Here is a 53534-nt window from a genome sequence, read left to right on the forward strand (position 1 = left end):
GCCGTCCAGGCGCTGCTGGTGCCTGTGGTAGCGCAGCCGCGCCTCATCGGCTTGCGCCGGGCTCCAGGCGGCCCAGCCGGTGGCGTTGTCCAGTTCGATGCAATCGACCGGGCAGACCGGCAGGCACAGCTCGCAGCCGGTGCAGGCTTCGGTAATGACGGTGTGCATGCGCTTGTTCGCGCCCAGGATGGCATCGGTCGGGCAGGCCTTGATGCACAAGGTGCAGCCGATGCACCAGTTCTCATCGATACGGGCAACAACGCGCACGGCTTCGAGGCCGTTGTCCGGGTTCAGCGGCAGCGCTGGCTGGCCGGTGATGGCCGCCAGCCGTGCTACGCCTTCCTGGCCGCCGGGCGGGCATTGGTTGATCTGCGCCTCGCCCTGGGCAATGGCCTGGGCATAGTGGCGGCAGTCGGGGTAGCCGCAGCGCGTGCACTGGGTCTGCGGCAAGGCCGCATCAATGGCGCCAATGAAAACAGCCAGCGCTGAGGCTGGCTGGTCGCTGGTTTTGGGGGTATCGATCACACCGTGTGCAAAGTATTCTGCTTGGAAGTGGCCGATTTTACGCTGCCTGCAGGGCGGTCCTCGATGCGGTTGTTGGCGAGGATGAAATCCTTGAGCATCGGGTAGACCATGGTGCGCCAGCGCTTGCCGCTGAAGATGCCGTAGTGGCCCGCGCCCTTGACTTCGAAGTGCCGGGTGTCGACCGCCTTGAGGCCGGTGCACAGGTCATGCGCGGCCTGGGTCTGGCCCGAGCCCGAGATGTCATCGAGCTCGCCTTCGACCGTCAGCAGCGCGCTGTGGCGGATGTCCTGCGGCTTGACCAGCTCCAGGTTGCCTTCGGGCGAGCGCACCTCCCAGGTGCCCTTGACCAGTGCAAAGTCCTGGAACACGGTCTTGATGGTTTCCAGGTAGTAGGCGGCATCCATGTCGAGCACGGCGTTGTACTCGTCGTAGAACTTGCGGTGGTGCTCGGCGCTGTCTTCGTTGCCCTTGAGCAGGTCCTTGAAGTAGTCGTAGTGGCTCATCGCATGGCGGTCAGGGTTCATGCTGACAAAGCCCATGTGCTGCAAAAAGCCGGGGTAGACCAGGCGGCCGGCACCGGGGAAGTTGCCGGGCACCGAATGGATCACATTCGACTCGAACCACTGCAGATCGTGCGTGGTGGCCAGGTTGTTCACCGTGGTGGGTGACTTGCGCGCATCGATGGGGCCACCCATCATGGTCATCGACAGCGGGGTCTTCTCGCCGCGGCTGGCCATCAGCGAGACCGCCGCGAGCACCGGAACGGTGGGCTGGCAGACGCTCACCACATGGCAGTTGCCATAGATGCCCTGGATGTGGCGGATGAACTCCTGCACATAGTTGACGTAGTCATCGAGGTGGAACACACCTTCGGTCTGCGGCACCAGGCGCGCATTGGTCCAGTCGGTGATGTAGACCTTGTGGTCGGCCAGCATGGTGCGCACGGTCTCGCGCAGCAAGGTTGCGTAGTGGCCCGACAGCGGCGCCACCACCAGCACCACGGGCTGCTGCTTCATCGCCGCCAGGCTGGTCTGGTCGTCGGAGAAGCGCTTGAAGCGGCGCAGCTCGCAAAAGGGCTTGGTCAGCTCGACACGCTCGTGGATCGCGATCTCGTGGCCATTGGCCTCGATGGTGTTGATGCCAAAGGCGGGCTTTTCATAGTCCTTGCCCAGCCGGTAGAACAGGTCAAAGCCCGCCGAGGCGCGCTGGGCAGTGTTCGTCTGGCTGATCGGCCACAGCGGATTGCTCAGCATCTTCGAGGTGGCGTGGGCGTATTCTGCAAAGGGCTCCATCAGGGCCCGCTGGGTTTCATACAGTTGGTACAGCATCAAAACTCCGTGATTGTTGCAATGCAATATAGCAGCAGCGCGTGTCAGAAAGTGGGGCCAGGCGTGCTCGTAAACACGGGGAGGGGGCGTAACGCGAGGTTAGCGCGCCGCTCCGCGCTGTGCTACACCCGCCTGCAGCCCGCATGCCCGCTGCAATCGAGCCTGGCGGGCGGTGCGTGTTACAAGCATTGATTTTAACTAATGGTTGATAGACTTGCTCGAATATTTTGGGTTGGGGCTATCCCTTAGAACCTGTTCAAAGTCTCCTCGCGCCGCGACAGTGTCTTTGCGAGATGGGATGCGAGGCGCAACACCGCAGCAATAGCCCAGCTATTGCGAGGATTTGCAACGACGCAGACCGCTCGCAAAGCCACTGTCCCTACGGGTTGGAGTGAAATCGGGCGATTTCTGCGCGCTGGCCCTTGCTTGCACCCCGGTGCAAGCTACGTTCCATCCCTTCGAACTCATCCCGATTGCACTCCAACGCGGCTGCGTAGAGACTTTGAACAGGTTCTTAGTCTTCGCTGGTGCTGTTGGCCGGCTGGCGCTGCAGCCATTCCTCAAAGGCCTCGCGGGCCGAGTTGCGCAGCGTTTTGCGAAAACGCTGCTTGTCCTCCAGGTAGAGGCAGTGGCGCATCACCGTGAAGGGGTTGAAGCTGCTCGACGGGTAGCGGTGCTGGAAATCGGCCTTGTAGTGGCGCACGGTGGTGACATGCTTTTGCACCACGGCAAACAGCCAGCCTGCGTGGCGCACGGCAAAGTCGTGCAGCAGCTCGTCGAGGAAGAACTCGACCTTTTGCGGATCGAACTCATAGCCGGGAAAGTGCTTGTGGCCAAAGGCGACGAAGCTGAAGGCATCGAGCGGCTCGTTGCTGTCGCCCAGGCCATCGCCAAAGGGGCCGTCGATCTCGTCTTCGGCGCGCGAGAGCGCCAGCGCCTGGCTGGTCTCATTGCGGATCTGCAAGAACTCGCGGTCGGCCAATTCAAACAGCGCAGACAGGATGTTGATGCGGCGCTTAAGGTTGGTCGGGATGGATTTCTTGTACTTGATCTTGTGGTCCAGCTCGCTCCAGGAGTCCTGGATGATGGTGCGGATCTGCAGCTCGAAAGCCTGGTCGGCATAGGCCTGGTGCTCGGTCAGCTGCGCCTGCTGCTGGTTGAGCCGCAGGTCCATGTGAATGCCCTTGTAGCCGAACTCGGACTCCGAGTCCTCCATCGGCGAGGTCTTGTCGGTGATCTCGATCACATCGAAATACTCACGTACCCGAGACATGATGGCCGGTGGCTCGTCCTCATACAGACACACCACGCGCACGCCGATCAGGTCGGTGATGTAGTCCTGGATCGCATAGTCCTCGGACTGGTCCTCGACAAAGTTGCGGTACTTGCGCTTGAACTTGCGCACGCATTCGTCGGCAGTCTTCACCCGGCACTCGAACTTGGCGATGTTGACGCCCTCCAGGTTGCTCAGGATGGCGTGGATCAGCGCATTGAACGAGGCCGCTGCTGCCTTGAGGGTGGGCAACTGGGCGGCGTAGAAATCCAGGAACTCCTGTTTGCGGGATTCAAAATCGCGAGCGGGCATGGGGCAGGGCAGCAAAGAAGGGGCAGGCGCGGCGCGCCCGCCAAAAGAAGAGATTACTTGGCGCTATTGTCCACCTCAGCGGAGTCGCTGATGTGGGCCTGGGGCGCAAAAAGATCCCAGACCGCGATGAACAGCGCGGCAATCAGGGGCCCGATGACAAAGCCGGTAAGCCCGAACAGCGACAGCCCGCCCAGCGTGGAGATGAGGATCAGGTAGTCGGGCATCTTGGTGTCCTTGCCCACCAGGAGCGGGCGCAGCACGTTGTCGACCATGCCCATGATGCCGGCGCCATAGGCGGCCAACACCACGCCTTCAGTGGTGGAGCCGGTGGCAATGTAATAAATGGCAACTGGCGCCCAGACGATGGCCGCGCCCACGGCGGGCAGCAGCGACAAAAAGGCCATCACCACGCCCCACAGCAGCGAAGCCTCAATGCCCAGAATCCAGAAGATGATGCCGCCCAGCGCGCCCTGGGTTGCAGCCACGGCCAGGTTGCCCTTGACGGTGGCGCGCACCACGGTGATGAACTTGGCGCCGAGCTTTTTCTTGTGGGCATCGTCGAGCGGGGTGGCCGCCAGGATCTTGCGGATCAGGGTCTTGCCGTCGCGCAGGAAGAAGAACAGCAGGTAGAGCATGATGCAGAAGCTCACCAGAAAGCCCATGGTGTTCTGGCCAATGGCCAGCACCTTGGTGGCCACATACTGGCTGGCCTGCACCGAGATGCCGGAGATCTTCTCCTGGATCACCTTGGGGTCGTTGAGGTTGAAGCGGGTCAGCAGGTCCAGCACCCACTGGGGCATGGCGTTGTAGATCTGCTGGAAGTACTGGCCGAAATTCATCTCGCCCGAGTGCACGCTCTCATAGATGGTGGCCGCTTCCTTGGCCAGCGAGATCGACAGCAGGATCAGCGGCAGGATCACCAGCACCAGGCAGAGCACCAGCGTAATCAAGGCCGCAATAGTCGGGTATTTGGGGAGGCGGCCGAGGATTTTTTTGTGTAGAGGCGTAAACACAACAGCGAAGATGACGGCCCAAAAAACGGCGCCCTGAAAGGGAAAAAGCACGGCAAAAAAAGCAATGCTGACGCCTATTAGCAGCAAGATGAATGCTTTGTCGTGAAGAGAGTGGTTGTTGAACATCAAGCGCATCGGTGTGAATGGATAGCGCAAATGTATATGGTTCCAGCATCCACATGCGCTATTGAGGGCAGGCAGCGGCAGGCGCCAAGGCCATCGAAGGACAAGCCCGGGCGGAAGTGGCACAATACCGGTTGATCGGCCCTTCCCAGCCACAGTCGCATCCGCCAATCGGTTCAGCCGTGTCGCGGAAGGTTGTTTATATGCACCAGCTAATGCTTTCCAGAGGAAAGCGGAGGTCAGCGGAGAAAATGAGCGATACGAATTCTGTGTATCAAGCCTACCAAGGCAACACCTATCTCTTCGGCGGCAATGCCCCGTATGTCGAAGAGATGTATGAGAACTATCTCGATAACCCAGGCAGCGTACCAGACACCTGGCGCGCTTACTTTGATGCACTGCAAAACGTCCCCGCATTGGACGGCAGCAATGCCAAGGACGTCCCTCATCTCCCCGTCGTCAACGCCTTTGCTGAGCGCGCCAAACAAGGCGTGACCAAGGTCGTGGTCGCCTCCGGTGCTGATTCGGAGCTGGGCCGCAAGCGCACCGCCGTGCAGCAGCTGATTGCCGCGTACCGCAATGTGGGCGCACGCTGGGCTGATCTGGACCCCTTGAAGCGCCAAGAGCGCCCCGAAATTCCTGAGCTCGATCCAGCCTTCTACGGCTTTACCGACGCTGACCAGGAAACCGTGTTCAACATCAGCAACACGTTCTTCGGCAAGGAATCGATGACCCTGCGCGAGCTGCTCAATGCACTGCGCGAGACCTACTGCGGCACGCTGGGCGCGGAGTACATGTACACCGCCGAGCAGAACCAGAAGCGCTGGTGGCAGCAAAAGCTCGAGAGCATTCGCAGCAAGCCCGCCTTCAACGCCGACCAGAAAAAGCGCATTCTCGACCGCCTGACCGCAGCCGAAGGCCTGGAGCGTTTCCTGCACACCAAGTATGTGGGTCAAAAGCGCTTCTCGCTTGAAGGTGGCGAGTCCTTCATCGTGGCGATGGACCAGCTGATCAACGCCGCTGGCGTGACCGGCGTGCAGGAAATCGTGATCGGCATGGCCCACCGCGGCCGCCTGAACGTGCTGGTCAACACCCTGGGCAAGATGCCCAAGGACCTGTTTGCCGAGTTCGACCACACCGCCCCTGAAGAGTTGACTGCCGGTGACGTGAAGTACCACCAGGGCTTCAGCTCGGACGTGTCGACCATTGGCGGCCCAGTACACCTGTCGCTGGCCTTCAACCCCTCGCACCTGGAAATCGTCAACCCCGTGGTCGAAGGCTCGGTGCGCTCGCGCATGGACCGCCGCAACGACCCACAGGGCAAGCAAGTGCTGCCCGTGCTGGTGCACGGTGACGCGGCCTTTGCCGGCCAGGGCGTGAACCAGGAAACGCTGGCACTGTCCGAAACCCGTGGCTACACCACGGGCGGCACGGTGCACATCATCATCAACAACCAGATTGGTTTCACGACCTCCGATCCTCGCGATCTGCGCTCGACCACGTATTGCACGGACATCGTCAAGATGATCGACTCGCCCGTGCTGCACGTCAACGGCGACGATCCCGAAGCGGTGGCCCTGGCCATGCAGATGGCTTTGGACTTCCGCATGGAATTCTCCAAGGACATCGTGGTGGACATCATCTGCTACCGCAAGCTTGGTCACAACGAACAGGACACGCCTGCGCTGACCCAGCCGCTGATGTACAAGAAGATTGCCCAGCACCCCGGCACGCGCAAGCTCTACGCCGACAAGCTGGCCACGCAAGGCCTGGGCGAGACGCTGGGCGATGACATGGTCAAGGCCTACCGCGCTGCCATGGATGCGGGCAAGCACACGGTCGACCCGGTGCTGACCAACTTCAAGAGCCAGTACGCCGTGGACTGGAGCCCCTTCCTCAAGCAGAAGTGGACCGACAGCGCAGACACCGCCATTCCTGTGGCAGAGTGGAAGCGTCTGGCCGAGCGCGTCACGACCCTGCCTGAGTCGGTGAACCCGCACCAGCTGGTCAAGAAGGTCTATGACGACCGCGCAGCGATGGGCCGTGGCGACATCAACGTGGACTGGGGCATGGGTGAGACCATGGCCTACGCCTCGCTGGTGGCCTCGGGCTACCCGATCCGCCTGTCGGGCGAAGACAGCGGACGCGGCACCTTTACCCACCGCCACTCGGTCGTGCACGACCAGAAGCGTGAAAAGTGGGACGAGGGCACCTACATCCCTCTGCAGAACGTCGCTGACAACCAGGCTCCGTTCACCGTGATCGACTCCATCCTGTCCGAAGAGGCAGTGCTGGGCTTCGAATACGGCTACGCCTCCAACGATCCCAACACCCTGGTGATCTGGGAAGCGCAGTTCGGCGACTTCGCCAACGGTGCGCAAGTGGTGATCGACCAGTTCATCGCCTCCGGTGAAGTCAAGTGGGGCCGTATCAACGGTCTGACTCTGATGCTGCCGCACGGCTATGAAGGCCAGGGCCCTGAGCACAGCTCGGCACGCCTGGAGCGTTTCATGCAGCTGTCGGCTGACCAGAACATGCAAGTGACCCAGCCGACCACGGCTGCGCAGATCTTCCATTTGCTGCGTCGCCAGATGGTGCGTCCGCTGCGCAAGCCGCTGATCATCATGACGCCCAAGTCGCTACTGCGTAACAAGGATGCGACCTCGCCCGTGTCGGAATTCACCTCCGGTGGCTTCCAGACCGTGATCGGCGAGCGCGATGAGGCCATCGTTGCCAAGGCCGACAAGGTCAAGCGCGTGATCGCCTGCTCGGGCAAGGTCTACTACGACCTGGTCAAGAAGCGCACCGAAGAAGGCAGCACCGATGTGGCCATCATCCGTATCGAGCAGCTCTATCCGTTCCCGCACAAGGCCTTTGCCGCTGAACTGAAGAAGTACAGCGCCGCCAAGGAAGTGGTGTGGTGCCAGGACGAGCCGCAAAACCAGGGTGCATGGTTCTTCGTGCAGCACTACATCCACGAGAACATGCTCGACGGCCAAAAGCTGGGCTACTCCGGCCGCGCCGCTTCGGCATCGCCTGCCGTGGGCTATTCGCACCTGCACCAAGAGCAGCAAAAGGCGCTGGTTGAAGGCGCATTCGGCAAGCTCAAGGGCTTTGTGCTGACCAAGTAAGCACGACCTCAGCATTTAACGAATACAGAAAGAATTGTTATGGCAATCGTAGAAGTCAAAGTTCCCCAGCTGTCCGAGTCGGTCGCTGAAGCCACCATGCTCACCTGGAAGAAGAAGGCCGGTGAAGCTGTTGCTGTCGACGAAATCCTGATCGAGATCGAAACCGACAAGGTCGTGCTCGAAGTGCCAGCGCCTGCCGCTGGCGTGCTGACCGAGATCGTGCAAGGCGACGGCGCAACCGTCATCGCTGACCAGCTGATCGCCAAGATCGACACCGAAGCCGTGGCCGGCGCCGCTGCAGCCCCCGCTGCCGCAGCACCTGCACCCGCTGCTGCCGCTCCAGCCCCTGCTGCTGCGCCTGCAGCTGCTGGTGGCAACAAGGGCGACGTCGCCATGCCAGCTGCAGCCAAGCTGCTGGCGGACAACAACCTGTCGGTCGGCGCTGTCGCCGGCTCCGGCAAGGATGGCCGTGTCACCAAGGGTGATGTGCTGGCCGCCGTGGCCGGTGGCGTCAAGTCCACCGCTGCCGTGATCCCCACCGGTGCACCGACCAAGTCGCTGCCACAGGTGGCGTCGCCCGCCGCTGCCCAAGACCTGGGCGAGCGCCCAGAGCAGCGCGTGCCGATGAGCCGTCTGCGTGCCCGTATCGCCGAGCGCCTGCTGCAATCGCAGTCGACCAACGCGATCCTGACCACGTTCAACGAAGTGAACATGGCGCCCGTGATGGCCCTGCGCAAGAAGTTCCAGGACGATTTCACCAAGGAACACGGCGTCAAGCTCGGCTTCATGTCCTTCTTCGTGAAGGCCGCCGTGCATGCCTTGAAGAAGTACCCCGTGCTGAACGCGTCGGTCGATGGCACCGACATCATCTACCACGGTTACTTCGACATCGGTATCGCCGTGGGCTCGCCACGCGGTCTGGTGGTGCCCATCCTGCGCAATGCAGACCAGATGAGCTTCGCCGACATCGAAAAGAAGATCGCCGAATTCGGCAAAAAGGCTGCGGACGGCAAGCTGGGCATCGAAGACATGACCGGCGGCACGTTCTCCATCTCCAACGGTGGCACCTTCGGCTCGATGATGTCTACCCCCATCATCAACCCGCCACAATCGGCCATCCTGGGCGTGCACGCGACCAAGGACCGCGCTGTGGTCGAAAACGGCCAAGTGGTGGTGCGTCCGATGAACTACTTCGCGATGTCCTACGACCACCGCATCATCGACGGCCGCGAAGCCGTGCTGGGTCTGGTGGCAATGAAGGATGCGCTGGAAGATCCATCGCGTCTGCTGTTCGACCTGTAATCGGGTCGCCGGGCAGTGATGCTACGCGTTTTGGTGGCTGCAGCGTCCGCACTCGTGCTGGGCGCCTGTGGCACCTTGCCCCGCCCTGCAGCGCAGGATGTGGCCACGCAAAGCTGGAGCGGGGACTACCGCTTCCAGTGGGCAGCAGGCACGCAGGCTGCGCGCCGTGGTCTGCCAGCCCCATCACAGGTTCGCATCCGCCCGATCACATCCGCCAAGGATGTGCCCGGCGCGAAGGCGGACGGAAATGGCCCGCAATGGGCCATTTCGTTTGTCGGCGAGCCCGGCGCGCCGCTGCCGCTCATCCCCTTCAAGGCCCAGGGCTATGAAGAGATGGGCTGGGCGGTGATGCGCGCTGGCGGCAAGATTGCATGTCTGGAGTCCGGCTCCTTCATGTTCGTCTGCCGCACCCATCCCGGCACCACCTTGTCGTTTGGTCGTCAAAACGACGAACAACTGACCACCAAAACGGGCCTCTTCGGTGTGGCATTGCACCAGGGCAGTTTTGAACTAACACCATTGGATTAATCATGAGCAAGCAATTTGATGTCGTCGTGATCGGCGGCGGCCCCGGCGGCTACGTAGCGGCCATCCGTGCAGCCCAACTGGGCATGCAAGTGGCCTGTATCGACGAGTGGAAGAACGCGGCCGGCGGCCCAGCCCTGGGCGGCACCTGCACCAATGTGGGTTGCATTCCCTCGAAGGCCCTGCTGCAGTCGTCCGAGCACTTCGAGCACGCCAACCTGCACTTTGCCGACCACGGCATCTCGACTGGCAAGGTCACGATGGATGTGGCCAAGATGATTGCCCGCAAGGACACTGTCGTCAAGCAAAACAACGACGGCATCCAGTACCTGTTCAAGAAGAACAAGGTCACTTTCTTCCACGGCCGTGGCTCCTTCGTGAAGGCCGCTGATGGCGGTTACGAAATCAAGGTCGCGGGCAAGGAAGAAGAATCCATCACCGGCAAGCAGATCATTGTGGCCACCGGCTCCAATGCCCGCGCACTGCCCGGCGTGCCTTTCGACGAGGACAAGATTCTCTCCAACGACGGCGCACTGCGCCTGGGCGCCGTGCCCAAGAAGCTGGCGCTGATCGGCGCTGGCGTGATCGGCCTGGAAATGGGCTCGGTCTGGCGCCGTCTGGGCACCGAAGTGACCGTGCTCGAAGGCATGGACAAGTTCCTGCCCGCCGTGGACGAGCAAATCGCCAAGGAAGCCAAGAAGTCCTTCGACAAGCAAGGTCTGAAGATCGAGCTGGGCGTGAAGGTTGGCGACATCAAGGCCGACAAGAAGGGCGTGCAGATCAGCTACACCAATGCCAAGGGTGAAGCCCAGCAGCTGGATGTGGACCGCCTGATCGTGTCCATCGGCCGCGTGGCCAACACCATCGGCCTGAACCCCGAAGCCGTGGGCCTGGCCCTGGACGAGCGTGGTGCTATCGTCGTGGACGAGAACTGCAAGACCAACCTGCCTGGCGTCTGGGCCGTGGGCGATGTGGTGCGCGGCCCAATGCTGGCCCACAAGGCTGAGGAAGAGGGCGTTGCCGTGGCCGAGCGCATTGCCGGCCAACACGGCCATGTGAACTTCGCCACCCTGCCATCGGTGATCTACACCAGCCCTGAAGTGGCATGGGTGGGCCGCACCGAGCAGCAGCTCAAGGCCGATGGCGTGGCTTACAAGGCAGGCACCTTCCCGTTCCTGGCCAACGGCCGCGCACGTGCACTGGGTGACACCACCGGTATGGTCAAGTTCCTGGCGGACGCCACGACCGACGAAATCCTGGGCGTGCACATGGTCGGCCCGATGGTCTCGGAGCTGATCTCCGAAGCCGTGGTGGCGATGGAGTTCAAGGCATCGAGCGAAGACATCGCCCGTATCTGCCACGCCCACCCATCGCTGTCGGAATCGACCAAGGAAGCGGCACTGGCCGTGGACAAGCGCACCCTGAACTTCTGATCCTGAAGTTTTAGGCGAAAATGGCCTCTGGTGCAGATTGGTTCTGCGCCAGAGGCTATGTCATTTATAGCAACAAGAGATTGAGACACCCATGGGTACAGCGGTAAGAGATGCATACGAGGCCGAACTCAAGGCCAAGGGTTTTCAGAGTGATCCTGCACAGATGCGTGCGGTGGACGCCTTGCAGCGCTGTGCCGATGAGTGGGAGCAGTACAAGAACAAGCGCTCCAACCCGATCAAGAAGCTGATCAACCACCCCGACATCCCGCGCGGGGTGTACATGTATGGCGGGGTGGGGCGCGGCAAGAGCTTCATCATGGATTGCTTCTTCAACGCCGTGCCTCTGCGCCGCAAGGTGCGTTTGCATTTCCATGAGTTCATGCGCGAGGTGCAGCGCGAGCTGACCTTGCTCAAGGGCACGCAGGACCCGCTCGATGTGCTGGGCGCCAAGATCGCCAAGAAGTACAAGCTCATCTGCTTTGACGAGTTCCATGTGGCGGACATCACCGATGCGATGATCCTCTACCGCCTGCTGCTGGCGCTGTTCAACAACGGCGTGGGCTTTGTCACCACCTCCAACTTCACGCCCGATGGCCTCTACCCCGATGGCCTGCACCGCGACCGCATTCTGCCAGCCATCGACCTGCTCAACGCGCGCATGGATGTGATCAACGTCGACAACGGCACCGACTACCGCCGCCGCGCGCTGGAGCTGGCCCAGCTCTACCACTGCCCGCTGGGCCCGCAGGCCGATGCGGCGATGGAGCAGACCTTTGGCCAGTTGGCCGAGGTGCCCGATGAGAAGCCGGTCTTCAAGATCGAATCGCGCGAGCTCAAGCCGCGCCGCCGTGCGGGTGGCGTGATCTGGTTTGATTTCCATGAGCTCTGTGTCAACCCGCGCTCACAGAACGACTACCTGGAGCTGGCGACCCAGTTCCACACCGTGCTGCTGTCCAATGTGCCGCAGATGTTCGTCAACATGGCCTCGCCCGCCCGCCGCTTTACCTGGCTGGTCGATGTGCTCTATGACCGCCGGGTCAAGCTCATCATGTCGGCTGCGGTGCCGCCTGAGCAGCTCTACACCGAAGGGCCGCTGTCCCATGAGTTTCCGCGCACCGTCTCGCGCCTCAACGAGATGCAGTCGCAGGAGTATTTGTCGCTGGAGCGACGCGTGGTCGATACCGCGCTGACCTGAGAAGAGAGGGCCCTATGCCTCGTTTGAACACTGTCACCGTGCTGGTGCTGCTGGCTGTCACCGGCCTGGCCCATGCGGCCTCCGGCAAAACCTCGAATGCGCAGGAGCGCACGCAGGCGCGTGCCCAGATCACGCTGGAGCGCAAGGACAGCGAAGCGCGCCTGGCCAACAACGAAAAGATCTGCTACCAGCACTTTGCGGTGACCGACTGCCTGCAGAAGGTGCGCCGCCAGTACAACACCGAAGAGCGCGCGCTACGCCAGCGCGAGCTGGCCATCAATGCGCAGGAACGCGACGAGAAAACCGCGAACCAGCGCGATGCCCGCGCCAACAAGCAAAGCGATTTTGAGCGCAAGCACCCCACACTGGATGGAGGTGCCCTGAACCAGCCCGATCTGGAGCAGCGCCAGAAAGAGCACGACGAGCAGGCGGCCCAGCGCAGCAGCCATGCGCCCAAGCGCAATGCCCAGAGCATTGCCGAGCAGCAGCAGCGCCGCGAGCAGGATGCCGCCCGCCGCGCCACCAGCCAGGCCGGCAAGTTGGACAGCAAGCAGCGCACCCAGCAGCGCCACAACGAAGAGCGCCCCGACAACATCAGTGCCGCGCAAGAGGAATACGACGCCAAGCAGGAGGCCGCGCAGCGCAAGCTCGAAGCCCATGAAAAGCGCATGAAGGAGCTGGAAGGCAAGCGCAAGGCGGCGCCACTGCCCGTGCCCCAGTAAGGCCGCCAAACCGCGTATCCCGTCCCAGGCTGCTTGCCAGGCGCTGTAGTTCAGCCCAAACCCTATAATGGAAGATTCGCGCCCGCACCGCTTCAGGGGAAGCCGGACAGGCGCCACCACTGCATCACACCATGAGTACACCCACTTTTTCCGTCGCTGAGATCCGCAAGACCTTCTTGGACTTTTTCGCGTCCAAGGGGCACACCATTGTTCCGTCCAGCCCGCTGGTGCCGGGCAACGATCCGACGCTGATGTTCACCAACTCCGGCATGGTGCAGTTCAAGGATGTGTTCCTGGGCACCGACAAGCGCCCCTACACCCGGGCGACCAGCGTGCAGACCTGCCTGCGTGCGGGCGGCAAGCACAACGACCTGGAAAACGTGGGCTACACCGCGCGCCACCACACCTTTTTCGAAATGCTGGGCAACTGGTCCTTTGGCGACTACTTCAAGCGCGAATCGCTGAAATGGGCCTGGGAGCTGCTGACCGAGGTCTACAAGCTGCCGGCCGAGAAGCTGCTGGCCACCGTCTATGAAGAAGACGACGAGGCCTACGACATCTGGACCAAGGAGATCGGTCTGCCCCCAGAGCGCGTGATCCGCATCGGCGACAACAAGGGCGGCCGCTACAAGAGCGACAACTTCTGGATGATGGCCGACACCGGCCCTTGCGGCCCTTGCTCGGAGATCTTCTACGACCACGGCCCGCACATTGCCGGCGGCCCTCCAGGCTCGCCCGATGAAGACGGTGACCGTTTCATCGAAATCTGGAACAACGTGTTCATGCAGTTCGACATGGCCGAAGACGGCTCGGTCAAACCACTGCCAGCCCCTTGCGTTGATACCGGCATGGGCCTGGAGCGCCTGGCTGCCATCTTGCAGCATGTGCACAGCAACTACGAGATCGACCTGTTCCAGGCGCTGATCAAGGCCGCTGCACGCGAGACCCATATCGACGACCTGGAAACCCCATCGCTCAAGGTCATCGCCGACCACATCCGCGCGACCGCCTTCCTGGTGGCCGATGGCGTGATCCCGTCGAACGAAGGCCGGGGCTATGTGCAGCGCCGCATCATCCGCCGCGCCATCCGCCACGGCTACAAGCTGGGCCAGAAGACGCCGTTCTTCCACAAGCTGGTCAAGGACCTGGTCGCCGTGATGGGCGATGCCTACCCCAAGATCCGCGAGCAGGAGGCGCGCATCACCGAGGTGCTCAAGGTCGAGGAAGAGCGCTTCTTCGAGACCCTGGCCAACGGCATGGACATCCTGGACAGCGCACTGGCCGGTGGCGCCAAGGTGCTGCCCGGTGATGTGGCCTTCAAGCTGCACGACACCTATGGCTTCCCGCTGGACCTGTCCAACGACGTGGCGCGCGAACGCGGCCTGAGCGTGGACGAGGCGGGCTTTCATGCCGCTATGGAGCAGCAAAAGAGCCAGGCCCGTGCCGCAGGCAAGTTCAAGATGGACCGCGCACTGGAATACACCGGCGCGGCCAATGCCTTCACCGGCTACACGCAGCTGAGCGAAGCCGCCAAGGTCGTGGCGCTGTATGTCGATGGCAGCAGCGTCAACGCGATCAACGCCGGCCAGACCGCCGTGGTCGTGCTGGATACCACGCCGTTCTACGCCGAATCGGGTGGCCAGGTGGGCGACCAGGGCGTGATCTCGGCCGGTGCCAACCGCTTTGTCGTGGAAGACACCTTGAAGATCAAGGCCGATGTGTTCGGCCACCATGGCCAACTGGCTGCGGGCAGCCTCAAGGTGGGCGATGCGGTGCAAGCCGAGGTGGATACCGCCTTGCGCGCCGCCACCATGCGCAACCACTCGGTCACCCACATCATGCACAAGGCGCTGCGGGAAGTGCTGGGCGACCATGTGCAGCAAAAGGGCAGCCTGGTCAATGCGGAACGCACCCGTTTTGACTTTGCGCACAACAGCCCGGTGACCGACGCGCAAAAGCGCGAGATCGAAAAGCGCGTGAATGCCGAGATCCTGGCGAACACCGAAACCGGCGCGCGCGTGATGGACATCGAGAGCGCACAAAAGACCGGCGCAATGATGCTGTTTGGCGAAAAGTACGGCGAGACCGTGCGCGTGCTGGACATCGGCTCCAGTCGTGAACTCTGCGGCGGCACCCATGTGCAGCGCACCGGTGACATTGGCCTGTTCAAGGTCGTCGCCGAAGGCGGCGTGGCGGCGGGCGTGCGCCGTATCGAAGCGGTGACCGGCGAGAACGCGCTGGCTTATCTGCAGTCGCTCGAATCAACCGTGGACGAAGCCGCTTCGACCTTGAAGGCCCCGGTGGCCGAGCTGAACCACCGCATCGGTGGCGCGCTCGACCAGATCAAGGCGCTGGAGAAGGAACTGGCCCAGCTCAAGGGCAAGCTGGCGTCGAGCCAAGGCGACGAGCTGGCCGGCCAGGCGGTGGACGTCAAGGGCATCAAGGTGCTGGCGGCCACCCTGGATGGCGCCGATGCGAAAGCGCTGCGCGACACCATGGACAAGCTCAAGGACAAGCTGGGCACCGCTGCCATCGTGTTGGCGGCTGTAGACGGCGACAAGGTACAGCTGGCCGCAGGCGTGACCAAGGACAGCATTGGCAAGGTCAAGGCCGGTGAGTTGGTGAACTTTGTCGCCCAGCAAGTGGGCGGCAAGGGCGGCGGCAAGCCTGACATGGCGATGGCTGGCGGCACCAACCCAGCGGGCCTCGCGCAAGCGCTGGCGGGCGTTCAGGCCTGGGTGGCCGAGCGGGTCTGATAGCGGTTCAAGCGGTTTCGCAATCCCCAACGAGCCTCCTGCAATGCAGGGGGCTTTTTTGCGTCTGCACAGCCGCCAGCACTTCGCCACTCTGACCATTTCGCATGGCGGTACGTAGTCGCACTTAACGAAATTGACCTGCCCGCATGAGAAGATCGCCGCGCTTTGAAATTAACGCGAGACAGAAAGGTGACTATGTCGGTGCAATTGGAAGAGAGCCGCTCGGCGCGGTTTGCGATGCGGTGTGCGGCCTGGGCCGAGAAGTGGTTTCCCGATTCCTGGGTGTTTGCCGTGGTGGGAATTGCGATTGTGGTGGCAGCGGCGCTAGCCATTGGCGTGCCGGTGCAAGAGACCAGCAAGGCCTTTGGCAAGGGTTTTTGGAGCTTGATCCCGTTCACGATGCAGATGGCCTTTGTGGTGATTGGCGGCTATGTGGTGGCCAGCTCCAAGCCCGCATCGCGCCTGATTGAAGCGCTGGCCAAGGTGCCGGGAAATGGCCGCAGCGCGGTGGCCTGGGTGGCACTGATCTCGATGGTGGCCTCGCTGCTCAACTGGGGGCTGAGCCTGGTGTTTGGCGGCCTGCTGGTCAAGGCGCTGGCCCGCCGCACCGATCTGAAAATGGACTACCGCGCAGCCGGCGCTGCGGCCTACCTGGGCCTGGGCGCCGTCTGGGCGCTGGGCATTTCCTCGTCGGCTGCGCAACTGCAGGCCAACCCGGCCAGCCTGCCGCCGTCGATCCTGGCGATCACCGGTGTCATCCCGTTCACCGAGACGATTTTTCTGTGGCAATCGGGCGTGATGCTGCTGGCCCTGGTGCTGATCTCGCTGCTGATTGCCTATGTGACGGCGCCGGGCGCAGCCAACGCCAAGGATGCCGCCGCCTGCCAGGTGGACATCAGCGCCGAAGCGCAACCGGTGACCAAGCCCACGCGCCCCGGTGAATGGCTGGAGCACAGCCCGCTGCTGATCATTTTTCTGGTGCTGCTGGCAGTCGGCTGGATGGTCGAAGAGTTCTCCAGCAAGCCGGCGATCCAGGCGATCTCGGGCCTCAACACCTACAACCTGATTTTTCTGATGGTGGGGGCCTTGCTGCACTGGCGCCCGCGCAGCTTTCTGGATGCGGTGGCGCGCGCCGTGCCCACCACCACCGGTGTGCTGATCCAGTTTCCGCTCTACGGCTCGATCGCCGCGATCATGACCGAGGTCAAGGGCGTTGATGGCCACACGATTGCGCACTATATCTCGACCTTTTTCACCCAGATCGCCACGCATGACAGCTATGCGCTGCTGATGGGCGTGTACTCGGCCATCCTGGGCTTCTTCATCCCGTCGGGCGGCGGCAAGTGGATCATCGAGGCGCCGTATGTGATGCAGGTGGCCAACGACCTGCAGTACCACCTGGGCTGGGCCGTGCAGATCTACAACGCGGCCGAGGCACTGCCCAATCTGATCAACCCGTTCTACATGCTGCCGCTGTTGGGCGTGCTGGGTCTGAAGGCGCGCGACCTGATCGGCTTCACCTTTGTGCAGCTGCTGGTGCACATCCCGGTGGTGCTGTTCCTGCTGTGGTTCCTGGGCCAGACCCTGGCCTATATTCCGCCAGTGATGCCCTGAGCATCGTTGGGAGGCAACCCGCCATGACCCGGGCGAGCTACGGCTCGCCTTTTTTGCTGACTTTGCTTACAAAACCAGCGGCCATTTCGGGTTAACCTTGGCCCCCATCGAAGACCATAACGAGGAGAGAGCAATGGCGAAAACAACATGGAGCGGCGCTGCGCTGGGCGCACTGGCACTGGCTTTGGTGGCCATCGCCCCCACCGCGCAGGCCCAGTATGGGCGCGACGGCGAGGTGACCTGCGAGAGCCAGGATGGACGCACGCGTGAGTGCCGCACGCCGTTTCGTGACCCGGTCGTGAGCGAAACCTTGTCGAGCGCATCCTGCGTGGAAGGCCGCAGCTGGGGCCACCGCGGCGGCGGTGTGGTCTGGGTGACCGACGGTTGCCGGGCCCGCTTTGCCGATAGCCGTGGAGGCGGCGGTGGTTGGGGCGGTGGCGGCAGCAACCAGCTGGTGCGCTGCGAGAGCAATGATGGCCGCATGCGTGAATGCGCCATTCCGCGTGGTGCCCGGGTCGAGGTTGCCCGCCAGCTCTCCGACGCGCGTTGCGACGAGGGCCGCAGCTGGGGCCAAAGCGGTGATTCTGTCTGGGTCAGCCGGGGCTGCCGTGCCGATTTCGCCATCAGCAGCGGTTATGGTGGCGGCTACGGAGGCGGCCGGCCCAACCCTGGCTATGGCCAGAGCCGGGAGCTGACCTGCAGCAGCGACGACCGCCGCAACAACAGCTGCGACTGGAATGTGCGCTGGGGTACTCCCGTGCTGCTGGAGCAGCTGTCCAGTGACAATTGCCGAGAGGGCGAGACCTGGGGCTATGACGAGCGTGGCCGCCGCATCTGGGTGACACGCGGTTGCCGTGGCCGTTTTGGCAGCCGCTGAGCCAGGTCAACCACGACAAAGCGGTTAGCAAGCGGTCAGCATTAGCTGGCCGCTTTTTTCATGGGCGCATCCATCGGCTGCAGAATCAGCAGCGCCCGAAAATCATTCACATTGGTGTGGGTCGGGCCGGTCACCACCAGATCGCCCAGTGGGCCAAAAAAGCCATAGCTGTCATTGCGGTCCTGGTAGGCGGCGGGTTTGAGCTGCAGCGCGGCGGCCCGGGCCAGCGTGTCCGGTGTCACCACCGCGCCGGCATTGTCTTCCACCCCATCAATGCCATCGGTATCAGCGGCCAGCGCCCATACGCCGGGCACGGCCTGCAGTGCCTGGGCCAGGCCCAGGCAGAACTCGCCGGCGCGGCCGCCCCGGCCACGCGTGGCACCTTCGGCCGGTTGGCGCAGCGTCACCGTGGTCTCACCCCCTGACAGAATCACGCAGGGCCTGGCAAAGGGCTGGCCATGCAGCGCGACGGCACGGGCCAGGGCCGCATGCACCTTGGCCACTTCGCGGGATTCGCCCTCCATCTCGTCGCTGAGCACATGGCAGGCAATGCCCGCGTCACGCGCGGCAGCGGCCGCTGCCTGCAAGGACTGCTGCGGGGTGGCGATCAGCTGCACCTGGTGGCCGGCAAAGCGCGGGTCGCCGGGCTTGGGGGTTTCCAGCAAGCCGCTGTGCAGCGCCTCGCGCACGGGCTCGGGTACCGCAATCGCATAGCGCTCCAGGATCGCCAGCGCATCGGCGCAAGTGCTGGGGTCTGGCACCGTCGGGCCGCTGGCGATGATGGCCGGCGAATCACCAGGTACATCGCTGATCAGCAGGCTGACCACCCGCGCCGGATGGCAGGCCGCGCCCAGGCGCCCACCCTTGATGCGCGAGAGATGCTTGCGCACGCAGTTCATCTCGCCAATGTGGGCGCCGCTCTCGAGCAGCTCGCGGTTGATGCGCTGCTTGTCGGCCAGGGTCAGACCCTCGGCCGGCAGGGTCAGCAGCGCGGAGCCGCCGCCCGAGATCAGGCAAATCACCAGATCATCGGCGCTGAGCCCTTCGGTCAAGGCCAGCATGCGCTCGGCCGCTTGCAGCCCGGCAGCATCGGGCACCGGATGGGCCGCTTCCACCACCTCGATGCGCTGGGCCAGGCCCTGCGGGCGCGGCGGAATATGCCCATAGCGCGTAACGACCAGGCCCGACAGCGGCGCCTGCGCGGGCCAGAGCTGCTCGAGCGCCTGCGCCATGGCCGCGCTGGCCTTGCCCGCGCCAACCACCACGGTGCGGCCCTTGGGTATGGCTGGCAAATGCCTGCGCAGGCCTTCGAGCGGCAGTGCATTGCGTACGGCGACACGGTACAGGTGCTGTAAAAACTGCAAGGGCTGCAAATGGGGCTCGGGCACGGGCGGGGCAGCATCGCTGCCATGCACATCGATCAGGTGGGCCGCAAAGCCCTCGGAGGCGGTAAAGGTCATGGGGAGTGGAAACCTAGGGAAGCGTTTCAAGGTCGCTGCAAGCGTCGCAGATAAGGCCGGGTTTGCCAAGGCGCGGCGTGTCGCGCCTGCGGGGGATGGTCGCTGCGCCCCCTGGGGTATGGGCAAGCAGCGATAATGCTGCCCTATGTCATCCCCCAAAGTGTTGTTCGGCTTCCATGCCGTTGGTGTGCGCATGAAGACTGCGCCCAAATCGATCATCGAAGTCTATTTCGAGTCCACGCGCCGCGATGCGCGCATGCGCCAATTTCTGGAGCGCGCCAAAGAGGCGGGGGTGCGGCTGATCGAGGCAGATGCACCGCGCATCGCCAAGCTGGCCGGCTCGCACGGCCACCAGGGCGTGGCTGCCCGTGTTGAAGAGATCAAGGACACCCGCACCCTGGATGAGCTGCTCGACGACCTGGAAGAAGCCGGCGTCACCTCGCCACTGCTGCTGGTGCTCGACGGCGTGACCGATCCGCACAACCTGGGTGCCTGCCTGCGCGTGGCCGATGGTGCCGGCGCCCATGCGGTGATTGCGCCCAAGGACCATGCAGTCGGCATCAATGCCACCGTAGCCAAGGTGGCCAGTGGCGCTGCCGAGACGGTGCCATACTTCATGGTGACCAACCTGGCGCGTACCTTGAAAGAGCTCAAGGAGCGCAATGTCTGGATTATCGGCACCAGCGACGACGCCCCCAACACCTTGTACCAGGTGGACCTCAAGGGCCCCGTGGCCCTGGTGCTGGGCGCCGAAGGCGATGGCATGCGCCAGCTCACCCGCAAGACCTGCGATGAGCTGATCGGCATCCCGATGATGGGGGCCGTGTCCAGCCTCAATGTGTCGGTGGCCAGCGGCGTTTGCCTGTATGAGGCGCTGCGCCAGCGCACGCCTGCCAAGGCTGGTTAACAAACCCTTCCCACTGGCCAGCGTCCCAGGCGCTGCACCCAAAAAAAGGCTGAACCCCATCGGGCTCAGCCTTTTGCTTTTGGCCCAATCGACTTAGTCGTCCAGTTTCTCGCGCAGCACCGCACCGGTTTCGGGGTGGATCTTCAGATCGACGCGGAAACCCTGGGCATTGATCGCATCGGCTTCCCAGATACCGTCATCGAGCTCCAGGTCATGGATGTGGGTGTAGCCCGCCTGGGTCAGCAGCTGCTGGATTTGTGCGGAGCTCAAAATGGCGCTGCCCGCAACGGCGCCCGGGGTAGGGGCAGGCTGGCCGGGTTGGGACAGCACATCCAGGCTTACCGGGTGCAGCACCAGCTTTTGCTTAACGCCATTGGCGCCGCGCACCTTGGCTTCCCAGAAGCCGTCGTCAAACTCCACTTCCTTGATCTGGCCGTAACCCATGGCTTGCAGCTTGGCAGCAACCTGGCTGGCGCCGGGGTAGGTGGTGCCCAGCTCGGCCTTGCGAATGGCCAGCAGGCTGCCGTCGGCATCGCTCACCAGCACATAGGCGCGGCTGCCGTCTTGCTGGGTGGCCTTGGCGGTCCAGTAGCCGTATTGCTTTTCCAGGTCTTGCGGGGCGACCAGGCCGCTGGCGCTGATGCTGTTGAGCACTTCCTGGGCGTTGTAGGCCTGGGCAGCAAATGGCAGGCTGGCAGCGAGGCCGGCGGCACCCAGGATCCAGGCGATGGTGGTCTTCTTCATGGTTCAATCCCTTCAATGATGTGGCATGCAAACCAGCAGCTGGCTGATTCGTCATGGACTGAAGTATTGAAAACCTTGCCTAAACGCAGTGTGAAGTGTTCGTTCATGGTCTGTTTAGTCGCGCTTGTCATAATGCCTGCCATGGCGCAAATTCCCCCCCGCATTTCTCGCATCGCTGCCTGGTCACTGGCCGGCGGCGTGCTGCTGGGCGGCGCCAGCCAGGCGGCCGAGCATGACGCCGTGCGTGCGGCGGTGGCCACCGGCCAGTACAAGCCCTTGTCGGCCATCCTGAGCGACATTGCCGCCAGCCAGGCCGGCCGTGTGGTGGATGTCGAGACCAAGCGCGGCCCCAAGGGCGAGCTGCGCTACGAGATCAAGCTGGTGGACAACCAGGGCCTCAAGCAAGAGCTGCTGATCGACGCGGCCAGCGGCCAGACCGTGCAGCGCGTCGCCAAGGACCGCTCGCAGGCGCTGGGCATGCGGGAGCTGGCGCAGTACCTGGCCAAGCTGGCGCAGCAGCACGCGAGCCGCATCACCGATGTGGAGTTTGAGCGCGACAGCCAGGGCCGGGGCGTCTATGAAATCAAGCTCAGCGCGGACCAGCAGGGCTACCGCAAGCTGGTGATGGATGCGGCCACGGGTGCGGTGCTGCCAATGGCCCCGGCCAAGGCCCGCAACCCCGCGCCGCTCAAGCGCGTGGACGAGGTTCTGCAGGCACTGGCACCCCGGTTCTCGGGCCAGGTGCTGGAGGTGGAACTGGAGCACGACGAGAGCCAGACCTCTTATTACGAGATCGAGTTGCTGCAGAGCAATGGCAGCACCTTGGAGCTGAAGGTCGATGCGCGCAGCTTGCAGGTGATCCAACAAAAGCTGGAGGACTGAGCGCAGATGCGAATCCTGGTGGTGGAAGACGATGCCGAGCTGGCCGCGCAAATGGAGCAGGCGCTGGTGCGTGCCGGGTTTTCGGTCGATGTGGAAGCCGATGGCGATGCCGCATCGTTTGCGGGCAGCACCGAGCCCTACGACGCGGCCGTGCTGGACCTGGGTCTGCCCCAGCGCGACGGGCTGACGGTGTTGCGCGATTGGCGCGAGGCGGGTTGCCAGTGGCCGGTGCTGATCCTGACGGCGCGCAACCGTTGGAGCGACAAGGTGGCCGGCTTTGGCGCGGGGGCCGATGACTACCTGACCAAGCCCTTTATGCTCGACGAGGTGGTGCTGCGCCTGCGCGCCATGCTGCGCCGCAGCGCCGGCAGTGCGGCCACGGTGCTGCGCGCGGGCTGCCTGGAATACGACGTAACGGCCGGCCGCTTTTTGCAGGATGGCCAGGGTTTGCAGCTGACGGCGCAGGAGCACAAGATTCTGGCCTATTTAATGCACCACCCCAACCGCGTGCTCACACGCACCGAGATCAGCGAGCATGTCTATGCCCGCGATCTGGACCCGGACTCCAACACGCTTGATGTGCTGATCGGCCGCATACGGCGCAAGCTGCGCCAGTCCGATCTGCTGGTGACCGAGCGCGGCCAGGGTTTTCGGCTGAACGCGCCCAGCTAGCTGTTGCTGAAGCCCCGCCGCACCATGGCCTTGTCACCCAGTTCTGCCCACAAGCGCCCGCCCGCGCGGCGCTCACCCGCGCGGCGCTGGTCGCTGGCTGCGCGCATGGCCGCCTTGGTCATCGTGCCCAGTTTGCTGGTGATGGGGCTGGGCGGCTGGTGGCTGCGTTACGAGGTGCATGCCAGCTTGCTGGGCAGCATGTCGCGCAGCCTGGAGGAAAAATCCGAGCGCATCCACGCGCGCCTGGCGCTGCTGCCCGATGGCCGGGTGCAGGAGGCAGCCGGCGGCAGCGACGAGTTCAGCGCCATTTTCTCGGGCTGGTACTGGCAGCTGCAGGGCCAGGCGCCTGCGCAACTGCGCACGGCTGCTGCGCCGGTCGTGTTGGCGCGTTCGCGCTCGCTGTGGGACCAGCCCGACCTGGTGGTAAAGCGGGCAGGGCTGTGGGGCAGCGAGCGCTTGCAGCAGGCCCTGGGCCCGCAGCAGGAGCCGCTGTGGGTGCAGCATTTTTCGCTGCAGCTGGCGGCGGGTGCCGCGCCGATGCACCTGCAGGTCTTTGGCCCGGCTCAGCCGCTGATCGCCAGCCTGCGCCGCATTGACCAGATTCTCTGGATCACCGGCGCCATGCTGCTCTTGCTGATTGGCGCGCTGGTCTGGCTGCAGCTGCGCGTAGGCTTGGCGCCGCTCAAGCGCCTGGTCGATGTGATTGCCGGCCTGGGCAAGCCGCTGCCCGGCGCGGCACCCGCCACCGAGCAGATTGCCCAGCTGCCGCTGGGCGCTGACCTGCAGCCCTTGCAGCAGGAGCTGGCCGCCTTGCTGGCGCGCAATACCCAGGTGGTGGAACGCTCACGCTCGCACGCGGCCGACCTGAACCATGCGCTGAAAAAACCCTTGTCGCTGCTGATGGCCCATGCCGGCAGTGGTGCAGCCCTGCCGGCGGACCTGGTGCTGCAGCAGACCACGGCGATGGCGCGGCTGATTGACCGCTACCAGGCCCGCACCTTCAGCGATGCCACCTTGGTGCACGGCCCAAGCGCCGGCCTGCCTGTGGATGTGCTGGCCTGCGCGCGGCAGATGCTGGCGATGCTGCGCCAGCTGCACCAGGCGAGTGACCTGGACTGGCAGCTGGTGGAGGAGGCTAGGCCGCTGTGGTGGCGGGGCGAGCGCGCCGATCTGGAGGAGCTGCTGGGCAATCTGCTGGATAACGCGGGCAAATGGGCTGCCTCGCAGGTGCGGCTGACGGTGCAGCGCAATGTAACACAAGGCCTGGTGCTGCAGGTGGAAGACGACGGCCCGGGCATGACGGCCGCGCAAATGCAGGCAGCCGGCGCGCGGGGCCAGCGTTTTGATGAAACGGTGGCCGGCACGGGCCTGGGCCTGTCGATTGCCCAGCAGATCGTGCAAGGCTACGAAGGCCAGTTGCAATTGCGCAAGAGCGGGGCCCTGAAGGGGCTGCTGGTGCGCGCGGATATGGCCGGCGTAGTGGCCTAATGCGGCGCAGCGGCTCTAGGTGGCCCTAGGTGGTCCAGGTGGCCTTGTCAAGTCCCCAACTGCACGACCGGCGCGAATCCGCCAAAGATCATGCGCTTGGCATCAAACGGCATATTGGCCGGTTGCAGGTCCGCCAGGCGCGGGTCGGCCATCACTGCAGCATTGATACGGTCGCGCTCGGCGCGCGAGGTGTAGACGATCCAGGAAAAGCAGGCCACCTCATCGGACTGGAGCTTGACCGCCATCGGGAACGAGGTGACTTCGCCATCGGGCACATCGTCCCCTACGCACTCCCAGTACTGCAGCGCGCCGTGCTCCATCCAGACCTTGCCAGCGGCCTCGGCCATCGCGCGGTAGGCATCGAGATTGGCGCGTGGCACGGGCAGTACAAATCCATCGACATAGGGCATGGTGGTCTCCTGGGCGCTCAACGGCGCCGTTATGCGTGGGCGCTACATCGCAGCGATCGAGCCTTTGCTACAGCGTGGCGGCCAGGGCGACCAGCTGGTCGGTGGCCGTACCCCAACCGGTGTGGAAGCCCATGGCCTCGTGCTGCTTGCGGCTCTCTTCGCTCCAATGCCGCACGGTGGCGGTGTAGCGCGTCTGGCCGCCATCGGGCTCAAACTCGATGATGGCGGTCATAAAGGGTTTGGCGCTTGGCACCCAGCCAGCGGTATAGGCATCGGTAAACACCAGCCTGCGCTCGGGCACGACCTCCAGGTACACGCCGGCATTGGGGTATTCGTTGCCTTGCGGATCGCACATGACGATCTGGCTGCCGCCGCCCACGCGTACATCGATGTCGGCGCTGGCAATCGTCCAGGGTTTGGGCACAAACCATTGGGCCAGCAGTGCAGGCTCGGTCCAGCAGCGGTAGAGGGTGGCGGCGGGGGCGTTGATCAGGCGGCTGAGCACCAGATCATGGAGATGGGGCTGTACGGACATGGTGGCTGGCTTGGTGCGTTTTGCGGGTCTGGCAGTGGGATGGAAAGGGCCTCAGGCCGCGGGCTGCGTTTGGACATTCACCATCCAGGGCGTGCCAAAACGGTCGGTGACCATGCCAAAGCCGGGCGACCAGAAGGTGGCACAAAACGGCATCGCAACCTGGCCACCATCCGCCAGACCGTTGAAGATGCGCTCGCCATCGGCTGCGGAATCCACACCGATGGAGACCCACATGCCCTGGGGTTTGGCATAGCCGCCGCCGCAGGTCTCGGCGCTGGCGCCGGGCATCGCAGGCATGGTGTCCGAGGCCATGATCGCCTGGCTGCCCACTTGCAGGTGGGCGTGCATCAGGCGGGATTGCGCCTCGGGCGGGAGCTGCGGCATGCCTTCGCCAGGCGGCATGTCGCTAAAGCGCATCTGGTGCATGATCTGGCCGCCAAACAGCTGGGCGTAAAAGGCCATGGCTTCGGCGCAATCGCCATCAAAGTTCAGATAGGGGATGAATTGCATTCTTGTCTCCTCGTCGTGGGTCAGCCATTCTGGGCTCGGCCCGTCCATCGTGTCCATCTCCAAATCGTGATGACCGTTTCTGAATGTAAGCCGCTAGAGCTCGCCCTGCACGGCGATGCTGGACTGGAGCGGTGGAGCCCAAGCCTTGCCGTATGCTGGGCGCCTGTTCTTCACTGCCGCCTCTATGTCTTTTGATCCCTTGGATACCTCTGCAGCGCTGCCGCTTGCCGATACAGAAATTGCCAGGCTGCGACAGCGCTTGCACAATGCGCGGCATCTGCTGGTGCTGACGGGGGCAGGGGCCAGTGCGGAGTCCGGCGTGCCCACCTTCCGCGATGCGCAGACGGGCTACTGGGCGCAGTTCAGCCCCGAGGAGATGGCCAGCGAGGCGGGTTTTCTGGCCCATCCGCAGCGGGTCTGGGACTGGTACCAGTACCGCCGTGAGCTGGTCCGCCAAGTGATGCCCAATGCCGGCCATGTGGCGCTGGCCCAATGGCAGGCGCGCCACCCCGGCCGGATGACCCTGGTCACGCAGAACGTCGATGGCCTGCACCAACGTGCGGGCAGTGCGCCAGTGCTGTGCCTGCATGGCAATCTAATGGACAACCGCTGGCTGCTGCCGCCCAAGCCTTGTTGCGATGCCCGCTTTACCGAAGGCGATGCGCCGCCGCAATGCCCTGGCTGCGGCAACTACCTGCGCCCGGCGGTGGTCTGGTTTGGCGAGGCCTTGCCCCATGCCGAGCTGCAGCAGGCGCAAGATGCCGCCAAGGCCTGTGACCTGATGCTGGTGATTGGCACCTCCGGCCATGTCTACCCGGCGGCCGGACTGGCCCATATCGCCGCCCGGGGCGGCGCCCATGTGGTGGTCATCAACCCTGAGCCGACCGCGCTCGACAGCGTGGCCGACCGCTGCTGGCGCCTGCCTTCGGCACAGATTTTGCCGGCTCTGCTGGCCTAAGCTTGTCGCTTGCCTTCGCTCAAGCCTCGGCGCTGGCGGCGTTGAGTGTGGCCATCGCATCGGCATCGAGCTGCAACTGGCTGGCACGGATCAGCGACTGCAGCTGCTCGAGGTTGCTGGCGCTGGCAATCGGCGAGGCAATGGCCGGCTGGCGCATGACCCAGGCCACGGCCACCTCGCCCATCGGGGCGCCCGTGCGGCTGCTCACCTGTTCGAGCGCGGCCAGAATGCGCAAGCCCCGGTCGTTCAGATACAGCTGGGTGGTCTTGGCGCCGCGCGGGCTTTTGCTCGCGTCCTCGGCCTTGCGGTACTTACCGGTCAAAAAGCCGGCAGCCAGGCTGTAGAAATTGATGACGCCCACGCCCTGCGCAACGCACAGCGGCTGCAGCTCTTGCTCGAACACGGCACGGTCGTAGAGGTTGAAAAGCGGCTGCAGGCTCTCATAGCGCGCCAGGCCATGCTGCTCGCTGGTCTGCAGTGCCTGGGCCAAACGCGCTGCGCTGTAATTGCTGGCGCCCACGGCGCGCAGCTTGCCCTCGGCAATCAACTCGCCAAAGGTGCCCATCACATCGGCCAGCGGTACCTGCGCGTCGTCGTCATGCGATTGGTAGAGATCGATGTAATCGGTCTGCAGGCGCTGCAAGGAGGCATCGACCGCCTGGCGGATGTACTCCGGGCGCAGGCCGACCTTGCCATCGCCCATGTCCTTGCCGACCTTGGTGGCCAACACCACCTGCGCGCGCTTGCCCGAGCTGCGCAGCCATTTGCCGATCACGCGCTCCGATTCACCGCCGCTGTGGCCAGGCGCCCAGCGCGAGTACACGTCAGCGGTATCGACAAAGTTCATGCCGGCATCCAGCCAGGCATCGAGTAGGCGAAAGCTGGTGGCCTCGTCAGCCGTCCAGCCAAACACATTGCCGCCCAGGCACAGCGGCGAGACTTGCAGGGGGGATCGGCCAAGAGAACGCAGGGATGTTGTCATAGCGAATACGCGCGTCAGTGCCCAGCAGGGCGGAGCAAACATTATGCGGCGCGGGCTGGCGCAGTGCTATCGTTGATGCAGCGCAAACCGCTCGCAATTGCCGCATAGGTGGCAGTGCTGCTGGGCCTGCCAGGTTTGCCGGGCCCTGCGTTTTAGAGTAAGTTATGCATGCAACAACAAAAAGGAGTGACACTATGTTCAAACATATTCTGGTGCCGGTCGATGGGTCTGCCACCTCCATGCTCGCCGTCAACAAAGCCGCCGGTCTTGCCAAGGCCTTTGGCAGCCAGGTCACTGCGGTGTATGTGATCGATCCCTATCCCTTCACCGGCGTGGGCGCCGATTTTGCCTATGGCCAGGCGCAGTACCTGTCTGCCGCCACTGCCGATGCGCACACCGCGTTGGATGCCGTCAAAACTGCGATGGAGCAGGCGGGCATCCCCGTCGATACCGTCATGGGTGAGGGCCACTCCGTGCACGACGGCGTGATGGAAGCCGTCAAAACCACGGGGGCCGACCTGATCGTCATGGGGTCGCATGGCCGCAAGGGCCTGGAAAAGCTGGTGCTGGGCAGCGTGACCCAGCGCGTGCTGAGCGACAGCCTGATCCCTGTGTTGGTGGTGCGCCAGTAAGGTCTGCGGCGGCACCCGGCTTGCTGCCGTGTTCATTGAGGGGATGGCTACCGGGCAGCGCTGCGGCGCTGCCCAAAGTTGTGTAGCACGCAATGCTTTTGTGACCGCCGTAAGCTCGCCCGCTTGACGGAGTTTTACATGCAGTCCTTTCCTCCTCCTTATTGTGATGCCGACCAGGTGGACGGCACCTTGCGCGCCTATGGCTATGCGGTGCTCAGCCCCGCGGCCGTGGCGCAGTGGGCAGCCTGCCCGCCCGATGCGCTGGCGGCGCTCAGCAGCCACTGGGAGGCCATGCCCCACGATGCCTACCTGAAAGACGGCGGCCGCTACCGCAAGCGCCGCCATTCCTGCTATGTGGTGCAGCACGACCAGGTGCAGGCGGTGACGCACCGCGCCCACTGGCAGCCGGTGGAATACAACGCCTTGCATGGCGGCATGCAGCGCTGGTTTGAGCCCGTCGCAGCCAGCACCCAGGCGCTGCCCGCCTGGCGCCAGATCATGCGGGCGCTGGGGCATACCGCGCAGGCGCTGTTTCCCAGCACTGGGCAGGCACCCTGGTACACCGAGGCCCACCAGTTCCGCATCGACACCGCCGAAGGCATTGGCCGGCCCACCCCCGAAGGCGCGCACCGCGATGGCGTGGACCTGGTGGCGGTGTTTCTGGTCGCACGCGAAGGCATCAAGGGCGGGGAGACCCGGGTGTTTGATGCCCAGGGCCCGCAAGGCCTGCGCTTTACCTTGACCGAGCCCTGGTCGCTGATGCTGCTCGACGATGCCCGCATGATTCATGAGAGCACACCGATCCAACCAGTGGGTGAGGAACCGGGCCACCGCGATACGCTGGTGGTGACCCTGCGCCGCGAGGCTTTCCAGGGAGACGGCGCCTGAAGGCTGGCATCGCCATTAGCCATTCGGGCCTTTGGCCTGGCCACAAAAAAGGGCACCTGCGAGGTGCCCTTGTCGTATCCCAGCCCTGGGGCTTACTGGATGGTCGCGCCCGAGGCCTCAACAATGGCCTTGGCGTCCTGGAAGTCCTTGTGGAAGAACTTGTCAAAGTCCGATACGGACATGGCCTGGGGCTCGGCGCCTTGGGCCAGGATGGAATCCTGCACTTCCTTTTGGCCCAGCAGTTTGTTGACCTCGGTGTTGAGCTTGCTGACGATGGGCGCGGGCAGGTTCTTGGGGCCAAACAGGCCATACCAGGTGCTCACATCAAAGCCCTTCATGCCCAGTTCCGCAACGGTAGGCACATCGGGCAGCGAGCTGCTGCGCTTGGCCGAGGTAACAGCCAGTGGACGCAGCTTGCCGGCCTTGATCTGGCCAATGGCCGAGGGCACGGACGACACCAGCAGGTCGACGTTGCCGGACAGGGTGTCGAGCAGCGCGGGGTTGGAGCCCTTGTACGGCACGTGGGTCAGCTTGACACCGGCCGCCTTCTCAAACAGCACGCCAGCGATATGGATGCTGGTGCCATTGCCGGGCGAGCCATAGGTGATCTTGCCGGGATCGGCCTTGGCGGCGGCGATCACATCGTTCAAGGTCTTGAACTTGCTGTTTTCCGAGGTGGCAATGATGACCGGCGAGTAGGCCACATGGGCGATCGGGGTCAGGTCCTTGGCGGGGTTCCAGGGCAGGCCCTTGTACAGGTAGTAGCCCAGCACCACGTTGTCCTTCTGGCCCATGACGATGTCATAGCCCGTTGGCTGGGCCTTGGCCACTTCGCTGATACCGATGGTGCCACCCGCGCCGGCACGGTTGTCAGCGACCACCGTCCAGTGGTTTTGCTCGCTGAGCTTTTGTGCAATGATGCGCGAGATGATGTCGGTGCCGCCGCCTGGCGGGAAGGGCACGACCATGCGGACGGGCTTGCTGCCGGGGTAGTCTGCCCCCGCACCCTGGGCCATGGCAGCCGAAGCGGCCCCCACCGTGAGCGCCACTGCGGCGCACTGCAGAATCTGTTTCATCATTTTGTTGTCTCCTTGAGAGTGACACCTTCGCATGGCTTTTGCAGAGTCGGCCAAGGAGGTAGTTGCATAAACGGTCAAAGGGGTGATGATGCATGCCATCACGCCAGGTGGCATATTCTAGGGGCTGTCGTGTGGAGCGATGGGCAGCAGGCACAAAACAGGATCTGTCGCCGATGGCCCAGGCTGGAGGCGTAGGTGGATGACAACAGAAGGATCGACTATGAAAGCAAAACTCGTGGGGGCTTTGGCCTCGGTGGTGATGGGCTGCGCGGCCCTGGTGAGCCTGCCCAGCCAGGCGGCGCTGGCCGTTGGTGCCCAGGCACCGATGTTCAGCACGCAGTCGGCATTGGCTGGCAAGGTGCAGCGCTTTGACATGGCCGAGGCCTTGAAGCGCGGCCCCGTGGTCCTGTACTTCTTCCCCAAGGCCTTCAGCCAGGGCTGCACGATCGAGGCCCATGCCTTTGCCGAGGCCACGCCCACTTTTGCGGCCTCCGGCGCGCAGGTCGTCGGCATCTCGCATGACGACATTGCCACGATGCAGCGCTTCTCGAGCGAAGCCTGCCGCGACCAGTTCAGTGTGGCCTCCGACCCCGATGCCAAGGCCATCCAGGCCTATGATGCGGGCTCCGCCGCAAGGCCGGGTACTGCGTCACGCATCTCCTATGTGATCGCACCGGACGGCAAGGTGATCTATGCCCACGAGGGCAGCGATCCGCTCGAGCATGTGCAGCAGACCTTGAAGGCGGTGCAGGCCTGGAAGGCACGCAAGAAGTCTTGAGACGCGCTGGCAGAGGGTGGCAGCAGCGCTCGGTCCTCTGCTGAACACTGCCCATGCTGGCGTCTATCGCCTATGATCGGCTGATGCTGGCAAGTCTGCTCCAACCCCAATGGCCCCACCGGACCTGGCGCACGGCGCGCCGCTGGGCGGTGGCCTGGTGGCGCATTTTCTACCTGGGCGCCGTCGTGCTGGTGATGCTGATGTCGCCCAGCAGCTACGGCCCGCAAACCCGCGCGCGGCTGATGCGCCGCATGTATGTCGACACGGCGCCCATTCTGCTGGGCTTTACCGCGCTGGCCGCCTTGCTATGCCTGGTGGTGGCGCGCATCGTCTTTGTCACCGCCACCAGCTACGGCCTCTCGCGCGTCGCTGTCGAGATGGTCATCCGTGTGCTGGTGCTCGAGCTCATTCCGCTGACGGCGGCCTTGTTCGTGGCCATGCGCTGCTCCATCCCCGCTGGCGCGTCGCTTGCCAAGATGCGCGAGGACGGGCATTTTGAGCGCCTGCGCCAACATGGCTATGACCCTGTGCGCACGGAGATGCTGCCGCTGGTCGTGGCCAGCATGTATGCCTCCGTCACCTTGGCCGCGCTGTCCTGCGTGGTGTCGCTGGTCATGGTCTACCTGAGCGTCTATGGCCTGAGCTGGGTCGGGTTTGAGCTCTACACGCGCATGTTTGCCAGCGTGTTCACCCACATGGTGACCTGGCTCTTTGGGCTCAAGACCCTGCTGTTTGGGTTGGCCGTGGCATTGATCCCCACCGCATCGGCGATGAACCGGCCCTACGGCATGCGCCGCGATGAGATGCTGGGCCCTGCCTCCGACCTGGGCGGCCTGGCCCGCATGTTTGCGGTGCTGGTGCTGATTGAGGTTGCGTCACTGCTGGGGAACTACTACTAGCGTGTCCTTGGCCTAAACCACGGGGGCAAAGCAGAGGGCGCCTTGCCTACCTGCGGCACTGCGCTGGTACTTCGCTTAGCGGGCAAACAGCCCCATATAGTGCAAACCGTTGTAGCGCTTGTCCAGGTCTGCCACCTGCCAAGACGGGTCTGAATAGACAAACATGGCGTTGGCCGACGCGAGGTGGTGGCGAGAGCAGGCCTCCATGACGGCAGCGACTGCCGTGTCTGAGCGGAATGCGCCCAAGCCCACGAGACCTGCCACGGGCATGGGTGCGCGCTTGTGGATGACGAGCAGCAGGTCCTCGTCGTACAAATAGCGGCTGCCCATATCCTGGCAGAAGCGGCAACCGGTCAGATCCTCGCTGCTATGCGCCAGGCGCTCATCGTCGATGCTCCAGTAGCCGGGGTCATAGTCAAAATAGCGGTTGAATGCTTGGGCATTGGTGGCGGAGTTGCCCATCCAGACATGCTGCGCAGTAAAGGCCGTGGGTGCCAGGTCGGTGCCAAACTCTGCCACCCAGTCGAACAGGGTGCCCGAACGCAGGCCATGGCGTTTTTCCAGTACCGAGAATCCGCCGGATGGGGTGCGGTTGAGCGCTTCATGAACCAACTGGCGGCGAAAGGCTTCGGAATGGGTTTTCTTCTTCATGGCAGTGGTGGTCACAAAAAGGAGGGCGCCTGACTGAGTGCCTGTGCCCGTGGGGACAGCGATGCAAAGAGAGCGCACGGCCGCATCATTTTTATCTGATTTTTGCCGCTCCTGGATTTTTACCCTCCGAGGTCAAACAGGGTATTGCTGGTGGTTTCAATCCGGCAATCCATCCTTGCACCGAGGCGGCATCTGCAGGCCATTTTTCGTGCTGGCCAGCAGCCTCTTTCGGAAGATTTAAAATAGCCGATTGCCTGCCCATGCTGCCACCACCTGCGCAGGCCACCCATTTTCGGGCCAGCCTTTGGCCGCGCTACCACCATGACCGAATCTCTACCCCACAGCCCTTGGCGCATGTCCGTCGCGCCGATGATGGATCGGACAGACGAACGAAAAAAATCCCCATAAGCACAAAGACTTATGGGGATTCAATTTTTGCATGTTGCTTTATTGTTGCACCCGTTCGCCATTTAGCTGCTTCGATTCCTTTACACCGGCTGCTCGTTGAGCATCGATGTAGGTGGCCAGATCGGTGAGGTGGACGCCCTTTGCCCCCTTCTGTGAATTGGGCTCGATACGGGTTAAAGGGAGCTTGATTTCGCCCGATGCGATCTTGCGAAGGAACTTTTGCGTTCCCAGGTGCGGGAAGTAGTCCTTGACTACTTGATCAAGCGGAATCACCGCCATGGCGTTGTACTGAGCCATGAGCAGAAATGCCGTATTCATATAAATTCCTTCGTTGAAAGCCGCCGGAAGGCGGATTAGGGCAACAAAAAACCCGCACTAGGCGGGTATGCTGTTTAAGACGGCGGTGATTCAGTGATCACCGCCTTTTTTGGAAAAATGCGCGCATCTCGTTGGAGTGCTTGGCATCATGAATAAATGGCGGAACTGACACCGCGAGCAGTAGCGCGGCTAGCGGCACCACACAGAAAAAACCGATGTAGCTGAAGCCAACTGCACCCGTAATGCTTCCCAGCACGAACATGCCAATCAGACCAGCGGAGGCACGCATGCGCACCCAGTTATGCTGCACACGGCCTGTTGGAACCCTAAAAGCAGTGCCACTACGCTTCCAAAAGAATAGCTTGCCTAATTCCATTCCCAGGTCCGTGAAGTTCCCAGTCATATGCGTTGTGCGAATGCTTCCACCAGAGGTCTTTGAGCCCACAGCGTTTTGTAGTCCCATCATGAATGAGAGCAGCAGAACCGTGATGGGAACAGCGAATGGTGTGTTCCAGGAGAGGGTGACAGCGCCCATCAGACCAAAGGGCAACAGCATCAATGCCTCCAGCATTAGTGGCAGCGCGTAAACGCTGTAGAGATGCTTTTCTCGACCCCAGTTCACCAAAACAGCACAGACGGCTGCGCCGGTCATGAAGGACAAGATGGCGCCCAGCGCATTCAGAAGCATCTTCATGTTTTCCAGGACCAGGCCATCAGCTATCTGTGACGCGAATCCTGTCATGTGCGAGGTGTACATGTGCAGGACTAGAAAGCCACCCGCATTAACTGCACCAGCGTTGAAAGCCAGTAGCCATCCAAGAGCCAAGTTGGTGGAATTTGCTCGATGTCGGTTTGTCAGGTGTCGAATTCTTCTCATCAAAAATACTCCACGAACCAAGATGCAATAGATGCCAGTGACCGACTTGGAAAAGTGATTTGGTCAAGTATGTTGCTTCACATCGATAGCATAGACCCGCACAGGGTTAGGGCCGAAGTGCGGGTGGATGATCGTCTTCACCATGAAACCGCGCCAAGGAGTTATCAGGCGCCGAGCAAGATCGTCGCGGGCGGGGTAGCCCAAGGTGAGGATGATCTGGTCATACTCGCGGTCCTCCAGGCGCTTGGCCCAGTATGGTGTGCACAAGCGGAATTCCTCGAGCTTGGTGCCGTCGCGTATGGCCTCGAAGTATTGGCGCTTGAGCGGTAGGTTCAAGGTGGTCATGGTGCAACCTTGGTTAGGTTTCGTTTGTTTTCCAAAGGCATTTGCATAAAAGCAAAGATGTAATTTTGGAGGGTGTACAGTGGATCAGTTAATGAAAGGTGCTGCTATGTCCACTCCACTGAGTTTTTTCCTCTATTCAAGTCGGCTGGCACCTGACTGCGACCCCACTGAGGTGGGGAGCATCGTGAAGGTGGCGCGTGAATTCAACGCCTCGCACGGCATCACTGGCATTCTGGTTTTCGATGGTGAGCGCTTTACGCAATACATTGAAGGGCCGACCAGCGAGATCAATGCGTTGGTGGCAAAGCTCCCCAAAGACCGCAGGCATACAGACTTCCTGCAGCTGAATGCAGGTGATGATCTGGAAGAGCGCCGCTACGCGACATGGTCCATGGGGTACAGCGACGTTAGCCTTGACGAGCTGGACATCGACCTGATGGCCACCATTGATGGTGATGCCGCGTTGAACTTGTTCACCAAGGCAGTTGCTGAGATAGACCGTCTGTAGTCATCTCAATCCTCCTTCCTGTCCTTAGCTGCAAGTCTTGCTTTGCTGCGGCCGTACGCTCGGCGAGACTGCGCTTTCCTTTTTGCTTCTTCGCGGCTTGTGGCCAGGACGGTGAATACCTCGCACTGGGCGTAGCCGGGATCAGTCGGTTTTCCACCTGTGGACCATACCCCACTGGTGAATCTGGCCACAGTCCAAAGATGCTTTTTCATTGGTTGCTGTCCTTCTGTGGTTGGGCCTGGGCGGGCGGCAGGTACACCCAGCCGTCTCCCTGGCAGTGGCGGCATTCTTCACCGCCTTCACCTGGGTTGTAGTAAGAGGGGCCGCCTAGCCAGCCGGAACCGCTGCACCATTCACACTGGGCAGTGGGTGTATCTTCCAGGTCATGCAGATCAGGCATTGGGCTGGCCCTCCCTGGGTTGGACTTGGGCGGGCTGGTACTTGTGGCCGCAGTACTCGCCCTTACGTGGTCCATTTGCTGCAGGCTGGTGGATGGCCATATGATCTGACCAGCCGCAGACGGCACACGGGTTTCTGGTATCACTTTTGGCGCGATACCAATTCTTGTATGGCTCTCCCATCACTGGCCCTCCCTCTGTTGGGCGCGCTTTGCCGCTTTGCGTTGTTTTCGTTCCTGCCGAGGCGAAATGCTTTTGTCTTTTTTCGCCTTGCGGGGTGCCGGCGGGGGTAGATCTATCCGGTGCTGATCGACTGGCTTCGTTTCCTCGATGCTGCCCAGGTCACTGTCGAGCAATTCGCACCAGACTTTGTCGGGATCGCTCACCAAGGCAAATTGATGCCAGTCCCCGTTGCCGCTCCAGTTCTTGCCCAGATAAATCAGCCGCTCGGGCTGTCCGCTCCAGTTGTATCGGCCACCTATTTCCATGATGCGAGGTCGCATTAGGCCTCCTTTGCGGCATTGCCGCCTTCCTGGGCTGCAGCCATGGCGGCGTCGAGCGCTGAGTCAAGGTCGTGGCCGTCCGCTTCAAAGTCAATGTCCAGCGTCTTCTTGCCCTTAGTCGATTCCAGGCGAGAGTTCCATGCACGAACATGGTTATCGCGGAGCCAGTCATAGCGCGCAGCCTTTTTGATCGTCTCCGCATCCAGCGCATCAGCGGGCTGGGCCTGGGGTGCTGTGATATGCATCTTGGCCACTTCGTTCGCATAGATTGCGCACATCAGGCCGAATGAACCGTTGCCGCGCGTGTTCGCCCAGAGGCGCAGCGCTGTAGCAATAGCAACTCTTGGATCGCCGCCGTAAAGATCAAGGTTGCGATCAAACATCGCTCGCTCGCTGGCGTCTTCCGGTAGCTCGTCCCAGTCCACCGGCTCGGCCTGCACCTCTGCCTGCGGCAGCTCGATATGGAGCCGCAGAAGTTCGAGAGCGACAGGCTCAGGGATGGTGTAGGCCACACCCTCGATCAACACTGATTCGGTTGCCAGGTCACCTGCCGAGGAATCCTCGGTAGCTGGAAGTGCTGGGGTGACGGCAAGGGCGGCGCGGGCTTGGCCTCGGGCAACATCCAGTTCAAGCAAGGCAATACTCATTCCCGGCAAATCCGCGAGCCGGTTATAGACTTCGACCGTTGTGATCGCCGCGCGCCTTTCGCAGGCGCTCTCAAGCTGGGCCAGCGCCACGGCCACTTCTGCGGGCGGCTGTGCTGCCACTGCCTGGGCCGCGTAGTTAATGGCATCGAGAACGATGTTGCGCAGTTCATCGCTTGTGACCAGCATTGCCTGCGGCCAGTCGGGTGGGCTGTTTCGATCTGGGAGTTCTGCCACGCTCATACACACCTGATCTGCGATGCATTCGCCAAGGGCGACAAACGGCTCGCCGGCAGTCTTGAGGGGAGCGGAAGAGTTGTTTTCATTGGGCATGGGATGCTCCAGAAATGGAAATGCCCGCTCAGGGCGGGCATTTTGTCGGGTAGGATTCGCTGCCAAGGAGATTGGTATGGACGCGAATCAATTGATCAGAGCGGTAGAGGAAGCTGCTAGCAACACAAAACCGCCGCATGAATACTGTTTTCTATGGATTGACCACTGGGCTACCTGCATGACAAAGGGGGAGTGGTCTGGCTGGATGCAATTTGTGGGCTCGATTCTCGCGCTGATAATTGCCATTTCCATACCATTAATTCAAAATAGAAATAGTAGAAAGAAAAATCTTGCCATGGCAAATCAGTGTTTACTGCATATGTGTGGGGCAATGACTGCTGTATTGGTGATGTCACAAAGGCAGAAAGCGAAAGATACGCTTTATGTAGCGAGAGAAACATTTAACACAGTATTTCGATCTTTCGAGTCTGTGAACTCGTTGGATCTTCCTAAATCAGCGTTACCTACTTGGTTTGCTGCCATTGCAAGCGCTGAGCAGATTAAAAATATCGCTGAAAGGTGTCAAGATATCGCAGGTTCAGATGATGGGTTTAAAAAAATGCTGGAGAAATATTCAGAGACTTGGCAAGATTATGCGGCACAATTCGAGAAAATAAAATCCTAGTAAAAATTTTGATATTCAATTCTCAATGCTCGCATGGCAAGCCTTCGCCCTCTGCGGGCGGTTTGGGCACAATGGCGCCACAACTGCCACAACTGCCACAACTGCCGCAGCGCTTAGGCTGCTGGGTTTGGGCGGGCTGCGTCATTGCTGGGCTCCCAGCTCGGCGCGGCCTTCGCCGCTTAGCGCGTCGATCAGATCGGGGATCAGCTTGGACAGCTCGCCGGTGGCGATGGCCACATCAGCATTGAAGCCGTTCTCGTCGGGCTTGTCTTCCAGCACCACGCCCATCAGCTCCACCTTTTTGAGCTGCATGCCTTCGGTGAGCACAAAGCTCACCCGGTCATCCCAGGTCAAGGCCAGCTTGGTGGGCAGCTTGCCCTGGTCGATGTGCTCGCGGACCTCGTCAATGCCCAGTGGATGGCGGCCGTAGCGCACGACCGCTTTGGCTTCGTCTGTGCCCTTGAGCTCGCACTCACGGTCGATGCTGAATCCCGCCGGCGCGTCGTAGCTGTGCAGCCAAGCGGCCATCGCGCCTTGTGGGCTGGCCTTGGTGTCCAGCAGTGCCACGGCAAAACCGGGCGAGGCCTCCACCAGCATGGTCACCACTGTGTCGGCCCGGCCCTGCGCGCTGGCGTCGATCACCAGCAGGCGCGCGGCAGGGTCGATCCATACCCAGGTGCCCGCCTGCTTGGTGAAGGCCATTGGCAGCAGGTCCAGCTTGCACTCTTCCTTCAGGTCTTGGCGCTCTTTCCGGCCAGGCTTGCGGCCCTCGGATTCCTCGATGTGGGCCAGCTTCTCATCGAGCTTGCGGCTGAGCACGCTGGCGGGCAGCATCTTGCTTTCGCTCATCAGGCGCAGGATCCAGTGGCCGCCCACGGATTCAACCATGGCGCCGTGCTCTTCGCCGCGCGGCGGCACCCAGCCGGTGGACTGCTCTTGCGTGGCGCCGCACACCTCAAATTGCTGCTTGGCCAGCGTCTGGTCGAGTTGCACCAGGTCGGGCTGCCAGCATTCAGAAATGCGGTAGATGATCAGATTTTTAAACATTGGGGTTCCACAAATGCAGCGGGCCCGCACGCTCGCGGGCCCGAGGAGGTTGGGGGAGGCAGTCAGGCCGTTACTGACTGTTCAAGGTCCAGGGTGGCCAGGTGTTTGACCATGGCATCGCGGATGGCAGGCAGATCGCAGGCGCGGTACAGCTTGGATGCCTTCTCGGTGGCCACATGGGGGAAGCCCAGCTGCGCCAGGCCGGCGGCATCGATGCTCAGCGGCGCGATCAAGGTCTTGATCTGGCCCAGGGTGACGCGTGTGCCGTCGTCTGCGCTTTTGAATGAACGTGCCTGGACTGCGCTGATCAACTGTTTGGCATCAATCCCGGCGACAGCCTCGGCTGCATTGCTGGCGGCCAAGTGAGCCAAGTCGCCTGCCAAAGGCGCCGTCAGCGTGCCGGCCTGGACTGCTTGGCCAATATCAGCCTGCGCGCTCAGGCTCTGCTGCTGAATACGCTTGCGCTCATCAGCAACATCGGCTTGTGCTTTCGCTTGCTCTTCTGCGCGGATGCGCTCCCGTTGCGCCTCCAGTTTTTTAGCCTCCGCGGCTTGGTGCTGTCCAATGCGCAGTGCGGCCAGCGCCTGGAAGTCTTCGGAGGCCTTAGCGCCAACGGTGGCGAAGTCCGGGAAGAGGGTGATCCAGTCGCCGCTGTCCTGCATCAGGTGCTTGCGGTTGGCCCGCAATTGGTCAGCCAGCGCGTTCGCATCCACCTTAGCATTGGTCAGCGCCACCGCCACCTTTTCGCGCATGCTGTCGAGCGATTTCAGGCCTTTGATCACTTCGGCGAATCCGCCGGCCAGGCGCGGCAGCCAGTTGTTATCCAAGCGCTGGTTGAGCGCAGCGGTGTGGCTATCCAGATCCTGCTGGGCCTGCAGCACCAGCGTCTGCTTGCGCGCATCCTTCTCGGACTTCACGCGCTTTTCCAGATCGAGCGCTTTGGTCGTGGCAAGCTTGTCCAGCTGCTCGAGCACCGTCAACGCTTCATCTACGCTCTGCATGTTGGCGCGCACTCGCTTGCCAGCTTGCTTCATGGCCTCAGAAACACCGCGCAACCACTTGGCATCGTCGTCCGCCTCAGCAAACTGCTGGTCGGTCTCCAGCACCGTGTTGATGCTGTTGATGCGTGCCAGCGCGCCGGCCTTGAATTCATCCAGATTGCTGGTGGTGATCTCACCCTTCGCATCCAGGCGCAACACGGGCAAGGCGTCGCGTAGCTTTGACTCAGGCGCAGGCTGGGGTGCTTCGGCCTCCGGCTGGTACGCGGCGACCTCTTGTTCCAGCTGTGCCCACCCGGCGACGATCTTGGCGCGCAGATCAGGGTTCGGCGTGTACCAGCAGCTGCGCTGCTCTTCGCACACCCATTCGCCGGTGCTTCTGTTCACCACCCACTTGCTGGCCAGGAACAGCGTGCGCTCCACGGTTTCGGCGACCATGGCCTGGTGCTCCATCTGCACTTGGTACTCCAGCGGCAGATCGGCACCCGTGGCACTTGGTGTCATTGCGTCGCGCAGCCGGTCGTTCAGGCTCTTGTGCTCCCAGGCCGTCTCGCCCATAAGGGTCAGGCCGTCAAAGCTCGCGCTGTACTTACCATTGGTGCCCACCAGGGGTGCCAGTTCCTCGCCGACGATCAGCTCAGCGTCAGGCCGGGCCAAATCTTCAAACTGGTGCCCAGCGTCAAATCGGCGCTGTGTGGCCGCATCCACCTCCGGCACGATGCCGGTGGCCAGGCGCCGGATCAGCTCCGAGCGCGAGGTGTAGCTGCTGCAGCCCATCATGGCCGGCGCGTCGCTGGCGTTGAAGTGGGCGGCCCGGTGCGCATGCCATGCCGGAGTGCCTTGTGTGAGATTCACGACTTCCATTTATTGACCTTCCAGCTCGGCCACGCGAGCGTCGAAAACTTCGTTCAGGCGCAGGCGCTGCGCTTCGTCGGGAATTGCATCCAGCAGACTGCCCAGTTCGTAAAGCTTCTCCAAGTCGGTAGCGGCTGCCATATCGGCTTGCAGCTTCTCAGGGTTCAGTGCCGGCGCGTCGGCGGACGTCATGCTCTTGGGCTGCACGTCGGTGATCTCCTCCTTCTGCGCTGCTGGCTTGGCAGCAGGAGCCACCGGCTTGTAATCGATCAAGGTTTTTTGCTGCGATTCCGTGAGGGTGTAGCTGGCGTTCTTGGAATGCACGAACTGGATCAGCCGCTCGGCGGGAACACCTTTGTCCAGCTGCTTCTTCCACTCCGCGAGCTTGGCTTCGAAGTCGGCCTGCGGATAGTCCTGCTTGACCTCTTCGGCCTGGCCCATGTGCTTGTTGACTGGTGGCTTGGCGGCAGTCTCCATGTCCTGCAGCTCCTCGGCCACGGCCATGCCGCGCAGCACATCAGGGAAGACATCGCGCAGCGCGAATGCGCGGGCGCGCAGTTGGCGCATGCGCTTAGGGTACTGCATCCAGGGACCTTGCTTGCCGGCCAGGCCCGCCATGCGAGCATCTTCCATGCTGAAGGATCGAACCTGCTCATCGCCACCCTTGCGCCGCACCCGGCAGATGGCGGTATTACCGTCATCCTCTTCAGTGACGTAGTCGCACACCGGGCTGGCGAGCACCAAGGCAATGACTGCATCGCCCCAGAGAGCAGGGCGGCCGTTGATCACCGCGATGTTCTGGATGGCCTGCAGGGGCTTCATCCCGAGCTCAGTGCCCCACTGCATAGCGATCAAGCAGTTGGCTGGTTTGCCCTGGAAGTCTTTGGGCACCATGTTGCTGTCGGACAGGTACTGCGCAAAGGTCAGCGCCTGTTCGAAGGTCTGGGGCGACAGGTCGACCTGCGTGTTTTGGCGCGGCGCCAACTGGCTGTTGGTTTGTGAAGTAGTCATGGTGTGGTGGTGGTGAGCGGAAATCAGAAAACGCTGGCTGTTGCTGAAAGGACGGCTGCAGCGCAAAAAGAAAGCGCCGTGATGGCGCTCCAGAGGAAGAGGTGGAAGATGGCTCTCAAGGGTTCACCTCGCGCATGCATTGCATTTCAGTGCTGTCGAGCCAGACGGCCGCCTTTCCGAGGCCGCAGAGCTGGACTGCTGCGACGGCTTGGCGCTGCTCCTGCTTGGCGACCAGGTGCTTGGGCTGAGGCTGCTCGCCAGCATCCGCGCCAGTGCAGCCGCTCAGCAGGGCCAGCGCTGCTGCCGCAATGCAGACGACCATTGCGGAAAGCGACGACGAGGCCTGGGCGCTTACAGCCGGGCCCATGGGCAAAATCACTGACTGCCGTTGGTATGGGCCAAAGGCCTGCTCCAGAGTCCGTGGGTAGCGGCGGGTGGTGTCGCTGACATCAGTGGGGAAGGGTATTCGTTTCATGCCTGTGGCTCCTCATGTGCTCCCTCAGGGTCTGGCGGGATTCCCTCTATCTCGTCGCAGAGTCGCAGCATCTTGTCGCCCATACAGCAGCGGGTGCGGTTGGCGGTTTCAGCCAGGCCGCGGGCCTCTTCGAGCAACTGGGTCAGCTGATCGCGCAGCTTGAAGTTCTCTTGCTGCAACTCCAGCAGGCTGGCCATGGATGCAGGCGGATCGTTGTCGTCCGGCTCCATGCCGTCCCAGCGGCACTGCCCGCGAGCCAGCGCGCGATGAATGGACAAGTCGTTCATGGGCTTCTCCTTGGTATAAAAAAGCCCTCTGCGTGGCGGGCGAATGCGCCGACTGGAGGGCAGCGCTCAGGGGAATAAAAAAGAGCCACCGGTGAGGGTGGCTCAAACGCCCGAGGGGTATCGGGCGGGGAGGGTGAGATATGGAGGCCGGTGCTAATCCATTTTTGTATGTGGTCTGCGCCTTTTGAGGGATGGCTGGCTGACTGTTAATATTTGCGTATCAATGCCACTTGGAGCGTAAGTGCAGCAATGACCACAGCCACTTCCAGCAGGTTCAAGTACAGAGCAATGGCAGCAGCCGGCTTTTCAAAAAAGTCCACGCTCCAGGCACCAGCTTTAACCAAAAAGGTTCTTCGCAGGGCAATACAAAGCCGCTCGCGCAACCTCTACTTGGCGTTCCTGTCTTGGCCATTCATCGTGATCTTTCTCGCGGCAGTAGTCATTGCGCTGTTTCTGCCGGCATGGCTGCTCTGTGTCACAGCGCTGCTTTCTCTCATCAAAGCGATAGAGCGAATCCTTGTTGCAGACGCCGCCTGGACGCGCAGAGGCAGACTAGAAGACCAAAGCACTCACTGAAAAGCGCTTTGGTTTTCTAGCTTCATGTCCCGGCCTAAAGCTACTGCTTGCCTCCACCCCCGGCCTGGTAAGAGACGCAGACCTCGGCGGCTGCTCAGCTAGGGGATTCCTTCGCTGCTCTCGTCATTGGCTTGATCGCGTTCTGCAACTAGCTGCGCTCCACTGGAGCTAGACCTTCCTCTTGCATCGAGTCGGTTCAGGGGCCGGATCGCTACCCCTTCGGTCGTCTTGCGTTCGTTGCTGCGATGGGCGAATATTAGTCTGACTGATATTTAAAGTCAACAGTGGGACTAATATTTTGTTCAATTATTTTTTCTTATAGCGCTCCACCTCAGCAGGGTGCAGCTTTCCAGCAGATGCAAATGTGGCTTGCGCAAATATGCTTTGCGGTTGTGTCAAATTGCGGTTGCACTGTCGTGGGTACTGTGTAACACTGTATGTGCATACAGTACTTCAATCATGAGCACAGAACAAAAAAAGCTACTTGGAAGCAGGCTCAAAGCAGCAAGGACAGAGGCCGATGTGTCACAGGACTTCGCTGCTGAGACTCTGGGTGTGACGCGGCAGTCAGTGTCCGCGTGGGAAAGGGGTGCCAGCAGCCCTTCAGCGATTCAGCTAGGTCAGCTAGCTGCGATGTATTGCATTTGCGCCCACAAGCTCTTGTTTGGCGAGCCGTTCCAGACGGTACGGTTGAGCCACCTCATGAGCGGAGAGCGACTCGACTCAAAAAGTTAAAAGGGGAAGAACATGACGGAGCAAGAAATCCTGTCCAAGATCCAATCGCGCGATCTACCGTTGCCAAGGCCAAGGGATGTGGGCGCCTTTTACGCGGCCTGGTTGGCGACCGTGTTTGATGCTTTGACGCCCGAACAGCAAGAGCAGGCAATTACGCTTGGGGGCGTTGTCAACTACCGCAGCACGTACCTCGTCCCGGTCCTGAAAGTTTCCGACATTGACGGCTGGCTCATGCAGGGTGGGGAAGGCGTGGGGCCACTGACATCAGACGGGTCGCTTGCATGAAAAAACCGCCCTGAGGCGGTTGGTTGGCTACTTGTCACTCCCTTCCATCTTCCGTCGTAGTCCCTCGCGGAAAAGGTGGCCGCCGATCTCGGCTAAGGAGAACATCTCTTCCTCCGAGATGCTTCCTTCGATCTCACCCATGAACTGCGCGAGGAGCACCATTGCAGCATCTGGGTCACATGGGATACCCAGCTCGTCCATGCGTTCGGCCTGCTGGCGGAAGGTCTCGATGTATGGGTCTGTTGGTTTTTTCATGAGTTCCTCCTGCGTTGTGACAGGCAAAAAAATGCCACCCGGATGGGTGGCGAACGCTGGAAATAAGAAGGCCGACCCTGGTCCACCAGGCAAGCGTGCAAGTGTTAAGAGGGAGGGAGGAGGGTGCGCACGACATCGGCATAAAAGCAGTGGATCCAATCTTAGACCACTTCTCTTCGGCCATGAGTCTCGCACGCGTTGCTTATGCAACATGAGGCAAAAAAATGCCCGCACTAGGCGGGCTAAACACTCGAGAGCTCAACTCGTGTGGAGTGGTGCTTCCCAATGGAATAGCGCAATGCTATGCCAGGTTCTGGTGCTCTACCTTGCTGTTGGTCAAACAACGATCAGCAAAAAAAAAGCCCGCGCGTGGGGCGGGCTATGGGAACAATCCCCTTGAAGTGCGTACCCCTCCCTCCAGAGAAGCTAGAGAAATATAGCAAATGTATTGATTTTTAGGTTTTGATTGTTGTCAACTAGTGTCATGTGTCTGGAAAGGTTGTGGCTAGTGTTGTCCCAACCCGGTGGAGGGTAGGTGGCGGCCGGGGGCAGCGATCAGGCAAAAGAAAAGCCACCTGGCGCGGGCGCGGGCTAGTGTCTTATTGACACTACTGATAGCGGAAATTGTTGACTCGGTCAACTGTTTGCAGCGATAATAGCCCTAGCTCATCACCCATGCGGTGAAGGAGTATCGAGGGCTCTTCCGGCGTCGACCGGCGGAGCCCTTGTCATTTGTGGTAGTCGGCCCACTCTTTCTTGAGTTTTCCGGCCCTGCGCTCGTCTACCGGGTAAGCTGAAACAAGCAAGAAGAAGTCTTTGCGTTCTTCTAAGATGACCACGTAGCTCATCTCTTCTACAAAAAAGATTGTTCGTACAGTTGTGCCGCGCTTGGTCGTTCTATGATTTTTATAGACTAAGACAGCTGCATCTGAAGCAATTGCTCCAACAATTGCCCAGCGTATCCAACGGATTCTTTCGCATCTTCTCAGGTCAGGAAGGCGCTCTTCTTCGAATTGACCTTCGGAGATTACATGCCAAAATGAAAACCCTTTGCCATCTGTCTCTGGGTTGTATCGAGCATTAATAGGTTTTCCTTGATAATGCAATTTATTATGAACTATATCGCCCAAGTAGTGTTCATAAATATTGTTTAAATATTCATCCCATTCTTGATTGAATGGTATTAAGGCTGGTGGTGGAGTCACAAGTTTCCTCCGGGTTGCCACACAAGGATGTTAAGCTTTTCTTCTCGCAATAGGGTGGTTCTATTTAAACCCAGTTTGCTTTTCTCGCGAATGCGCTGCAGTACTGAAACCTTAGCTTCGCTGGTGCTGAGTCCACGGTTAACGTAAGATATTGCACCAAGTAAAACATCGGTCAGTTGAAAAAGTGGAACTTCGTGTGAGTGAGCGTGTTGGATGCGCTTAATAATAGACTTGTCGAAATCTAGCAACTTGTTGTTGAGAACCTCTTCAAGCTTCACAGCCTTCGCCTGGCTTCTTGTATCCTTTTTATCCAAATAGATATTGAATGAGTTCTCTCGTGATAGAAGAGTAATTATTGTTTGATACCAGCACTTATAATAAAAATCATCATGAGTTTGATTAAATCCATCGTGATTAAGAATGTTCTTGTCTGGAACGACTAGTGCTCGAAATTTTAATTCTGGCTCGCTGAAGAACCAGTCAATGAGCTCGATGTAGAAATCCACTTTTGCCGGAGAAATCTTCCCCCACTTGGCTTCAGTGTTGTGAAAGATGTCGTGCTTTTTCTTTAGTTCTTTGAGTTCGTTGGACAGAGCCTTGTGTCTTCCATACGGTACGACTAAGGCACCAAAGACCATGGCTAGGTGTCCATCGTTTTCTAGGTGACACGACTCGTCGCAATAGAGGTTGTATGTAGTCATTGGGGTGATATGTTAAAGGATCTTTCCACCCCTGTCAGAGCCAGAAGTGCTACGTAGAACAGCATCTGCTTGTTAGTAGCAGTAGAGCTAGCATTAGCGAATTTAGATGTTGACATGGTAGTACTGAATACCATACACCTAGCGACGACACTCTCGGTGTCGTAGTCTTCGGTGACTTCTCCAATCAGGCGAACATGGCGTAGCCTGAAATTTTGACGGATTGAAGCTACCGTAATGTGCTGAGAAATAACACGCCCTTGATGACCCTCAGCCTGTGCCCCACATCACACGTCAGGCAAGGGCGTCCACTTCCTCCAAGCGCGCTACAGCTCGTAGTGTTGACTGGGATAGAAGATCTTTTCGATCTCCCTGAGCTTTGCAACACCCAAACCCCTGATCTTCAACAGACCCTCTAGCTCCAGGTCCACAAGCTGTTCGGCCGTCATGATGCCCCCGCGAGCTAGTGCTTGGACCGTACCTGGAGAGAGGATGCCGTTAAGGGATGAGCCCTTGGTTTGGCGAATTGGGGATGAGATTCGTGCCGGCGTATACGAGCTGCCTGGGAACAGTGCAGCCTCGATTTGTTTGAATCGGAGCTGTCCCATGCCCCGCATCTTTAGCAGATCTAGTGGATAGGCCTTGCGTACCCCATCAACTGTAGTGATTCCGTTCCGCGCGAGAACCCGTGTCACATACTTGGGAAGCAAATCTCCTAAAAGGGCATCGTTTTGTAGATCTTCCGGCATGTTTATCATCATAGATCTAATCGTCCTTAACTTGAAATCTAATTTAGCAAAACGATGGCTCAATCTGGAAGTGTTGGAGGTGGCTGCTTACCTGTAGGCGGATCGTATCGATGCCCAGGAAAGAAGATCCGTTCGACCTCGCGGAGGGAGCCTAACCCGAAAGAGTTGATCTTCATCAACTTCTCTGGGTAGGCGGCACGAAGTTGGTCCTCGGTAAGGATCCCATTGCGAGCAAGGCGCCTGACCACGGCAAGAGGAAGAGGCGAGTTCTTCAATGTAGAACCAGGTACTTCTGGAAAATGAGGCGCAGCGAAGTGAGGAGTGTAGGGGGCGCCGCCAATCAGGGCCGCCTCGATCTTGCGGAAGCGGACAATCCCGATGCCGGGCAGGCGAAGTAGACGCTCAGGGTAAGCCCGCCTGACTGCTTCAACTGTGCATAAGTGACTTCTTGCAAGAAGGCGAACCAGCCCTGGGGAGAGTAAGCCATCCAATGGTGTTTTTGTATTTTCATTTGACATTTGTGTCAAATGGTATCAATGAGTGGTGGGTGCAGCCTCTATTTTTGGAGTCTTGTCCTGTAGTCCTTTTCCTATAGCCCATGTCAGCGCAAGACGACTCTCCGCTGTCTCCCAGGGGTTTAAAGACAAAAAAGCCCTCTGAAGAGGGCTCTTGATCAGTTCGAGTTGCGTCGGCGCATGAGGCCCATGGATCCAGCCACAGCCCCAGAGAGCAGCAGCAGGCCCAAACCGCCCAGGGCTGGCACTGGTGTTGGGGCAGCTTGAACCACTGGCGCAGCAGTGATCACGATGGTGAAGGTTTGCTCTGCTACGTGAACTGCCTTGGCCGCGAGTGTTGGTTGCACCGCGCTATCCATAGCCATGACAGAGAAGCTATATGTGCCTGGAGTCGTGGGAGTACCGGAAATGATGCCTGTATCCGTGTCAAGCTCCAGACCTGGCGGCAGCTCGCCTGTCACAGAGAAGGTGTAAGGAGGCAGACCGCCCGTTACCTGCAGAGTCTGGGAATAGGTCGCTGCAACGACACCGCCTGCGAGCGTGATGTTTGGACCTGCACCCACAAACATCAGGTCTGCGCTAGGAATGGCTTCTGCGCTCTCGGGCGAAGCAACGCTGTCGCCGATTGCATTGGTGGCCACCACCGTGAACTTGTAGGGGGTGCCGTTAGTGAGGCCAGTCACCGTGCAGCTTGTGTCAGGCGTGGTCGCTGGAGAATCGATTGCCGATGTACAGGTTCCGCCTGGAACGCCCGTGACGGTGTACTTTGTGATGGGTGAGCCGTTGTCTGCGGGAGCAGTCCAGCTGACTGTAAGCGTTCCATCGCCAACATTGGAAATACTAACAGCGGGGACGGGCTCCGGTTTGAGTGGATCAAACCGCACATCAAGAATAACTTTCATCGATGGATTAAAATGTAACCCCTGCCAATTCACCCAAATATGGTCCTCATCAAAGGAAATCCTAGATGAGTCAAAGCCAGGCATAGAGCTGGCTTGATTTAGAGTCACTCCATAAATTTTGGGGATGGTCCCATTAATGTCATAGAACTCTGGTCCATTGAATTCGGCCTGGTTCCAAATACTATCTTGGTTAAATCCGAGCGTAATAGAAAAGGTCGATAAATCAGCATTAGTACTTGCGTCACCGAAAGAGGTAAACTCTACCCCTTCACCTACTACCGCTGTTTGCGGATTTTGGTAATAAGACGACTGAGTTGGGAATAAATGCCTTGCTTGTATTGTATGTCCAGTAAACTGCGCATTGGCTATGGAAGAAAGCGCAATGAGCGCAATGCCCACAGATTTATTGATGATGCCCATACCGACCCCCCTAAGCAAAAGTTAACAATTCGTTAACAGGCAAATGTGCATGCTTTTGTAACCATGGTCAATCCCTGAAATGAGTGATAGGGTAAACACGTATTTGCCATGAGTGCAGACGCAAAAAAGCCCGCGTCTGCGGGCTGCTGGGTGGGGGGGATGTGTCCCCGCCGGCATCGCGGCGGGGGAGGGCTGGTGTCTCATTGCGACTGAGGCTCCTTGGTTTTCCGGGCGGTACGCTTTTGTGTGGCAGGTTTGGCCGGCGGGGGAGTAGGAGAAGCTGACGGGATAGGGGCATGCGGGTAAGGATTGGCGGCAGACTTCTGCGGTCGGGCAATCCCGTGCAAGCGGTTGGCATGCTGCAGCAGCTCATCCTTTGAGTCCTCGGGCAGTTCCCGATACATCAGGACCAATTGCATCTCTAGCTTTTTAAGGCTCGTCAAATCCGCGGGGCCAGGCGAATCATCCCCGCCAGTCGAGGCAACTGCTTCACCAATGACTTTAGCCTCATTTGCGAGGGTCGAGCTGAAGTCATCAATCTGGCATCCAAAAATCTTGGCAAACTTCGCGGCCGCTGGAGCGTTGAGCGGGATCCCACCGTTGAGGTACTGACTCACCGCGCTCTGGTTGATGTCAAGAAGCACACCCAGTGCAAGCTGCCCACTTGGCAGGCCATCTCGTTTGCGCGCAGCCTTCCATTGCTCAAAGATTGCTTTTAGGCGCCGAGCATCTGCGTGCTGCTCGGGAGAGAGTGGTTGGGCTGGCATGAGGGTAGGGTATAAGTAACGCTGATTAAAATCAAACAGTCCGACTGTTGACTTATGAATTAGTCGGACTGATAATGAGGTATGCATAACCTCAAACCTATTCGACAGCTTCTTGGAGTGACGCAACGAGCTATGGCCGAAGGGCTGGGCTGCACCCAGGGCAACATCGGCAACTATGAAAAAGGGCAAACCCTTCCGCCCGATGCCGCCAAGAACCTGATTGCCTTCTCGGCAGCCCTCGGCCTGGTCATTTCATACGACCACATTTACGGCGGTGCGTCGCTTCCCAAGCGCAAGGAGGTGGCCCATGGCTGAGCAATGCACCTTCACTTTGCCTGCTGGCACCGTCTGTAAGCGCGCTGGGGTTCCGTTCAAGCTTCTAACCACAACCCAAATCGAGTGCCATCCGGAAAACTTTGATGCGATCTCGGATGGCTTCACGCCTCAGATCGATGGTCAGGCGTTGGTGTGCAGCCAGTCGGTACAGGGCTTGGACAAGCCAACTGAAGCCCAACCATTCTTGACAAGCGCCACCACCAGTAGTTCGTCGTTGGCATCCAGCTTGGATTTCAGCAAATCGCGAACCTGAACAGGAGTCCAGGTTGTGTTCACGATGAACGTCGACTCCAAGCAATTCCAGCTGCCCGGGAAGGTCTCGATGATCAGCTTTCTTAGCTCTGTGTATCGCTGTCCGAGTTTGTGTAGGTCGTATGCGATCAGTACTGCGCTCATGTCTGCCCTCCTTGAGGCTCTGGTTGCTGGATGTGTAGGAACTACCAGCATAGCTCAAGGCAGGGCGGACACCCCCGATCACAAAGCACCACCCTGACGCCGCACCCGCCGCGCCATAGCACGCCGAGCAGCACCACTCACAGGCAGCTCAGCCCCCGACACCTCTAACCGAAACACCGGCCGGGCCACACCGGCACTGTCTACCAGGATCAAGCAATGACAGAAAACACCGAATCTCTGCAAATGGCTCGGGCCCGCAACGAGGCGCGCGAAGACACCGAGCTGCGCCTTGACATTCCCAAGTGGGTCATGGGCGTCATTGATGCCGAGGGCATCGTTCGTGGCAGCGCCTCCAGCCGCAAGGAGGTAGTCAACGAAATTTTGGCTTCGTGGGCGGAGCGAAAGGTACATGAAGCAACTGTAGTTCTCCGCCTAGCAAATGTGAATCCGGCGCCTATGGATTCGAAGGAGGGTAGCCATGGCTGAGCACATCAAGACCCTCACCCCTGCAGTGCTCCATTCGCAGGCCAGCTATGCAGCTTTGCAAGGCGTCCCACTCGCTGAGGCAAATCACCACGAGCAAGGCACTCCCTTGTGGCACCTGTTTAACAACGCATACCGCCAGGCGGCTCATGCGGCTGAATGTGAGGAGGTCGAGCATGCGTAAGCAATCCGACTTTTTTGACCCTGGGAGCAAGGCTCCTGAATGGGTGTGTGTATGAGCACGCCACTGCCATGGTTCCGTGCCTACACGGAAATGATCGATGACGAAAAATTGCGCCTGCTGGCCTTTGAGGATCGCTGGCACTTCATCGCGCTGCTGTGCCTGAAGGGGCAGGGCGTATTGGACGATGCCGGCCCGCTGCTGCTGCGCAAGGTAGCCGTAAAGATGGGCATCGACACGCGCACGCTAGAAGAGGTGGCACGCCGCTTGGCCGAGGTCGGTTTGGTCGAGCGCGAGACGCTGCAGCCGCTGAACTGGAACGCTCGTCAGATGCGAAGTGATACAGACCCCACCGCAGCTGAGCGCAAGCGCCGTCAGCGTGCGAAAGCTAAGACTGGTGCGGCTTCCGAAGGCGTCACGGACGAGTCACGCGTGACCTGTCACGATGTCACGCGTACAGATATAGATACAGATATAGATAAGAAAGAAGAAGTAGTTAAAGAACTAGAAGTAGTAGGTGGTGGTCACGCTGCCGACGCTTCGCCTGCGGCTCCGGAAAAAAAGCCAAAGACCGCTACCGCTACACGCTTGCCTGATGACTGGACCCTGCTTAAGGCCTGGGGAGACTGGGCACTGCAGACACGCCCCGACATGACGCCCGAGGATGTGCGTCGAGAGGCGGATTGCTTCGCTGACTTCTGGCGCGCAAAGGCGGGTGCCGATGCCAAAAAACTGGACTGGGCTGCGACCTGGCGCAACTGGATCCGCCGCTGCGATGGCCCTAAGCCCAGCTTCCGAGGTGCGGCCCACGGCCCCGCCACATCCCTGAACAAACAAGAAGCACTGGAGGCACGTAACCGCGCTGTCGGCCAGTCATGGGTCGACAAGATGCGCGGTGGCCGCTCTATGGGAGGTGCTGCAAATGCGTGAATCCGAATTGGAAGCCTTCCGCGACCTCCTTACCGACGTGATGGCCTACTACGGTAAGGACTGCAGCGAGTTCATGCTCACCGTCTGGTGGGAAGCGCTGCATTCCTTCGAGATGGAGCAGGTCAGCTCGTCACTGCGCCGGCACGCGACTGACCCTGATCGCGGCCGTTTCGCGCCACGAGTGGCTGACATCATCAAGGTCCTGCAGGGCACCACGACAGATCGCGCTGCGCTGGCCTGGGGCAAGGTGCTGGGCGCCATGTCTTCGGTGGGCGCATACACCGATGTGGTGTTTGACGACCCTGCAATCCATGCGGCCATCGAGGACCTGGGCGGCTGGCCAAAGGTGTGCCGCACCGAGACGGCCGAGCTGTCCTACCTGCAGCACCGCTTCCAGGAGGCGCACCGCGCATACACCGAGCGCGGCCAGTTTGAGTACATGCGCCGTCTGCCTGGCGACCGTTCGCCAGACCATGAGTACACCAGCCATGGGCTGAGCCTCCCGCGTCCTGCTCTGGTAGGGGCCCGCGAAAAGGCCATCGCAGTGCTGCAGAACGGCAATGCAGGCGGCAAGACGCTGATCACTGCACTGCCGGCGCATGCCATGCACTTGCTGGCCAACGCTTCCAGGCAGGAGCTGCAGGCATGAAGACGATTCCAGCGCGGCAGCTGGAGGTGCTGACCTTCATGCAGGCCTTTTTTAAGGACAACGACCAGACCCCACCGATGGCGGTGATTGCCCAGCACTTTGGCTTTCGCTCGCCCAACGCGGCGCAGTACCACGTCGAGTGGCTGCTGCGCCATGGCTATCTGGAGCGAAACAGCCTCGGCAATCTGAAATTTTCGCGCGGCATGACTCCGCAGATGGACGCAGCAGATGCATAAGAAAAATGACCGAATTCCAGAAGGCACGCGATTGGCTTGTGACGCTGGCCATGACGCCGGGATGGTGGCACTACAGCAGGGAGCAGGCCGCACAGATGGAGAACGACGTGCAAGCGGCCGAGACGTGGGCGGGGATGCGGGAGGCCGTGCGGGCCCAGCTCAAGGCCAAGGGGTTCCGGCCGCCGCCGGCGGAGCTGGAGCCGATGTGGTGATAGCCCGGATAACGCTGCCCTGGCCGCCCAAAGACCTGAGCCCAAATGCGCGGGTCCACTGGTCGCGCCTGGCCAAAGCCAAGAAGGCCTACCGCGCCGCGTGCGCGCTGCAGGCGCAGGTGCAAGGCGTTCGCCGTCTGGCCGCCGCCAAGCTGCATGTGCAGCTCACGTTCTACCCGCCCACACGCCGCGCCTTCGACCTGGACAACGCCCTGGCGCGCATGAAGTCCGGCCTCGATGGCCTGGCCGACGTGCTGGGGGTGGATGACAAGCATTGGAGCCTAGGCATCGAGCGTGCCGGAGAATTCGGCGGGATGGTGAGGGTTGAGGTGCGTCATGGCTGAGCTCGCATTCCGCGCTGAGTGGCACACCGCTGAGCAGGGCCGGGCAAGCTGTCGTGGCTCCTTCCTGCCGTGGGTGGGCGAGCAGCTGGCCGCCGGCCGCGCGCTGGTGATCGAGGCGCGCCTCTGGGAGGACGCCAAGACCGACCGCCAGCGCAAGTATTACCACGGCGTGGTGCTCAAAACCATCGCCCAGCAGGCGCGACCGAACGGCCAGGGCTTCGACCTCAAAACCTGGAAAGAGCATTTCCGCGTGGAGTTTCTGGGGCACAAGACCGTCACCACGGTGAACCCTCTCACCGGCCGCAAGTCACGCCGCCGCCAGCGCGTCAGCACTGAAGACCTGGGCATACGGGCCTACAGCAAGCTGATCGACCAGGTCCAGGCCTTCGCCGCCACCGAGTTGAAGGTGACCTTTCCGGCGAGT

Annotated in this window: 62 protein-coding genes (2 of these 62 cut by a window edge); 32 read left to right on the forward strand and 30 right to left on the reverse strand. The window is 61.0% G+C overall.

Translation table 11 applies throughout. The features are described 5' to 3' along the window. The 4 genes from WH367_RS06910 to WH367_RS06925 all read right to left on the reverse strand — a co-directional run. A protein-coding gene (locus WH367_RS06910; RefSeq protein ID WP_339535410.1) for an RnfABCDGE type electron transport complex subunit B crosses the window boundary here: on the reverse strand, positions 1-522 show its 5' portion. 237 nt of this gene lie to the left of the window's left edge; 522 of the gene's 759 nt are visible here — the first part of the coding sequence; its start codon is at positions 520-522; its stop codon lies beyond the left edge, outside the window. Next, the gene (locus tag WH367_RS06915; RefSeq protein WP_021028490.1) at positions 522-1853 is read right to left on the reverse strand and encodes a polyhydroxyalkanoate depolymerase; all 1332 of its coding nucleotides are present in this window, start codon (positions 1851-1853) and stop codon (positions 522-524) included. Before WH367_RS06915 ends, WH367_RS06910 begins: the two co-directional genes overlap by 1 nt. A 514-nt stretch (positions 1854-2367) precedes the next feature. Continuing rightward, on the reverse strand, positions 2368-3438 hold the full coding sequence (locus tag WH367_RS06920; protein ID WP_021028489.1) for a GTP pyrophosphokinase: 1071 nt from the start codon (positions 3436-3438) through the stop codon (positions 2368-2370). Between the two features lie 53 nt (positions 3439-3491). Beyond that, entirely contained in the window at positions 3492-4577 is a 1086-nt protein-coding gene (locus WH367_RS06925) for an AI-2E family transporter (protein WP_339535411.1), read from the reverse strand. Positions 4578-4825: 248 nt separating this feature from the next. On the opposite strand from WH367_RS06925, the gene WH367_RS06930 reads away from it, so the two are divergent. The 9 genes from WH367_RS06930 to WH367_RS06970 all read left to right on the forward strand — a co-directional run bounded on the left by WH367_RS06930 (position 4826) and on the right by WH367_RS06970 (position 18129). Continuing rightward, the gene (locus tag WH367_RS06930; RefSeq protein WP_312987576.1) at positions 4826-7705 is read left to right on the forward strand and encodes a 2-oxoglutarate dehydrogenase E1 component; all 2880 of its coding nucleotides are present in this window, start codon (positions 4826-4828) and stop codon (positions 7703-7705) included. 39 nt (positions 7706-7744) lie between these two features. Then, complete coding sequence (gene odhB, locus WH367_RS06935) at positions 7745-9007, forward strand: 2-oxoglutarate dehydrogenase complex dihydrolipoyllysine-residue succinyltransferase (protein ID WP_133857256.1); 1263 nt, start codon at positions 7745-7747, stop codon at positions 9005-9007. An 18-nt stretch (positions 9008-9025) separates the two neighbouring features. Then, positions 9026-9535, forward strand: a complete 510-nt coding sequence (locus tag WH367_RS06940) for a hypothetical protein (RefSeq protein WP_339535055.1) — start codon at positions 9026-9028, stop codon at positions 9533-9535. A gap of 2 nt (positions 9536-9537) precedes the next feature. Continuing rightward, positions 9538-10965, forward strand: a complete 1428-nt coding sequence (gene lpdA, locus WH367_RS06945; RefSeq protein ID WP_339518032.1) for a dihydrolipoyl dehydrogenase — start codon at positions 9538-9540, stop codon at positions 10963-10965. A 91-nt stretch (positions 10966-11056) separates the two neighbouring features. After that, positions 11057-12160 (forward strand): cell division protein ZapE, encoded by a 1104-nt coding sequence (zapE, locus tag WH367_RS06950; RefSeq protein WP_021028483.1) that lies wholly within the window; start codon positions 11057-11059, stop codon positions 12158-12160. A gap of 14 nt (positions 12161-12174) precedes the next feature. Beyond that, a complete protein-coding gene (locus tag WH367_RS06955) occupies positions 12175-12882 on the forward strand; it encodes a hypothetical protein (protein ID WP_339535056.1) in 708 nt (235 codons plus the stop codon). 131 nt (positions 12883-13013) lie between these two features. Beyond that, positions 13014-15638 (forward strand): alanine--tRNA ligase, encoded by a 2625-nt coding sequence (alaS, locus tag WH367_RS06960; protein ID WP_312987582.1) that lies wholly within the window; start codon positions 13014-13016, stop codon positions 15636-15638. A 195-nt stretch (positions 15639-15833) separates the two neighbouring features. Continuing rightward, on the forward strand, positions 15834-17252 hold the full coding sequence (locus WH367_RS06965; RefSeq protein ID WP_312987583.1) for a short-chain fatty acid transporter: 1419 nt from the start codon (positions 15834-15836) through the stop codon (positions 17250-17252). A gap of 133 nt (positions 17253-17385) precedes the next feature. Further along, complete coding sequence (locus WH367_RS06970; protein ID WP_339535058.1) at positions 17386-18129, forward strand: DUF3011 domain-containing protein; 744 nt, start codon at positions 17386-17388, stop codon at positions 18127-18129. A gap of 41 nt (positions 18130-18170) precedes the next feature. Here WH367_RS06970 and WH367_RS06975 read toward each other — a convergent pair whose 3' ends face one another. After that, entirely contained in the window at positions 18171-19589 is a 1419-nt protein-coding gene (locus WH367_RS06975; protein ID WP_339535060.1) for a glycerate kinase type-2 family protein, read from the reverse strand. A 145-nt stretch (positions 19590-19734) separates the two neighbouring features. On the opposite strand from WH367_RS06975, the gene rlmB reads away from it, so the two are divergent. Next, complete coding sequence (gene rlmB / locus WH367_RS06980) at positions 19735-20496, forward strand: 23S rRNA (guanosine(2251)-2'-O)-methyltransferase RlmB (RefSeq protein WP_116925577.1); 762 nt, start codon at positions 19735-19737, stop codon at positions 20494-20496. A gap of 93 nt (positions 20497-20589) precedes the next feature. On the opposite strand, the gene WH367_RS06985 is transcribed toward rlmB, so the two are convergent. After that, positions 20590-21240, reverse strand: coding sequence for a PepSY domain-containing protein (locus WH367_RS06985; protein WP_339535063.1), 651 nt, complete (start codon positions 21238-21240; stop codon positions 20590-20592). A 141-nt stretch (positions 21241-21381) separates the two neighbouring features. Between WH367_RS06985 and WH367_RS06990 the strand changes: the two genes are divergently transcribed. Genes WH367_RS06990 through WH367_RS07000 form a run of 3 tightly spaced genes read left to right on the forward strand, consistent with a single transcriptional unit; the run spans position 21382 to position 24282 of the window. Then, positions 21382-22122 (forward strand): PepSY domain-containing protein, encoded by a 741-nt coding sequence (locus WH367_RS06990; protein WP_339535064.1) that lies wholly within the window; start codon positions 21382-21384, stop codon positions 22120-22122. A 6-nt stretch (positions 22123-22128) separates the two neighbouring features. Next, positions 22129-22794 carry a response regulator transcription factor gene (locus tag WH367_RS06995; protein WP_312987589.1) on the forward strand — a complete coding sequence of 222 codons (666 nt, stop codon included), beginning with the start codon at positions 22129-22131 and terminating at the stop codon, positions 22792-22794. Between the two features lie 24 nt (positions 22795-22818). Continuing rightward, positions 22819-24282 (forward strand): sensor histidine kinase, encoded by a 1464-nt coding sequence (locus WH367_RS07000; protein ID WP_339535065.1) that lies wholly within the window; start codon positions 22819-22821, stop codon positions 24280-24282. 47 nt (positions 24283-24329) lie between these two features. On the opposite strand, the gene WH367_RS07005 is transcribed toward WH367_RS07000, so the two are convergent. The 3 genes from WH367_RS07005 to WH367_RS07015 all read right to left on the reverse strand — a co-directional run bounded on the left by WH367_RS07005 (position 24330) and on the right by WH367_RS07015 (position 25737). After that, positions 24330-24692, reverse strand: a complete 363-nt coding sequence (locus tag WH367_RS07005; RefSeq protein ID WP_027011267.1) for a DUF1428 domain-containing protein — start codon at positions 24690-24692, stop codon at positions 24330-24332. Between the two features lie 67 nt (positions 24693-24759). Further along, positions 24760-25227 (reverse strand): SRPBCC family protein, encoded by a 468-nt coding sequence (locus WH367_RS07010; protein ID WP_339518042.1) that lies wholly within the window; start codon positions 25225-25227, stop codon positions 24760-24762. Between the two features lie 51 nt (positions 25228-25278). Next, positions 25279-25737, reverse strand: a complete 459-nt coding sequence (locus WH367_RS07015; protein WP_339535067.1) for a VOC family protein — start codon at positions 25735-25737, stop codon at positions 25279-25281. A 184-nt stretch (positions 25738-25921) separates the two neighbouring features. Here WH367_RS07015 and WH367_RS07020 point away from each other — a divergent pair, with 184 nt between their 5' ends. Beyond that, positions 25922-26695 (forward strand): SIR2 family NAD-dependent protein deacylase, encoded by a 774-nt coding sequence (locus tag WH367_RS07020; RefSeq protein ID WP_339535068.1) that lies wholly within the window; start codon positions 25922-25924, stop codon positions 26693-26695. 19 nt (positions 26696-26714) lie between these two features. Here WH367_RS07020 and WH367_RS07025 read toward each other — a convergent pair whose 3' ends face one another. Then, entirely contained in the window at positions 26715-27677 is a 963-nt protein-coding gene (locus tag WH367_RS07025; protein ID WP_339535069.1) for an aldo/keto reductase, read from the reverse strand. Between the two features lie 194 nt (positions 27678-27871). Between WH367_RS07025 and WH367_RS07030 the strand changes: the two genes are divergently transcribed. Together WH367_RS07030 and WH367_RS07035 are read left to right on the forward strand one after the other, a co-directional pair. Then, the gene (locus WH367_RS07030) at positions 27872-28309 is read left to right on the forward strand and encodes a universal stress protein (RefSeq protein ID WP_021028467.1); all 438 of its coding nucleotides are present in this window, start codon (positions 27872-27874) and stop codon (positions 28307-28309) included. Positions 28310-28447: 138 nt separating this feature from the next. Then, positions 28448-29197: a 2OG-Fe dioxygenase family protein gene (locus tag WH367_RS07035; RefSeq protein WP_339535071.1), complete on the forward strand. Its 750-nt coding sequence runs from the start codon at positions 28448-28450 to the stop codon at positions 29195-29197. A gap of 92 nt (positions 29198-29289) precedes the next feature. Here WH367_RS07035 and WH367_RS07040 read toward each other — a convergent pair whose 3' ends face one another. Then, positions 29290-30276 (reverse strand): Bug family tripartite tricarboxylate transporter substrate binding protein, encoded by a 987-nt coding sequence (locus WH367_RS07040; protein WP_339518049.1) that lies wholly within the window; start codon positions 30274-30276, stop codon positions 29290-29292. 220 nt (positions 30277-30496) lie between these two features. Here WH367_RS07040 and WH367_RS07045 point away from each other — a divergent pair, with 220 nt between their 5' ends. Together WH367_RS07045 and WH367_RS07050 are read left to right on the forward strand one after the other, a co-directional pair. Beyond that, the gene (locus WH367_RS07045; protein WP_445228084.1) at positions 30497-31054 is read left to right on the forward strand and encodes a peroxiredoxin; all 558 of its coding nucleotides are present in this window, start codon (positions 30497-30499) and stop codon (positions 31052-31054) included. A gap of 83 nt (positions 31055-31137) precedes the next feature. Continuing rightward, complete coding sequence (locus tag WH367_RS07050; protein ID WP_339535073.1) at positions 31138-31953, forward strand: MlaE family ABC transporter permease; 816 nt, start codon at positions 31138-31140, stop codon at positions 31951-31953. A 75-nt stretch (positions 31954-32028) separates the two neighbouring features. On the opposite strand, the gene WH367_RS07055 is transcribed toward WH367_RS07050, so the two are convergent. From WH367_RS07055 to WH367_RS07070, 4 genes are all read right to left on the reverse strand, one after another. Continuing rightward, positions 32029-32619 (reverse strand): immunity 22 family protein, encoded by a 591-nt coding sequence (locus WH367_RS07055; protein ID WP_339535074.1) that lies wholly within the window; start codon positions 32617-32619, stop codon positions 32029-32031. A 432-nt stretch (positions 32620-33051) separates the two neighbouring features. After that, the gene (locus WH367_RS07060; protein ID WP_339535076.1) at positions 33052-33330 is read right to left on the reverse strand and encodes a pyocin activator PrtN family protein; all 279 of its coding nucleotides are present in this window, start codon (positions 33328-33330) and stop codon (positions 33052-33054) included. Between the two features lie 97 nt (positions 33331-33427). Further along, positions 33428-34207: a YoaK family protein gene (locus tag WH367_RS07065; protein WP_339535078.1), complete on the reverse strand. Its 780-nt coding sequence runs from the start codon at positions 34205-34207 to the stop codon at positions 33428-33430. Positions 34208-34270: 63 nt separating this feature from the next. Continuing rightward, positions 34271-34552, reverse strand: a complete 282-nt coding sequence (locus WH367_RS07070; RefSeq protein ID WP_339535080.1) for an ASCH domain-containing protein — start codon at positions 34550-34552, stop codon at positions 34271-34273. Positions 34553-34658: 106 nt separating this feature from the next. Between WH367_RS07070 and WH367_RS07075 the strand changes: the two genes are divergently transcribed. Then, positions 34659-35060: a BLUF domain-containing protein gene (locus WH367_RS07075; protein WP_339535082.1), complete on the forward strand. Its 402-nt coding sequence runs from the start codon at positions 34659-34661 to the stop codon at positions 35058-35060. A gap of 580 nt (positions 35061-35640) precedes the next feature. Here the strand turns inward: WH367_RS07075 and WH367_RS07080 are convergent. Beyond that, positions 35641-35961: a hypothetical protein gene (locus WH367_RS07080; protein WP_339535084.1), complete on the reverse strand. Its 321-nt coding sequence runs from the start codon at positions 35959-35961 to the stop codon at positions 35641-35643. Continuing rightward, positions 35961-36938 carry a hypothetical protein gene (locus tag WH367_RS07085; RefSeq protein ID WP_339535086.1) on the reverse strand — a complete coding sequence of 326 codons (978 nt, stop codon included), beginning with the start codon at positions 36936-36938 and terminating at the stop codon, positions 35961-35963. The genes WH367_RS07080 and WH367_RS07085 overlap by 1 nt, the downstream gene beginning before the upstream one ends. A 76-nt stretch (positions 36939-37014) precedes the next feature. Between WH367_RS07085 and WH367_RS07090 the strand changes: the two genes are divergently transcribed. After that, the gene (locus WH367_RS07090) at positions 37015-37563 is read left to right on the forward strand and encodes a hypothetical protein (protein WP_339535088.1); all 549 of its coding nucleotides are present in this window, start codon (positions 37015-37017) and stop codon (positions 37561-37563) included. Between the two features lie 141 nt (positions 37564-37704). Here the strand turns inward: WH367_RS07090 and WH367_RS07095 are convergent, their stop codons facing one another. The 5 genes from WH367_RS07095 to WH367_RS07115 all read right to left on the reverse strand — a co-directional run bounded on the left by WH367_RS07095 (position 37705) and on the right by WH367_RS07115 (position 42236). Beyond that, positions 37705-38610: a recombination-associated protein RdgC gene (locus WH367_RS07095; RefSeq protein WP_339535089.1), complete on the reverse strand. Its 906-nt coding sequence runs from the start codon at positions 38608-38610 to the stop codon at positions 37705-37707. Positions 38611-38672: 62 nt separating this feature from the next. Then, positions 38673-40472 carry a YqaJ viral recombinase family protein gene (locus tag WH367_RS07100; protein WP_339535091.1) on the reverse strand — a complete coding sequence of 600 codons (1800 nt, stop codon included), beginning with the start codon at positions 40470-40472 and terminating at the stop codon, positions 38673-38675. Then, the gene (locus WH367_RS07105; protein ID WP_339535093.1) at positions 40473-41474 is read right to left on the reverse strand and encodes a recombinase RecT; all 1002 of its coding nucleotides are present in this window, start codon (positions 41472-41474) and stop codon (positions 40473-40475) included. It abuts the gene before it with no gap. Positions 41475-41589: 115 nt separating this feature from the next. Further along, the gene (locus WH367_RS07110; RefSeq protein WP_339535095.1) at positions 41590-41949 is read right to left on the reverse strand and encodes a hypothetical protein; all 360 of its coding nucleotides are present in this window, start codon (positions 41947-41949) and stop codon (positions 41590-41592) included. Beyond that, positions 41946-42236, reverse strand: coding sequence for a hypothetical protein (locus WH367_RS07115; RefSeq protein ID WP_339535096.1), 291 nt, complete (start codon positions 42234-42236; stop codon positions 41946-41948). The genes WH367_RS07110 and WH367_RS07115 overlap by 4 nt, the downstream gene beginning before the upstream one ends. A 249-nt stretch (positions 42237-42485) precedes the next feature. Here WH367_RS07115 and WH367_RS07120 point away from each other — a divergent pair, with 249 nt between their 5' ends. The 3 genes from WH367_RS07120 to WH367_RS07125 all read left to right on the forward strand — a co-directional run bounded on the left by WH367_RS07120 (position 42486) and on the right by WH367_RS07125 (position 43832). Further along, positions 42486-42812 (forward strand): hypothetical protein, encoded by a 327-nt coding sequence (locus tag WH367_RS07120; protein WP_339535097.1) that lies wholly within the window; start codon positions 42486-42488, stop codon positions 42810-42812. Between the two features lie 459 nt (positions 42813-43271). After that, complete coding sequence (locus tag WH367_RS24345) at positions 43272-43547, forward strand: helix-turn-helix transcriptional regulator (protein ID WP_445228085.1); 276 nt, start codon at positions 43272-43274, stop codon at positions 43545-43547. 12 nt (positions 43548-43559) lie between these two features. After that, positions 43560-43832, forward strand: a complete 273-nt coding sequence (locus tag WH367_RS07125; protein ID WP_339535099.1) for a hypothetical protein — start codon at positions 43560-43562, stop codon at positions 43830-43832. Positions 43833-43859: 27 nt separating this feature from the next. On the opposite strand, the gene WH367_RS07130 is transcribed toward WH367_RS07125, so the two are convergent. The 7 genes from WH367_RS07130 to WH367_RS07155 all read right to left on the reverse strand — a co-directional run bounded on the left by WH367_RS07130 (position 43860) and on the right by WH367_RS07155 (position 49430). Beyond that, entirely contained in the window at positions 43860-44087 is a 228-nt protein-coding gene (locus WH367_RS07130; RefSeq protein WP_339535101.1) for a hypothetical protein, read from the reverse strand. A 728-nt stretch (positions 44088-44815) separates the two neighbouring features. Beyond that, a complete protein-coding gene (locus WH367_RS07135; RefSeq protein WP_339535102.1) occupies positions 44816-45292 on the reverse strand; it encodes a hypothetical protein in 477 nt (158 codons plus the stop codon). Next, on the reverse strand, positions 45289-45993 hold the full coding sequence (locus WH367_RS07140) for a DUF3800 domain-containing protein (protein WP_339535104.1): 705 nt from the start codon (positions 45991-45993) through the stop codon (positions 45289-45291). The genes WH367_RS07135 and WH367_RS07140 overlap by 4 nt, the downstream gene beginning before the upstream one ends. A gap of 323 nt (positions 45994-46316) precedes the next feature. Further along, positions 46317-46751, reverse strand: a complete 435-nt coding sequence (locus WH367_RS07145) for a hypothetical protein (protein WP_339535106.1) — start codon at positions 46749-46751, stop codon at positions 46317-46319. Between the two features lie 47 nt (positions 46752-46798). Next, positions 46799-47257 (reverse strand): helix-hairpin-helix domain-containing protein, encoded by a 459-nt coding sequence (locus WH367_RS24350; protein ID WP_445228090.1) that lies wholly within the window; start codon positions 47255-47257, stop codon positions 46799-46801. A gap of 155 nt (positions 47258-47412) precedes the next feature. Beyond that, complete coding sequence (locus WH367_RS07150; RefSeq protein ID WP_339535107.1) at positions 47413-48576, reverse strand: fibronectin type III domain-containing protein; 1164 nt, start codon at positions 48574-48576, stop codon at positions 47413-47415. Positions 48577-48776: 200 nt separating this feature from the next. Further along, positions 48777-49430 carry a helix-turn-helix domain-containing protein gene (locus tag WH367_RS07155; protein ID WP_339535108.1) on the reverse strand — a complete coding sequence of 218 codons (654 nt, stop codon included), beginning with the start codon at positions 49428-49430 and terminating at the stop codon, positions 48777-48779. On the opposite strand from WH367_RS07155, the gene WH367_RS07160 reads away from it, so the two are divergent. Beyond that, positions 49425-49658, forward strand: coding sequence for a helix-turn-helix domain-containing protein (locus WH367_RS07160; RefSeq protein WP_313330447.1), 234 nt, complete (start codon positions 49425-49427; stop codon positions 49656-49658). The two genes, WH367_RS07155 and WH367_RS07160, sit on opposite strands and share 6 nt — an antisense overlap. A gap of 141 nt (positions 49659-49799) precedes the next feature. On the opposite strand, the gene WH367_RS07165 is transcribed toward WH367_RS07160, so the two are convergent. Beyond that, on the reverse strand, positions 49800-50075 hold the full coding sequence (locus tag WH367_RS07165) for a hypothetical protein (RefSeq protein ID WP_339535113.1): 276 nt from the start codon (positions 50073-50075) through the stop codon (positions 49800-49802). 216 nt (positions 50076-50291) lie between these two features. Between WH367_RS07165 and WH367_RS07170 the strand changes: the two genes are divergently transcribed. The 8 genes in view from WH367_RS07170 to WH367_RS07205 are tightly spaced (at most 51 nt apart) and all read left to right on the forward strand, a layout consistent with a single transcriptional unit that may run on beyond the window. Continuing rightward, a complete protein-coding gene (locus WH367_RS07170) occupies positions 50292-50561 on the forward strand; it encodes a hypothetical protein (RefSeq protein WP_339535114.1) in 270 nt (89 codons plus the stop codon). After that, positions 50554-50742 (forward strand): hypothetical protein, encoded by a 189-nt coding sequence (locus tag WH367_RS07175; protein ID WP_339535116.1) that lies wholly within the window; start codon positions 50554-50556, stop codon positions 50740-50742. The genes WH367_RS07170 and WH367_RS07175 overlap by 8 nt, the downstream gene beginning before the upstream one ends. Before the next feature lie 51 nt (positions 50743-50793). Beyond that, entirely contained in the window at positions 50794-51669 is an 876-nt protein-coding gene (locus WH367_RS07180; protein WP_339535118.1) for a hypothetical protein, read from the forward strand. Next, entirely contained in the window at positions 51662-52318 is a 657-nt protein-coding gene (locus tag WH367_RS07185) for a DUF6475 domain-containing protein (protein ID WP_339535120.1), read from the forward strand. Before WH367_RS07180 ends, WH367_RS07185 begins: the two co-directional genes overlap by 8 nt. Further along, on the forward strand, positions 52315-52554 hold the full coding sequence (locus tag WH367_RS07190) for a hypothetical protein (protein WP_339535122.1): 240 nt from the start codon (positions 52315-52317) through the stop codon (positions 52552-52554). The genes WH367_RS07185 and WH367_RS07190 overlap by 4 nt, the downstream gene beginning before the upstream one ends. 5 nt (positions 52555-52559) lie before the next feature. Further along, positions 52560-52766, forward strand: a complete 207-nt coding sequence (locus WH367_RS07195; RefSeq protein WP_339535124.1) for a hypothetical protein — start codon at positions 52560-52562, stop codon at positions 52764-52766. Further along, on the forward strand, positions 52763-53110 hold the full coding sequence (locus WH367_RS07200; protein WP_339535126.1) for an endonuclease: 348 nt from the start codon (positions 52763-52765) through the stop codon (positions 53108-53110). Before WH367_RS07195 ends, WH367_RS07200 begins: the two co-directional genes overlap by 4 nt. Further along, positions 53103-53534, forward strand: partial view of a hypothetical protein gene (locus WH367_RS07205; protein ID WP_339535127.1) — the 5' portion only. The gene runs 69 nt beyond the window's last position; the window shows 432 of its 501 coding nt (coding positions 1-432); the start codon lies at positions 53103-53105; its stop codon lies off the right edge, out of view. The genes WH367_RS07200 and WH367_RS07205 overlap by 8 nt, the downstream gene beginning before the upstream one ends.

The sequence above is a fragment of the Comamonas sp. MYb21 genome, from assembly GCF_037479395.1.
GTDB lineage: Bacteria > Pseudomonadota > Gammaproteobacteria > Burkholderiales > Burkholderiaceae_C > Comamonas.

Bases quoted from the DNA above. Each gene is read 5' to 3' on its own strand.
- WH367_RS06915 (WP_021028490.1), bottom strand. From the start codon at position 1,853: ATGCTGTACCAACTGTATGAAACCCAGCGGGCCCTGATGGAGCCCTTT.
- WH367_RS06920 (WP_021028489.1), bottom strand. From the start codon at position 3,438: ATGCCCGCTCGCGATTTTGAATCCCGCAAACAGGAGTTCCTGGATTTC.
- WH367_RS06925 (WP_339535411.1), bottom strand. From the start codon at position 4,577: ATGTTCAACAACCACTCTCTTCACGACAAAGCATTCATCTTGCTGCTA.
- WH367_RS06930 (WP_312987576.1), top strand. From the start codon at position 4,826: ATGAGCGATACGAATTCTGTGTATCAAGCCTACCAAGGCAACACCTAT.
- odhB (WP_133857256.1), top strand. From the start codon at position 7,745: ATGGCAATCGTAGAAGTCAAAGTTCCCCAGCTGTCCGAGTCGGTCGCT.
- WH367_RS06940 (WP_339535055.1), top strand. From the start codon at position 9,026: ATGCTACGCGTTTTGGTGGCTGCAGCGTCCGCACTCGTGCTGGGCGCC.
- lpdA (WP_339518032.1), top strand. From the start codon at position 9,538: ATGAGCAAGCAATTTGATGTCGTCGTGATCGGCGGCGGCCCCGGCGGC.
- zapE (WP_021028483.1), top strand. From the start codon at position 11,057: ATGGGTACAGCGGTAAGAGATGCATACGAGGCCGAACTCAAGGCCAAG.
- WH367_RS06955 (WP_339535056.1), top strand. From the start codon at position 12,175: ATGCCTCGTTTGAACACTGTCACCGTGCTGGTGCTGCTGGCTGTCACC.
- alaS (WP_312987582.1), top strand. From the start codon at position 13,014: ATGAGTACACCCACTTTTTCCGTCGCTGAGATCCGCAAGACCTTCTTG.
- WH367_RS06965 (WP_312987583.1), top strand. From the start codon at position 15,834: ATGTCGGTGCAATTGGAAGAGAGCCGCTCGGCGCGGTTTGCGATGCGG.
- WH367_RS06970 (WP_339535058.1), top strand. From the start codon at position 17,386: ATGGCGAAAACAACATGGAGCGGCGCTGCGCTGGGCGCACTGGCACTG.
- WH367_RS06975 (WP_339535060.1), bottom strand. From the start codon at position 19,589: ATGACCTTTACCGCCTCCGAGGGCTTTGCGGCCCACCTGATCGATGTG.
- rlmB (WP_116925577.1), top strand. From the start codon at position 19,735: ATGTCATCCCCCAAAGTGTTGTTCGGCTTCCATGCCGTTGGTGTGCGC.
- WH367_RS06985 (WP_339535063.1), bottom strand. From the start codon at position 21,240: ATGAAGAAGACCACCATCGCCTGGATCCTGGGTGCCGCCGGCCTCGCT.
- WH367_RS06990 (WP_339535064.1), top strand. From the start codon at position 21,382: ATGGCGCAAATTCCCCCCCGCATTTCTCGCATCGCTGCCTGGTCACTG.
- WH367_RS06995 (WP_312987589.1), top strand. From the start codon at position 22,129: ATGCGAATCCTGGTGGTGGAAGACGATGCCGAGCTGGCCGCGCAAATG.
- WH367_RS07000 (WP_339535065.1), top strand. From the start codon at position 22,819: ATGGCCTTGTCACCCAGTTCTGCCCACAAGCGCCCGCCCGCGCGGCGC.
- WH367_RS07005 (WP_027011267.1), bottom strand. From the start codon at position 24,692: ATGCCCTATGTCGATGGATTTGTACTGCCCGTGCCACGCGCCAATCTC.
- WH367_RS07010 (WP_339518042.1), bottom strand. From the start codon at position 25,227: ATGTCCGTACAGCCCCATCTCCATGATCTGGTGCTCAGCCGCCTGATC.
- WH367_RS07015 (WP_339535067.1), bottom strand. From the start codon at position 25,737: ATGCAATTCATCCCCTATCTGAACTTTGATGGCGATTGCGCCGAAGCC.
- WH367_RS07020 (WP_339535068.1), top strand. From the start codon at position 25,922: ATGTCTTTTGATCCCTTGGATACCTCTGCAGCGCTGCCGCTTGCCGAT.
- WH367_RS07025 (WP_339535069.1), bottom strand. From the start codon at position 27,677: ATGACAACATCCCTGCGTTCTCTTGGCCGATCCCCCCTGCAAGTCTCG.
- WH367_RS07030 (WP_021028467.1), top strand. From the start codon at position 27,872: ATGTTCAAACATATTCTGGTGCCGGTCGATGGGTCTGCCACCTCCATG.
- WH367_RS07035 (WP_339535071.1), top strand. From the start codon at position 28,448: ATGCAGTCCTTTCCTCCTCCTTATTGTGATGCCGACCAGGTGGACGGC.
- WH367_RS07040 (WP_339518049.1), bottom strand. From the start codon at position 30,276: ATGATGAAACAGATTCTGCAGTGCGCCGCAGTGGCGCTCACGGTGGGG.
- WH367_RS07045 (WP_445228084.1), top strand. From the start codon at position 30,497: ATGAAAGCAAAACTCGTGGGGGCTTTGGCCTCGGTGGTGATGGGCTGC.
- WH367_RS07050 (WP_339535073.1), top strand. From the start codon at position 31,138: ATGCTGGCAAGTCTGCTCCAACCCCAATGGCCCCACCGGACCTGGCGC.
- WH367_RS07060 (WP_339535076.1), bottom strand. From the start codon at position 33,330: ATGAATACGGCATTTCTGCTCATGGCTCAGTACAACGCCATGGCGGTG.
- WH367_RS07065 (WP_339535078.1), bottom strand. From the start codon at position 34,207: ATGAGAAGAATTCGACACCTGACAAACCGACATCGAGCAAATTCCACC.
- WH367_RS07070 (WP_339535080.1), bottom strand. From the start codon at position 34,552: ATGACCACCTTGAACCTACCGCTCAAGCGCCAATACTTCGAGGCCATA.
- WH367_RS07075 (WP_339535082.1), top strand. From the start codon at position 34,659: ATGTCCACTCCACTGAGTTTTTTCCTCTATTCAAGTCGGCTGGCACCT.
- WH367_RS07080 (WP_339535084.1), bottom strand. From the start codon at position 35,961: ATGCGACCTCGCATCATGGAAATAGGTGGCCGATACAACTGGAGCGGA.
- WH367_RS07085 (WP_339535086.1), bottom strand. From the start codon at position 36,938: ATGCCCAATGAAAACAACTCTTCCGCTCCCCTCAAGACTGCCGGCGAG.
- WH367_RS07090 (WP_339535088.1), top strand. From the start codon at position 37,015: ATGGACGCGAATCAATTGATCAGAGCGGTAGAGGAAGCTGCTAGCAAC.
- WH367_RS07095 (WP_339535089.1), bottom strand. From the start codon at position 38,610: ATGTTTAAAAATCTGATCATCTACCGCATTTCTGAATGCTGGCAGCCC.
- WH367_RS07100 (WP_339535091.1), bottom strand. From the start codon at position 40,472: ATGGAAGTCGTGAATCTCACACAAGGCACTCCGGCATGGCATGCGCAC.
- WH367_RS07105 (WP_339535093.1), bottom strand. From the start codon at position 41,474: ATGACTACTTCACAAACCAACAGCCAGTTGGCGCCGCGCCAAAACACG.
- WH367_RS07110 (WP_339535095.1), bottom strand. From the start codon at position 41,949: ATGAAACGAATACCCTTCCCCACTGATGTCAGCGACACCACCCGCCGC.
- WH367_RS07115 (WP_339535096.1), bottom strand. From the start codon at position 42,236: ATGAACGACTTGTCCATTCATCGCGCGCTGGCTCGCGGGCAGTGCCGC.
- WH367_RS07120 (WP_339535097.1), top strand. From the start codon at position 42,486: ATGACCACAGCCACTTCCAGCAGGTTCAAGTACAGAGCAATGGCAGCA.
- WH367_RS24345 (WP_445228085.1), top strand. From the start codon at position 43,272: ATGAGCACAGAACAAAAAAAGCTACTTGGAAGCAGGCTCAAAGCAGCA.
- WH367_RS07125 (WP_339535099.1), top strand. From the start codon at position 43,560: ATGACGGAGCAAGAAATCCTGTCCAAGATCCAATCGCGCGATCTACCG.
- WH367_RS07130 (WP_339535101.1), bottom strand. From the start codon at position 44,087: ATGAAAAAACCAACAGACCCATACATCGAGACCTTCCGCCAGCAGGCC.
- WH367_RS07140 (WP_339535104.1), bottom strand. From the start codon at position 45,993: ATGACTACATACAACCTCTATTGCGACGAGTCGTGTCACCTAGAAAAC.
- WH367_RS07145 (WP_339535106.1), bottom strand. From the start codon at position 46,751: ATGATGATAAACATGCCGGAAGATCTACAAAACGATGCCCTTTTAGGA.
- WH367_RS24350 (WP_445228090.1), bottom strand. From the start codon at position 47,257: ATGTCAAATGAAAATACAAAAACACCATTGGATGGCTTACTCTCCCCA.
- WH367_RS07150 (WP_339535107.1), bottom strand. From the start codon at position 48,576: ATGGGCATCATCAATAAATCTGTGGGCATTGCGCTCATTGCGCTTTCT.
- WH367_RS07160 (WP_313330447.1), top strand. From the start codon at position 49,425: ATGCATAACCTCAAACCTATTCGACAGCTTCTTGGAGTGACGCAACGA.
- WH367_RS07155 (WP_339535108.1), bottom strand. From the start codon at position 49,430: ATGCATACCTCATTATCAGTCCGACTAATTCATAAGTCAACAGTCGGA.
- WH367_RS07165 (WP_339535113.1), bottom strand. From the start codon at position 50,075: ATGAGCGCAGTACTGATCGCATACGACCTACACAAACTCGGACAGCGA.
- WH367_RS07170 (WP_339535114.1), top strand. From the start codon at position 50,292: ATGACAGAAAACACCGAATCTCTGCAAATGGCTCGGGCCCGCAACGAG.
- WH367_RS07175 (WP_339535116.1), top strand. From the start codon at position 50,554: ATGGCTGAGCACATCAAGACCCTCACCCCTGCAGTGCTCCATTCGCAG.
- WH367_RS07180 (WP_339535118.1), top strand. From the start codon at position 50,794: ATGAGCACGCCACTGCCATGGTTCCGTGCCTACACGGAAATGATCGAT.
- WH367_RS07185 (WP_339535120.1), top strand. From the start codon at position 51,662: ATGCGTGAATCCGAATTGGAAGCCTTCCGCGACCTCCTTACCGACGTG.
- WH367_RS07190 (WP_339535122.1), top strand. From the start codon at position 52,315: ATGAAGACGATTCCAGCGCGGCAGCTGGAGGTGCTGACCTTCATGCAG.
- WH367_RS07195 (WP_339535124.1), top strand. From the start codon at position 52,560: ATGACCGAATTCCAGAAGGCACGCGATTGGCTTGTGACGCTGGCCATG.